The organism is Pseudohaliea sp. (genome assembly GCF_054552115.1).
On record NZ_JBTOLW010000017.1, the window covers coordinates 1 to 55,467 of the forward strand.

Here is a 55,467-nt window from a genome sequence, read left to right on the forward strand (position 1 = left end):
ACGCAAAGCTGCCGTAACAGTCTGCGAGGGGTTCGACGGGGCGGTTGCGGTACTCTACCGCGGGCGCACTCTCGACTACCGCCTACTTGCCCAAGGCCAGCCACCAGCGCCGCTTGACGACGAGAAGAGCGTCCATCTCAGTGTTCAGAATGCTAAGCAACAACAGCTCGCCAACCCTGCGCACAAGCCCGCCCCGGACCACCCTTGGAAGCGTATTCCGGTGAAGCCGGGAGCCGCTCCTTCCCGTGGCTGAACGATGTCGGCAAAGGGGACATATCTAGTTTGGAGAAAAGGGGACATTTCTACTTTGGGTTGACAGCGCGGCGTGGCTCAGTCCGCGCCGCGGGCGAGCAGCAGGGCAGGGGTGCCGGCGGCGAGTTCGATGGCGAGGTAGGCGACGAACTTCGGGTCCGGCATGCCGTCGACGGCAAGGCTTAGAAGGCGGCCCGCGGCGATGCCCAGCATGAAGACGCCGGCGGTGATGAGCGCCGGGCGGCGGAGCCTTGCGTCGAAGGCGCCGGCCAGCCAGAGCGCGGAAGCGGCGAGGTAGAGGCCCATGTAGGCGCGGAAGATATGGGTCAGGTTGGTGCCTTCGACGGTGATGCCGTAAAGCCGCTGCAGGGACTTGGCCGGGTCGGCGCCGTAGGACAGGGCCACCGGCACCAGGGCGATGGCGAGCAGCAGCAGGAAGCCGCGGCGCAGACGGTCTTGCGAATGAGCAGGCATGCTGTGGTGTTCCCTCTTCCGGTTTCCCTGTTCGCCTGCGCGACAGGCGGCGGGCTCCAGTATAGGCGGGACGGCTTTCCGGGGGCACCCGCGGGCGGGGGAACGAAAAAGGCGGGCGACCGCAGTGATGCGACCACCCGCAGGGGGGGATTAGAACTGGGGCAGCAGGACGCTGTCGATCACCCAGACGATGCCGTTGCTGGTGCTCACGCCCTGGCAGCTCACGCCGGCGCCGTTGACGCGGCTGTGGCCATCGACGAAGGCGTAGGAGACTTTCTGGCCCTGGAGCGTGTTGCGCAGTACGGAGGTGAAGTGGATGCGCGGATCACGGCGGCCCGTGGAGACGTGGTAGGTGAGGACCGACGTCAGTACCTCGGGGTCGGCGAGAATCGCGTCCAGCATGCCGGGGGGCAGCGCCGCGAAGGCGTCGTTGGTGGGCGCGTAGACCGTGATGTCTTCCGTGGTGGCGAGCGCATCCGCGAGGCCGGCGGCGGTTACCGCGTCGACCAGCGTGGAGAGCTCGGGGGTGGCCAGGGCGGCATCCACGACGGTACCGTCGAAGAATACGCGGGGCGTGGAGTTGCAGGCGGCGAAGGCCTCACTGGCCTGCGCCTGGGCACCTTGCAGCAGGGCAAAGGTGGCCGCGGAACCAAGGACAAACTGCTTCAGCGTCTTGCTCAACTTCATGCTCGGGCTCCTTGCATGGGGCAGTTGCTAACGGGTTGGGGGAGCCATCCCGCAGGGCGCCGGCGGCGCTCTGCGACAGGCAAAAGACGCTACGCGGCAGCTTTCGCACTTGGATGAGCATCGCGCAACGCATTGCGCAACGGCTGAAAGAGCATTAAAAACAGAAAGTTAGCAGCTATTCCCCTGGGGTCAGTGGGGAATACCGTACAGTTTTCGTCAAGCTTTTGCGGGCGGCGCCCGGCCGGGCGCCGCCGCGGGGATCACTCGTCGAGGAAGCTGCGCAGGTAGTCCGAGCGGGTCGGGTGGCGCAGCTTGCGCAGCGCCTTGGCCTCGATCTGGCGGATGCGCTCGCGGGTCACGTCGAACTGCTTGCCGACCTCCTCGAGCGTGTGGTCCGTGTTCATGTCGATGCCGAAGCGCATGCGCAGCACCTTGGCCTCGCGGGCGGTGAGGCCGGCGAGCACGTCCTTGGTGGCTTCCTGCAGGCCCTGGCCGGTGGCGGAGTCCACGGGGGAATGGATCGTCGTGTCCTCGATGAAGTCGCCCAGGTGCGAGTCCTCGTCGTCGCCGATGGGCGTCTCCATGGAGATCGGTTCCTTGGCGATCTTCAGCACCTTGCGGACCTTGTCCTCGGGCATGTCCATGCGTTCGCCGAGTTCTTCCGGTGTCGGCTCCCGGCCCATCTCCTGCAGCATCTGCCGCGAGATGCGGTTCAGCTTGTTGATGGTCTCGATCATATGCACCGGGATACGGATGGTCCGGGCCTGGTCCGCGATTGAGCGGGTGATGGCCTGGCGGATCCACCAGGTGGCGTAGGTCGAGAACTTGTAGCCGCGCCGGTACTCGAACTTGTCGACGGCCTTCATGAGGCCGATGTTGCCCTCCTGGATGAGGTCCAGGAACTGCAGGCCGCGGTTGGTGTACTTCTTGGCGATGGAGATCACCAGGCGCAGGTTGGCCTCGACCATTTCCTTCTTGGCGCGGCGGGCGCGGGCCTCGCCCATGCTCATGCGGCGGTTGATCTCCTTGATCTCGGTGACCGTAAGGCCGGTCTCTTCCTCGATCTGCTGGATGCGCCGCTGGGCGCGCTGGATGTCTTCCTTGCGTGCGCTGAGCTTGCTGCCGTAGTCCTTCTTGCGGGCGTGGCGGCCGGCCCACTTGAGGTCCGCCTCCGCGCCCTGGAACGACTTGATGAACTCCTTGCGCGGCATCCCGCACTGGCGCACGGCGATGCGCATGATCTCGCGCTCCTGCTCGCGAACCTGCGCCAGGGCGGTGCGGGCCTCCTCGGTCAGGGGCTCGAAGATCCGCGGCGTGAGCTTGAAGAACTTGAACAGTTCGCCGAGCTTTTCCATCTCGGCTACCGCTTCCTTGTGCTGCCGGCCCTTCGCCGCGATGGTTTTTTCTGCCTTGTTGTACTGGCGCTTGAGGGCGGTGAAGCGCTTCTTGGCCTCCACCGGGTCCGGCCCGCCTTCATTGTCGTCGTCGGAATCGTCCTTGGCCGCGGCCTCGGCGATCTGGGCGGCGGAGGGCACGTGCTCGGCCGGGTCCAGGTAGCCCACGAGCACATCGCTGAGCTTGCGTTCTTCCTTCGTGACCAGGGTGTACTCGTCGAGGATCGCCTTGACGGCGCCGGGGTAGAAGGCAAGCGCCGCCATGAGCTCGCGGATGCCTTCCTCGATGCGCTTGGCGATGACGATCTCGCCCTCGCGGGTGAGCAGCTCGACGGTGCCCATTTCGCGCATGTACATGCGCACCGGGTCCGTCGTGCGGCCGGCTTCCGTCTCGACGGCGGCGAGCGCCGCGGCTGCCTCGGCGGCGGCGATGTCGTCGGCCGAGCTGTCGCCCTCGGTCATCAGCAGTTCATCCGCGTCCGGGGCCTGCTCGTAGACATGGATACCCATATCGTTGATCATCTGGATGATGTCTTCGACCTGGTCCGGATCCGAGATGTCATCCGGGAGGTGATCGTTCACCTCGGCGTAAGTGAGGTAGCCCTGCTCCTTGCCCTTGGCAATCAGGGACTTCAGCCTGGACTGCTGCTTCACGACGCTCGTCATTCAGGAAAACCTTTGTAAATCAGCGATAAAGAGAAAAAACGTAGCCGGCCATTATAGCGGGTAACGCGGTCATTTGCCCACAAAATGTACGGAAAAATTTTACGTTGTGTCGTCGGTCGCGTTGCCGGGCCTTTGCCCGGGGCGAGGGGGTCATGGAACGCGCTAGTGGCGGTCGTTGCGGAACTGCCTGTCCAGTTGCTGCAGCTGATGCAACAGCTCCCTCAATTCTTGTTTTTGCTCTGCGCCCATGTGAGCGTAGTCGGTGCTTCTTAATTTGTCGACCCGCGCCACGATGCGCTCTCGCTCGGGCTGAGCCAGAAGCCGGGCGATGGTGGCGCGGAACTGGGCCTCGATGCCCTCGGCCGGGATGAGCCGCTCCTGGCCGGCCAGCCGCCCCAGCAGTTCGCCCTCGGCGGTGCCGTGCCAGTGCCCGAGGAGCATGGCGGTGCTCGACTCCGGGTGGCGCTGCAGCAGCTCCACCATCGCGTGCAGGAGCGCCGCTTCCGCGCCGGCGAGGCTCGCCAGGGCCGCGGGGTCGGCGTGGCGCGCGGCGGAGGGCTGGTGCAGGAGCAGGGCGATGGCACTCTGCAGCAGGTTGGCGTGCCCGCTGCGCCGCTCGGTGAGGGGTGAGCGCCGCCGCGGTGCCGGGGCCGTGCCTGGCGCTGTGTCTTCGGGTGCCGGGGGCGGTGCCTCCCGGGGCGGGGGCGGCGCCTCGAGGGCCAGCAGGCTCTCGAGTTCCAGTCCCGTCCGCTCGGCGAGTTCCCGGAACATGAGTTCCCGGTAGACGCCCTGGGGCAGGGTGCGCAGGTGCGGGAGCGCTGCCCTGGCGTAGCGCGCCCGGCCCTCGAGGGTGCCGGTGTCGATGCCTTCGGCGCAGGCCTCGAACAGGAAGCTCTCCAGGGGGGTGGCGTGGTCCGCCAGGCCGCGGAAGTGCTCCGGGCCGCGGGCGCGCACGAGCGTGTCCGGATCCTCGCCCTCGGGCAGGAACAGGAAGCGGGCCTGGCGGCCGTCGGTCATCGCCGGCAGCGTCGCTTCGAGCGCGCGGAAGGCGGCCTTGCGGCCGGCCTCGTCACCGTCGAAGCAGAACACCACCTCCGGGCAGAGGCGGAAGATGCGCTCCAGGTGGGTCTGGCTGGTCGCCGTGCCGAGGGTGGCGACGGCATTGCGGATGCCGTGCTGCGCGAGGGCGATGACGTCCATGTAGCCCTCGACAACCAGCAGCCTTTCCAGCTTGCGGTTGTGCTGGCGCGCTTCGAAGAGGCCGTAGAGCTCCCGGCCCTTGTGGAACACCGGTGTCTCCGGGGAGTTCAGGTACTTCGGTTTGTCGTCGCCGAGCACCCGGCCGCCGAAGGCGACGACGCGGCCGCGCTGGTCGCGGATGGGGAAGACCACCCGGTCGCGGAAGCGGTCATAGACCCTGCCTGCGTCGTTGCGCACGACCATGCCGGTCGCCAGCAGCCGGTCCCGGCGGGGCTCATCGCTGCCGAGGGCCTTGAGCAGGTTGTCCCAGCCGGGCGGGGCGAAGCCGAGGCCGAAGTCCCGGGCGATCTCCCCGGTCAGGCCGCGGCCGCGCAGGTAGCCCACGGCGCGTTCGGCGGCCGGGTGCGTCCTGAGGGCCTTCTGGTAGAAGACGCTGGCCTCCTCGAGCAGGCTGAAAAGGGGCTTGTGCCGGTCCTCGCGCTCACCGCTCCGGCGGCCGCCGTCTTCCCGCGGCACCGCCAGGCCGACGGTGCCGGCGAGGTTCTCCACCGCCTGCGGGAAGTCGATGTTCTCGTAATCCATCAGGAAGCCGAGCGCATTGCCGCCGGCGCCGCAGCCGAAGCAGTAATAGAACTGCTTTTCGGGGTTCACGGTGAAAGAAGGGGTCTTCTCGTCGTGGAAGGGGCAGCGGGCGCTGTAGTTCTTGCCGGTCTTCTTCAGCTTCACGCGCCGGTCGATCACGTCGACGATGTCGACCCGCTCGAGGAGGTCGTCGAGGAAGTTCTGGGGTATGCGGCCGGCCATCAGCGGGGCACCGGTCGGTGGGCGCGGGGCCGGGCCGGGGGACGCTGCACTGCCGCTAGCCGGAGAGGCGGGCCTTGACCAGCTTGCTCACGGCGCCCATGTCAGCGCGGCCCGCGAGCTTCGGCTTGAGTTCACCCATGACGGCGCCCATGGCCTGCATGCCGCTGGCGCCGCTGGTGGCGATGGCTTCGTCGACGAGCTGTGCCAGCTCGCCGTCTGACAGCTGGGCGGGCAGGAACTCGGTGATGACGGCGATTTCCGATGCCTCCTGCGCCGCGAGTTCGTCGCGGCCGGCCTCTTCGTACTGGACCTGGGAGTCGCGACGCTGCTTGACCATCTTGTCGAGGATGGCCAGTGCCCGCGCATCGTCGATGGCGATGCGCTCATCGACCTCGACGCGCTTGAATTCAGCCTGGATGAGACGGATGGTCGCGAGGCGTTCCTTGTCGCGGGCCTTCATGGCCGCCTTCATGGCGCCTTTGACCTGCTCGAGGATGCTGCCGTCGCTCACCGCGTGGGCTCCGGGGACTCAGTAGAGGCGGGTGCGCTTGCGGTTTTCGCGAGCCAGCTTCTTCAGATGACGCTTGACGGCGGCAGCCTGGGCGCGCTTGCGCACCGTGGTGGGCTTTTCGTAGTGCTCGCGGCGGCGCACTTCCGACAGCACGCCGGCTTTTTCACAGGAGCGCTTGAAGCGGCGCAGGGCCACGTCGAAGGGCTCGTTTTCCTTGACCTTGATGTGCGGCATGTAACCTCACCTGTCTGTTCATCGCTGGCGCGCGCCGGTCGCCGACCCTGCGCCCGTCGTGCAGTAAAGGGGCGCGCATTCTATACGCAAGGTGCGCGTAATGCAAAGCCCGTCACCGGGCTGTATCATGCGCCCTCTTTTCGACCCGGGGAGGGGCGATGCGAGTTCTGGGCCTCGAGACATCCTGCGACGAGACCGGCGTCGCGGTCTATGACACGGACCGCGGCCTCCTCGCGCATGCCCTGCACAGCCAGGTCGACATGCACGCCCTCTACGGGGGCGTGGTGCCCGAGCTCGCCTCCCGGGACCATGTCCGGCGCGCGATCCCGCTGCTGGAAAAGGTGCTCGCCGATGCCCGCTGCACGGCGGCGGACATCGACGCCGTCGCCTACACTGCCGGCCCGGGGCTGGTCGGCGCCCTCCTGGTGGGGGCGACGCTCGCCCGCGGGCTCGCCGCCGGCTGGGGCGTACCGGCCCTGGGCGTGCACCACATGGAGGGCCACCTGCTCGCGCCCATGCTGGAGGCCGAGGCGCCGGAGTTCCCCTTCGTGGCCCTGCTGGTTTCCGGCGGTCACACGCAGCTGGTCCGGGTCGACGGGATCGGCACCTACCGGCTCCTCGGCGAGTCCGTGGACGACGCCGCGGGCGAGGCCTTCGACAAGGTGGCCAAGATGCTGGGCCTGCCCTACCCGGGCGGGCCGCAGGTGGCGGCGCTGGCCGCGGACGGCGACCCGCAGCGTTTTACCTTCCCGCGGCCCATGGTCAACCGGCCGGGCCTCGACTTCAGCTTCAGCGGCCTGAAGACCCACACGCTGGTCACCCTGCGCGACTGTGCCGGCGAGGGGGAGGCGAGCGCGCGCGACAAGGCGGATATCGCCCGCGCCTTCGAGGAGGCGGTGGTCGACACGCTGGTCATCAAGTGCCGCCGGGCCCTGCAACAGGAGGGGCTTTCCACCCTGGTCATGGCCGGCGGCGTGAGCGCCAACCGGCGCCTGCGCGCGCGCCTGGCAGACAGCCTGAGCGCGCGGCAGGCCCGGGTGTTCTATCCCGCACCGGCTTTCTGCACCGATAACGGCGCCATGATCGCCTTCGCCGGTGCCTGCCGCCTCGCCGCCGGCGAAGTGGACGGGCCGGACGCCCGCGTGCGGCCACGCTGGCCCATGGACGAGCTGTCACCCGTCGCGCTCCCGCCGGGGGCCGCGGCCCGGTGAGCGACCGGGTTTTCATCCGCGGCCTGCGCGTGGACACGGTCATCGGTGTCTACGGCTGGGAGCGCACGGTACGCCAGACCCTCGTCCTGGACCTCGAGCTGGCCGCGGATATCGCCGGCCCCGCGATGACGGACGACGTCGGCAGGGCCCTCGACTACGATGCCGTCTGCCGGCGGCTCCGCCGCTACGGCGCCGAGAGCCAGTGGCAGCTGGTGGAAAGCTTCGCCGAAGGGGTGGCGACGCTGCTGCGCGAGGAGTTCGCGGTGCCCTGGCTGCGCCTGCGCCTGGCCAAGCCCGGCGCCGTCGCCGGTGCCGGCGACGTGGGGGTGATCATCGAGCGTGGGGCGCATCCCTGATGCCGCGCATCTACCTCGGCATCGGCAGCAACATCGAGCGCGAGCGCCACGTGGCCATCGCCCTGGACGCGCTGGCGGACCGCTTCGGCGAGCTTGCCGTGTCCCCGGTCTTCGAGGCGCCGGCCCTGGGCTTTGCCGGCGACCCTTTTCTCAATCTCGTTGTCGGCGTCGACGGCAACCTGCCGCTGCGTACCCTCGCCCGGGACCTGCGCGCCCTGGAGCTGGCCCACGGACGGCCACCGAACGCGACCCGCAACAGCCCGCGGCGCCTGGATATCGATATCCTGACCTACGGCGACCGGGTCGGGACCGTGGACGGCGTGGAGCTGCCCCGGGGGGAGATTCTCACCAGCGCCTTCGTGCTGCGGCCGCTGGCGGCGCTTGCGCCCGACGACCGGCACCCGGCCTGCGGCGAAACCTATGCGGCGCTGTGGAACCGCTTCGACCAGGCCGCCCAGCCGATCCGCCCGGTGCCTTTCGCCTGGCGCGGCCGCGATCTCACTCCCCGGCAAAGCTGTCCCTGAGCGCCTCCAGCCGGCGGATACGCTCCGCTTCCATGGCCCTGCCGATGGCCTTGCCGCTGAGCCCCTCCGCAACAAAGGGGGCCGCGGAGACGTCGCGCACCCGCTCCCGGGCCCGGCGCAGGTAGTCATCCGGGAAGCCCTCGCCGGCCAGCGCCGCCGCGCCCTCGAGGAAGTCTTCGAAACGCCCGTGGTCGCGCAGCGCACCTGCGGCCTCCAGCAGTACCAGCAGTTCCTCGCCGCCGAGGGTCCCGGCCCGGGCGGCGCGCTCCGCCTGGGCGGCGAGCAGCAGGGCCAGTTCCCGGTGCCGGCGGGGGACCTTCAGCCGCTCGCAGAGCCGCTCCAGCGCCGGCGGCGCGAGGCCGTGGGTGAGCACCGCAAAGCGCAGGGCGCTGTCGTCACTGCGCGCTGCCGCGGCCGCGAGCTGATCGAGGGCGGCATCGCTCCGCTCATCCAGCTCCGGTGCCAGGGCCGCCAGGGCGCCACAGCCCTTCAGCACGGAGAAGTAGACCGCGGGGTCCGCCTCGCGCAGGGCTTTTTCGGTCTCCACCCAGACCCGCTCGGCGGGCAGGTGGGTGAGTTCGCCCTCGGCGACGATCTCGGCCATGAGCGCCAGCGTCTCCGGGGCGACCGTGAAGCCGAGGTGCGCGTAACGGGCGGCGAAGCGCGCGGTGCGCAGCACGCGCAGCGGGTCTTCCACGAAGGCCGGGGAGACGTGGCGCAGCACTTTCCCTGCCAGGTCCCGCTGGCCGCCATAGGGGTCGATGAGGCGGCCATCCGGGTCGCGGGCCATGGCGTTGATGGTCAGGTCCCGGCGCTTCAGGTCTTCCTCGAGGGTGACGTCCGGGGCCGCGTGAACGTCGAAGCCCGTGTAACCATGGCCCTGCTTGCGCTCCGTGCGGGCCAGGGCGAACTCCTCCTTGCTGTCCGGGTGCAGGAAGACCGGGAAATCCCTGCCCACCGGGGTATAGCCCTGCTCGAGCAGGTCCTCGGCACGGGCGCCGACAACGACCCAGTCCTTTTCCGTGAACGGGTAGCCGAGCAGGTCGTCGCGGACGGCGCCGCCAACCAGGTAGATTTCCATGCTTTCAGTCTAGACGGTCATGCGCCGCAGGGCTCGGCGAGGCGTTCGCCGCTGGCCAGGTTGAAGAAGGTCAGTTCGCCGCCCCAGACACAGCCCGTGTCCAGGCCGATGAAGCGCGGGTCGCCCGTCGCGCCGCCGAGGGCGGCCCAGTGGCCGAAGATCACGCGCTCCCTGTCCGCGAGGCGGTGCGGGTGGCGGAACCAGGGGCGGAAGGGGCCGTCCTCGCCATCTCCCTCGGGCGGCCCCTTGTTGTCGAGGTCGAGGGTGCCGTCGGCGGCGCAGAAACGCATGCGGGTGAAGGTGTTGGTGATCACGCGCAGCCGTGGCCAGCCGGTGAGGTCATCCGTCCAGCCGGCCGGCTCGTTGCCATACATGTGCTCGAAGAAACGGTCACAGTCGGCCCCGGTGAGGGCCGCTTCCACTTCCCGGGCACGGGCCACCGCGGTGGCGCCGTCCCACTGCGGGGGGATGCCTGCATGGACGAAGAGGTCGCCGTCCGCGCGGCGCAGGAGCGGCTGCTCCTGCAGCCAGTCCAGGAGGCGGTCGCTGTCCCGGGCGCGGAGAATGGGCCCGAGCGTGTCCGAGGGTGACAGCGAGCGTGCGCCGGCGCGGGCGGCGAGGAGGTGCAGGTCGTGGTTGCCGAGCACGAGGCGCAAGTTATCGCGCCGCTCATGGAGAAAGCGCAGGGTCTCGAGGCAGGCCGGCCCCCGGTTGACGACGTCCCCCACGGACCACAGGCGGTCCCGGTCCGGCGAGAACCGCACCCGGTCCAGCAGGCGCTCGAGGGGGGGCAGGCAGCCCTGGATATCGCCGACGGCGTAATCAGCCACGAGAGTCAGCCATGGTCGCTAGCCGCGACGGTCAGTTCAGCGCGGTGGGGGTGTGCAGGGTGAAGGCCGGGATCGGCACCTCGAAGGCCGGCTGCGCCTCCGGGTCGATGGCCGTCTCGCCGGCGAGCACCATCGTGTACTCGCCCTGCATGTAGCCCACAGGCGTCGGCAGTGTCGCACCGCTCGTGTAGCGGAAGTAGCGCCCGGGCTCGATCACCGGCTGTTCGCCGACCACGCCCGCGCCGCGCACCTCCTGCACCTCGCCGTTGCCGTCGGTAATCTGCCAGTGCCGCGACAACAGCTGTACCGGCATCTCGCCGAGGTTGCTGATGGAGATGGTATAGGCGAAGGTGTATTGCGCCTCCTCCGGGTTCGAGTGCGAGGGGAGGTAGGTGGTCTGCACCTCGATGCGGACCTGGTCCGGGTCGAATTCGCTCATGGCCTCACTGTTTGTCGCCGTTCTCGCCGCCTGTTTCATCAGCCTTTCCGTTGCCGTGCTCGGAGCCGTGCAGCGCGTTCGCCAGCCTGATGAAATCCGGGAGTTCGAGGGTTTCCGCGCGGGCGCCGGGGTCGATACCGAGCGCCGCGAGGGTCGCCTCTGTTGTAAGGCCTTTGAGATTGTTGCGCAAGGTCTTGCGGCGCTGGGCGAAGGCGGCCTGCACCGTGGCCCGGAGCGCCGCCGGGTCGCAGGCGGGCCAGGGGGATTCGCGCCAGGGCACGAGGCGCACCACCGCGGACTGGACCTTCGGCTGCGGTGTGAAGGCCTCCGGCGGCACCTCGAAGAGTGCCTCCACCTGGCAGTGGTACTGGGCCATGATGCCGAGGCGCCCCCACTGGCCGCCGCCGGGGCTCGCCGCCAGCCGCTCGACCACCTCGCGCTGGAGCATGAAGTGCATGTCCTCGACGAGCTCCGCCTGGTCGAGCAGCCGAAAGATCAGGGGCGTCGAGATGTTGTAGGGCAGGTTGCCCACCACCCGCAGCCGCGGCGCGCCGGGGCCGCCGCGCAGGGCGGCGAAATCGAACTTCAGGGCATCGGCCTTGTGCAGGTGAAAGCGCGGGTAGATGCTGAACGCCGCCAGCAGTCCCGCGGCCAGGTCCCGGTCCAGCTCGATCGCATCGAGGCGGCAGCCGGTGCTCACCAGCGCCTCGGTGAGCGCCCCGTGCCCGGGGCCGATTTCCACGAGGTGGTCGCTTTCCCGGGGCGCGATGGCGCTCTCGATACGGTGGATGACCGTGGCGTCCCGGAGGAAGTTCTGGCCGAAGCGCTTGCGCGCCGGCCGCGGCGTGGGGGTGCGTGCTGCCATGGCGTCATGGTAACGCCTGGCCGGTGTCCCGTCCCGCTCACAAGTTGGTACCATAACGCTCTTCGAGCGATGGCCCCCTCATGACCTTCAGGCAGTATTTTTCCCTCATCGATACGATGGCACGCATGTCGCTGAAGGCCGACGCCGCGCGCTTCTTTTTTGGCTACCTCTGGTGGATCCTCGAGCCGCTCCTCTACGTGGGCGTGTTCTACGTGGTCTTCGAGGTGATCCTCGGCAGCAAGCGGGCAGATTTTCTCGTCTTCCTCATGTGCGGCAAGCTGACCTTCATCTGGCTGTCCAAGTCCGTGAACCAGGCCTCTCGCAGTATCGTGGCGAGCAAGGGCCTGATCGGGAAAATCGACGTGCCCAAGAGCCTCTTTCCCATGGCCACCATCCAGGAGGGGCTGTACAAGCAGGCCTCGGTGTTCCTGCTGCTGTTCGTGGTGCTCTGGTCCCAGGGCTACAGTGTGACGGCAAGCTGGGGCTGGCTGCTGCCGCTGGTATTCGTCAATTACCTCATGATCGTGGCACTGTCACTGTTCGGCGCATTCCTGGTCTGTCTCGCCTTCGATTTCAGCATGCTCATCTCCCTGGGCATGATCTTCCTGCTCTTTACCTCGGGTATTTTCTGGGACGTTCGCGGCCTGGCGGATCCCGCGATGACCGATGCGGTGCTGGCTCTGAACCCGGTGGCCTTCATCATCGATGCCTACCGGCAGGTATTGATGGCCGGCACCGCGCCGGACCTCGCGCACCTCGCTGCCGTCGGGGCCGGTGCCATTGCGCTGGTTGCCGCGGGCGTGCTGCTCCTGCGCCGCTCGAGCCGTTTCCTGGCGCTCAAGGCGATCACCGCGTGAGTGGCGGGAACCCGACAGCCGGTGACCGGCGGTTGATGCTCGAACTCCGGGGCGTGTCACACAGCTACCACGCGCGCCGGGCCAACTTCGAGCGCGGCCTGCACCGGGTCCTGGACGACGTTTCATTGCGTGTGCACCAGGGCGAAACCCTGGGCATCATCGGGCGCAACGGCGCGGGCAAGACCACCCTGCTCCGGCTGCTGGCCGGTGTGCTGGCTCCGCGGGCTGGTACCGTCTGGCGGCGCCCCGGAGCCAGCTGCAGCCTCCTGACCCTGGGCCTCGGCTTCCAGCCCCGGCTGTCGGGCCGCGACAATGCACTGCTCTCGGCCATGCTGCAGGGGGCCACGCGGCGCCAGGCCCAGGCCTGCCTCGAGGAGATCCGGGAGTTCTCGGAACTGGGCCCCTCCTTCGAGGAGCCGGTGGCCACCTACTCGGCCGGCATGCGCTCCCGCCTCGGCTTCAGCACGGCGATCATGACCCGGGTCGATATCCTGCTCATCGACGAGATCCTCAGCGTCGGTGACGCGGCTTTCCGCAGCAAGGCCCGGGAGTTGATGGCGGCGCGGCTGACCGGTGAGCAGACCGTGGTCCTGGTGTCGCACCAGGAGGACCAGGTGCGCGAGCTCTGCGACACGGCGGCGTGGATCGACGCCGGGGTAATTCGCGGCGAGGGCCCGGCCGAGGACGTCCTCGCGGCCTACGCCGCCGCGTCGCCGGGCTCCGGCTGACCGCGCCGGCTGGCCGCGGCGCCGCGGGCGAGGGCGATCAGCGCGCCGAGGAGCGCGCCGGCGACAAGCGCCCCGGCGAGGAGCAGGATCCTGCGCGGGGCCACCGGCGCCGGCGGGGGGGCCGCGGGCCGGTCGGTGCGGGCAACGCGGAGCCCGGTCAGATCGCGCTCGAGCAGGCCCTCGAGCATGCTGATCCGGGCCTGCAGGTCGGCGGCGCCCTCGGCATAGGCGGTGAAGTCCTGCCGTGCCTTGAGCGCCTCGATGGTTCGATTATGTTCCAGGAGTTCCAGCTCCCGCTCGATCTCGCGCAGTTCCGGCAGGTAGGGGCGGTCGTCGCTCCGCGCCGCCAGCCCGCGAAGCTCGGCCTCGAGCAGCTCGGTGCCGCGCAGGAACAGGAGCTCCCTTTCGCCCTGCCCTGAGGCATCCAGCCGCAGGATGCGTGTTTCTCCCGGAACCTCCCGGGCAGCCAGGGTCTCCAGGTTGGTCGGTTTTTCGATGCCCAGGCGCTCGGCGATCGCGATCGCTTCGCGGAGCGCGTTCATGCGGTCGTTGCGCAGGCCCGCTGCCTGGTTGAGCAGGCTCTTGCGCTGGTCCTCGAGCTCGGCCCGACGCTGCGCATCAGCCTCGCGCAGGCGGGTGATGAGCTGCTCCGCCGCCAGCCGCTCGGCCCGTGCCATGGCGGCGAGTTCTGCCTCGAGCGCGCCGATCCGCCCGCCGACCGTGGCCCGGAAGTCAGCGGCGAGTTCCTCCCGGGCGAGGGCCCGTGCTTCCCGTGCCAGCGCGCTGGCGGCCTCGGCGGCCAGGCCCGGATCGGGCCCCCGGAAGGTGAGCCGCAGGGTCATGCTGTCGGCGTTGTCGCCTTCAAGCTCCGCACTGAAGGATGCGGCGAAGGCGCGTCGCGCGCTCTCCTCGGCGGCTGCATCCCCGGCGCCGGCCGTGGGTTGCAGGGCGGCGAAAACGGCGCGCCGGGTGCGCGTCGAGCCGGCCGCGGAGGCCACGCGGCGCAGCGCCCCCTCGGGCGTTATCCTGAACAGCGCGCGCCCCGCTCCCTCGTCCCGCTCCGACGCCGATGCGCTGGCGATGTTGATGCGCGCGAGGTCGGCGGCGGTGGCCGGGCGCAGGCTGGTTTCCGCCTCGAAGCTGGGTGTGGCGACGACGAAGGCATAGAGCGCGGCGAGGACCACGCAGCCGGCCGTGACGCCGGCGATCAGGGCGCGCTGGCGCCACAGGCCGGCGGCCAGTTCGAAGAGGTCAAGCTCATCGTCGTAGGGAGCGGGCTGTCTGGGAGCTTCCATGGGCTCGAGGCTTCCTGGCGGTGGGATTCCTGGCGGTGAGAAAGGCAGGTAGTGCGGAGCCTAGCACATGGGCCTTTCCCGCCGCTGACGCTCGGCGACCACCCAGGCCTGCTGCATGAGGATGCAGTAGAGCAGGAACAGGCCCAGGAAAATGAAAAACTGGTACGGCGTGCCGGTTTCCGCGCGGGCCAGGGTAAGCCCCATGAGCGGCGATGCCAGCCCGAGGGTGCCGATGACCAGCAGGCCGCGCCGTTCACTGAGGCCGAGGGCCTGGGTCAGGTGGTGGATGTGGCTCCGGTCCGAGCGGATCGGGGAGTGCCCCCGGAGCACCCGGCGCAGCGTGGTGAAGGTCATGTCGTAGAGCGGCAGACCCACCAGGTAGAGCGCGGTGACCGGCTCGATGGCCTTGAGCCCGGCGACGTCCGCGTCGGCGACGGTGAGGATCAGCGAGACCACGATCAGTCCCATGAGCTTGCTGCCCGCATCGCCAAGGAAAGTTTTCGGCACGGCGGGCCATAGGCCGAGGTTGGATACGAGGAAGGCGAGCAGCGCCATGCCGATGAAGATCGTGACCAGCCCGGGGGCGGTGCCCGTGAACAGGTGGAAGCTGAACAGGGTGATGAGCGTGATGACACCGAGCACACCATCCATGCCGTCCAGCATGTTGTAGGCGTTGATGACACCGAAGATGCAGATCACGGTGAACGGGTAGGCTATCCAGCCCTGCAGGACGATCGGTCCCGTGCCGAGGAGGTCGCCCAGGTTCTCTGCGCGCAGTTCCAGTCCCTCGATGATCAGCAGGGCGACCAGGACCTCGGTGAGGATGCGGGAGAAGACGCTCACGCTGCGCAGGTCGTCGATGGTCCCGGCGAGGACCAGCAGGCCGCCCGCGAGCAGAAAGATCCAGAGGGAGCGGCCGTAGGTCGACAGGCTGTCGCCGCCCGTGTCACCCCAGAGCAGGGCGCCGAGCAGCAGGGCCAGGTAGATCGACAGACCGCCCACCAGCGGGACATCGCCGGCATGGCGCTTGCGGTGGTCCGGTGCGTCGACCAGCCCCACGCGATGGGCGATCGCCGAGAGCACGCGCAGCAACAGCAGTGTCAGCAGGAATGCCACGCCGGCTTGCAGGAGAAGTTCCGACATCGTTTGCCCGTGTCGATGGTCGCGGCTAGCTTACTCATTCGCCGCGGCCAGCACCATCCGTTGACGTGCCTTGCCCGGCAGCGTGTCTCAGTGAACCCGGCGCGATTTCCCGGCCCGGAAACCGCTGGCGTCCATGGCCCGCGCTTGCTAGGGTGTTCAGTATGTGAACGCAGGGTTTCCACGGGCCGCAGGACGGCCGTGCAAAGTCTGCGGTAGCCTGCCCGGGATCTGCGCTCCTCACTGCCAAGTGTCTGATAGAAAAACAGAAATTCATTTGCGCGTCATGCGCCTGCTGGCGGAGAATCCGCACAGGAGCCAGCGCGCCCTGGCGCGAGAGCTGGGCATCAGCCTGGGTGGCCTGAACTATTGCCTGCGGGCCCTGGTCGAGAAAGGCTGGATCAAGGTGGAGAATTTCTCCCGCTCGGAGAACAAGCTGCGCTACGCCTATCTCCTGACCCCGAGGGGCGTCGCCGGCAAGGCCCGCCTGACCCGGGGCTTTCTGAGGAGAAAGCGGATGGAATACGAAGCGCTCAAGGCGGAGATTGACGAGTTGCTGCTGGATGTCGAGGAAGGGCGCCCGTGAGCGCTCCCGCGTGGTCGCCCGGACAGCCGGTGGCGCCCCCTTTCCGCTGCCGGTCGCGGGCGCGGTGGGCGGCATGGTGAAACGCTTTGCGCTCATCGGCGCCGCCGGCTACATCGCCCCGCGACACATGAAGGCGATCAGTGAGACCGGCAATGATCTCGTGGCGGCGCTGGACCCGAACGACTCCGTGGGCATCATCGACAGCTACTTTCCGGACGCCGATTTCTTCACCGAGTTCGAACGCTTCGACCGGCACATCGACAAGCTGCACCGCGCCCGGACGGGGCAGGCGATCGACTACCTGTCCATCTGCTCCCCGAACTACCTGCACGATGCCCACGCGCGCTTTGCCCTGCGCTCCGGCGCGGACGCGATCTGCGAGAAGCCGCTGGTGCTCAACCCCTGGAACATCGATGGTCTCAGCGAACTGGAGGAGCAGACGGGGCGGCGAGTGCACACCATCCTGCAGCTGCGCCTGCACCCGGCCATCCTGGCCCTCAAGGAGCGGGTCGATGGCGCACGGAGTGCGCACAAGCACGAGGTCGACCTGACCTATATCACCTCCCGGGGCCACTGGTATCTGCAGAGCTGGAAGGGCAGCGAGGAGAAGTCCGGCGGCGTCGCGACCAACATCGGTGTGCACTTCTTCGACATGCTGCATTTCGTCTTCGGAGCGCTGCAGGACAACATCGTGCACCTGCGCACGCCAACGCGCGCGGCGGGGTACCTGGAGTACGCCCGGGCGCGGGTGCGCTGGTTCCTGTCCATCGACTACGCCGACATCCCGGCGGCGCAGCAGGCGGCGGGGCAGCGCACGTACCGCTCCATTACCGTGGACGGCGAGGAGGTCGAGTTTTCCGGGGGCTTTACCGACCTGCACACGCGCAGCTACGAGGAGATCCTCGCCGGCCGGGGGTTCCCGCTGGAGGCGAACCGCACCGCCATCGAGGCGGTCAGCCACATCCGCGACACGGCACCGGCACCGGCGCGCGGGGCGGCGCACCCGTTCCTGCCGGCCCGCGGCTGAGCACCGGGAGAGCCGCGATGTCCTACTACCGGCACGAGACCGCGATCGTCGACGACGGGGCCCGCATCGGTTCGGGCAGCCGGGTGTGGCACTTCGTCCACGTCTGTGGTGGCGCTCGTATCGGCGAGCGCGTATCGCTGGGGCAGGGCGTCTTCGTCGGCAACGAGGTCGTTATCGGCGATGACTGCAAGATCCAGAACAACGTCTCGGTCTACGACAGGGTCACCCTCGAGGACGGCGTTTTCTGCGGCCCCAGCATGGTCTTCACCAACGTGCACAATCCCCGGGCGCTCATCGAGCGCAAGGCGGAGTACCGCGACACGCTGGTCCGGAAGGGCGCGACCCTCGGCGCCAACTGCACCGTCGTGTGCGGGGTGACCATCGGCGAGTATGCCTTCGTGGGCGCCGGCGCCGTGGTCAATGCGGATGTCGCGCCCCATGCGCTGGTGGTCGGCGTGCCGGCCCGGCAGATCGGCTGGATGAGCCGCCACGGCGAGCAGCTCGACCTGCCGCTGGCCGGCGAGGGGGAAGCGCGCTGCCCGCACACCGGGGAGTTCTACCGGCTGCGGGCGGGGCGGCTCAGCTGCACCGGCCCCGGGGCGGACCCGTGAGGAGGCAGCGGTGACCATGAGCATCCCCTTTATTGACCTGCCCGCCCAGCAGGCCCGCATCAGGCCGCAGGTCGAGGCTGCGATCCAGCGTGTGCTGGCGCACGGCCGCTATATCCTCGGGCCGGAGGTCGACGAACTCGAGGAAACCCTGGCCACCTACACCGGCGCCGCCCACTGCATCACCTGTGCCAACGGCACGGACGCCCTGCAGATCGCGCTCATGGCCCTGGAGGTCGGCCCCGGCGACGAGGTGATCGCCCCGGCCTTCACCTACATCGCCACGGCCGAGGCGGCGGCGGTGCTTGGGGCGAAACCGGTCTACGTGGATATCGAGCCGGACACCTTCAACCTGGACGCCGGCCAGCTGGAGGCCGCCATCTCGCCGCGAACCCGCGCCATCATCCCGGTAAGCCTCTTCGGCCAGTGCGCGGACATGGATGCCGTCAATGCCGTCGCCGCGCGCCACGGCCTGCCCGTCATCGAGGACGCCGCGCAGAGTTTCGGTGCCCGGTACCAGGGGCGCCGGTCCGGCAACCTGAGTACCATCGCCACCACCAGCTTCTTCCCGGCCAAGCCGCTCGGCTGCTACGGCGACGGCGGGGCCCTGTTCACCAGCGACGGGGAGCTGGCGAAAACGCTTCGCCAGGTGGCCCGTCATGGCCAGGCCCGGCGTTATTACCACGAGCGCGTCGGCGTCAACAGCCGCCTGGATACCCTGCAGGCGGCCATCCTGCTCGAGAAGCTGAAGATCTTCGACGGGGAACTCGAGGCCCGGGAGGCCGTGGCGCAGCGCTACGACGAGCTCATCCGGGCTGCGCTGCCGGGCCCGGGGAGCGACCTCCGGGTCGGGCTGCCGGTGATCCGGCCCGGCCGGCGCAGCGCCTGGGCCCAGTACACGCTGCGGCTGGCCCGGCGCGATGCCGTGCAGGCACGGCTGCGGGAGGCCGGTGTGCCCAGCACGGTCTACTATCCCGTGCCGCTGCACCGTCAGCAGGCGGTGGGGAGCGCCGACACCAGCGCGCCGGAGAGTGACCGCGCCTCGGAAGAAGTGCTCAGCCTGCCCATGCATCCCTACCTGGACGAGGCGACGCAGCAGTCGATTGTTGCCTCCCTCGCCGTAGCTCTGGAGCAAGCCAGACCATGAAAGCCGTGATCCTCGCCGGCGGCCTCGGAACGCGCATCTCCGAAGAGACCCACCTCAAGCCCAAGCCCATGATCGAAATCGGCGGTCGCCCGATTCTCTGGCATATCATGAAGCTCTACTCGGCTCATGGTGTGAACGAATTCATTATCTGCTGTGGTTACAAGGGCTATGTCATCAAGGAGTACTTCGCAAACTATTTCCTGCACATGTCGGACGTGACCTTCGACATGAGCACCAACGCCATGGAGGTGCACCAGCGCAAGGCCGAGCCCTGGCGCGTGACGCTGGTCGATACGGGGGAGAACACCCTGACCGGGGGCCGGCTCAAGCGTGTCGCCGCCTACCTCGAGCGCGAGGAGGCGTTCTGCTTCACCTACGGTGACGGGCTCAGCGACATCGATATCGGCGCGCTGATCCGGTTCCACCGGCAGCATGGCAAGTGGGCGACCGTGACTGCCGTCAGTCCGCCGGGGCGCTACGGGGCGCTCGAGCGCCGGGGGCAGAGTGTCGTGGGCTTTGCGGAGAAGCCGCGAGGCGATGGCGGTATGATCAACGGGGGGTTTTTCGTACTGTCGCCGCGCTGCCTCGGCCTCATCGAGGGCGATGGTGACGCCTGGGAGAGCAGGCCGCTTGCCGCCCTTGTCGAAAAGGACCAGCTCATGGCTTTCGAGCACGGGGGATTCTGGCAGCCGATGGACACACTGCGGGACAAGAATCACCTGGAGAGCCTGTGGAGCGCAGGTCGGGCGCCGTGGAAGCTCTGGTAAGCCGTGGGTGGCTGATACGATGAACGACAGTGATATGGCGACGCAGATGCACAGCACTACGCCCGGGACAGTGGACGAGGCGGCCCCCGCGGGCGCAAATCCGAGTCCCGCCTTCTGGCGCGGGAAGCGCGTATTCATTACTGGCCACAGCGGCTTTAAGGGAAGTTGGCTAAGTCTCTGGCTGCACCGGCTCGGGGCTGAGGTGAGTGGCCTCGCTCTGCCTCCGGTGACAACGCCGAACCTTTTCGGACTGGCGGGGCTCGAGAACCTCGTAACCAGCCACATGGAGGATATTCGCGACGCGCGGGCGGTAGCCGACATCGTCGCGCTCCGTGACCCCGAGATCATTTTCCACCTCGCCGCGCAGCCCCTGGTCCGCGCCAGTTATCGCGACCCCCTCGAGACCATCTCGACCAACGTTCAGGGCACGGCCAATCTCCTCGATGCCGTTCGCGCACTTCCGGGAGCCCGGGTCGTCGTCGCCATCACCACGGACAAGGTCTACGACAACCGCGAACAGCTTTTCCCATTCCGCGAGGACGACCGGCTGGGTGGTCACGACCCCTACAGCGCCTCCAAGGCGGCGGCTGAACTCATCATTGCCAGCTATCGTGATGCCTTTCTCTCCAAGCAGGGCGTCGCACTAGCCTCGGCGCGTGCGGGCAATGTGATCGGCGGTGGAGACTGGTCCGAGGACCGCCTGATACCCGATGCGGTGCGCGCCTGGACCGGCGGCCAGCCGCTGGAAGTCCGCCGCCCGGAGGCCACGCGGCCCTGGCAGCACGTGCTCGAGCCCCTGTGTGCTTACCTGCGCCTGGCCGAGGAGCTCTGGCAGACGCCCGAGCTTGCGGGCGCCTACAACATCGGCCCCGAGACGCATGAAGCGGCGAGCGTGCGCGAGGTCATCGCCCGGGCGCGAGAGGGCTTCCGCGAGGGCGCTGTCGCCTGGGGGGACGGAAACGGCGGGCCCCATGAAGCCGGCTGGCTGGCGCTTGAGATTGCAAAGGCGCGACATTTCCTGAACGTGTCTCCCCGCTGGCCCGTGCAGGAGGGCATCCGGCGCACCATGGACTGGTACCGCCGTCAGGCCGGGGGGGAGAAGGCGGCAGCGCTCTGCGCGGAAGATATCTCGGCTTTCCATCGTGCATCCGGCACCGCTGAGTGCAGCTAGCTCGGGAGCCGGGACCGATGTCGCGCTTCAGCATCCATCCTACCCCGCTTGCCGGGCTCAAAGTCATCCAGCGAAAGCCCCTCGGTGATGCACGCGGCTATCTCGAGCGTCTCTTCTGTCCTCAGGAACTCGGTGCCGTTTTTGGTGAGCGACGGATCATGCAGATCAACCGCACGCTGACCGCCCGTGCCGGCGTGGTGCGCGGGCTGCACTTCCAATACCCGCCGCACGCCGAGTTGAAGCTTGTCACCTGCTTGCGTGGTGAAGTATTTGACGTCGCCGTCGACCTGCGCAGCGATTCGCCGACTTTCCTGTGCTGGCACGCCGAGCGCCTCAGCGAAGACAACCATCGAACCTTCTCCATCCCGGAGGGCTTCGCCCACGGTTTCCAGACCCTGACAGCCGACTGCGAGTTGCTTTACCTGCACAGCGCCGGCTATGTCCCCGAAGCGGAGGCCGGCCTGGATGCCCTGGATCCCAGCCTCGCGATCGACTGGCCGCTGCCCATCGCCGAGCGCTCGGCCCGCGATCAGGCGCACCCGCCGCTCGCTACGGACTTCGCAGGACTGATGCCATGATCTGCCGCCATTGCGAAACACCGCTGCGTCATGTCTTCCTCGACCTCGGCTTCGCGCCCCCGTCGAATGCCTATCTCAGCGAAGCGGACCTGCAGCGTCCGGAGACCAGCTACCCGCTCAAGCTGTTTGTCTGCGACCAGTGCTGGCTCGTCCAGACCCAGGACTTCGTCGCCGCTGATGCGCTGTTCACCAGTGACTATGCCTATTTTTCCTCCACCTCCACGAGCTGGCTGAGGCACGCCGAGGATTACTGCGCACAGGTCAGCAAGCGACTTGGTCTGGGCTGCCAAAGCCTGGTCATTGAGGTTGCATCGAACGACGGCTATCTCCTGAAGAACTTTCTCGCTGCCGGGATCCCCTGTCTCGGGATAGAACCCACTGCCGCCACCGCCGCGGCCGCAGAGGCCCTGGGCATTCCCGTGCTGCGGGAGTTCTTCGGCGATGCGCTGGGCGGGCGCCTGGCCGCCGAGGGCCGGCAGGCAGACCTTCTCATTGGCAACAACGTTTACGCGCACGTACCGGACATCAACGATTTCACTCGCGGTCTCAAGGCGGCACTGAAGCCCGGCGGAACCGTGACGCTGGAGTTCCCCCACCTGCTGCAGTTGATGGGCCGGAACCAGTTCGATACGGTCTACCATGAGCACTTTTCCTACCTTTCCCTGAATGCGGTTCAGCGTATCTTCGAGACGGAGGGGCTGCGGCTCTGGGACGTCGAGGAATTGCCGACCCACGGCGGAAGTCTTCGCGTCTATGGTGTCCACAGTGACGATCCGCGCCCTGCGGCGGGGGCCGTTGCGCGGGTGCTGGCGGCGGAGCAGGCGGCCGGCCTCCTCGCCCTGCCGGCCTACGAAGCCTTTCAGCCCCGTGCGGACCGGGTGAAGAATGATCTGCTTGCCTACCTGGTCGACCAGCAACGCCGCGGCCGGCGGGTGGCTGCCTATGGCGCTGCCGCCAAGGGAAACACCCTTCTCAACTACGCCGGCGTCAGGCCCGACCTGCTCCCCTTCGTCTGCGATGCAGCACCCGCGAAGCAGGGCAAGTACCTGCCGGGAAGTCATATACCGATCCGGGCGCCCCGGGCGCTCTACGAAGACCCGCCGGACGAAGTACTGATCCTGCCGTGGAACATCGCCGACGAGATCGCCGCCCAGCTGAATGACCTTGCTGCGCGCGGTGTCCGTTTTGTTCGCGCAGTGCCGGAACTGGGAGCCCTGTAATGCGCCGAAGCCGGTTCCTCGCCGTGAAGGTCCCACCGTGCTTCTCCTGACGGGCGCAACGGGGTTTGTCGGACGGCAGGTGTCGCGCGCTCTGGCCGAGCGCGGGCATGGCATGCGACTGGCACTCCGGGAGGGCGCGCCGTGTCCGGTTGTCGAGGGCGCGAACGTCGAACTGTTGGAGACGCCGGATCTCTTTGAGGCAGGGCGCGACTGGTGGGCTGCCTCGCTCGCGGGCGTGGACACGGTTATTCACCTGGCCTGGTACGCAGAGCCGGGCAAATACCTGTCTTCGCCCCGGAACCTCGATTGCCTGCGGGGTACCATCGTCCTGGCCCAGGCGTGCATTGATGCGGGCGTGCGTCGTTTCGTCGGTGTCGGAAGCTGCGCCGAGTACGACCTGACGCGTGGCCTGCTCGGGGTCGACACGCCGCTGGACCCGCAGACCCTGTATGCAGCCTGCAAGGCCTCGACGTCCCAGGTTCTGGGCCAGCTGCTGCCATCCGCCGGTGTCGAGTTTGCCTGGTGCCGGGTGTTCTACCTCTACGGCGAGGGCGAGGACGCGCGAAGGCTGGTTCCGTACCTGCACCGCCAGCTCGGCAGCGGGCAGCCGGTAGAGCTGACCAGTGGCCGCCAGATCCGTGACTACCTGGACGTAAAGGATGCGGGCACCATGCTTGCCGAGGCGGCACTTGGGGACCTGCAGGGTCCTGTCAATATTTGCTCGGGAGTGCCCGTCACGGTCCGCCAGCTGGCGGAACAGATCGCGGATGCGTATGGTCGTCGCGACCTGCTGCGCTTCGGCGTGCGCGCCGACAACGCGTTCGATCCGCCGTGCATTGTCGGCATTCCCTGGAACCGCAGCGCTACCGCGCAGCCGAGCCCCTGATACAGCCAAGGCTAGAAACAGTCATGACCGAGTTCGAGAAAGAAGTCCTTGCCCGCCTGGATGCAAATGCCGGCAATGCCGAGCTGATCGGAGCCGCGCAGGCATTTACGCGGGCATCGACCCGGCCCAAGTATTCCTATAATTTTTTCTGGCAGGGGCGGCCGATCATCCAGTATCCGCAGGATATCGTCGCGATGCAGGAGATCATCTGGCAAAGCAGGCCGGATCTCATCATTGAAACCGGCATTGCTCACGGTGGTTCCCTGGTTTTCAGTGCGTCGATGCTCGCGCTCCTCGATTATTGTGATGCGGTAGAGCGTGGCCAGACGCTGGATCCGAAGCGGCCGGCGCGCCGCGTTCTCGGCGTCGATATCGACATCCGCGCACACAACCGCGAGGCGATCGAGGCCCACCCGATGGCCAATCGCATTGACATGATCCAGGGGTCTTCGATCGATCCTACGGTCGTTGCACAGGTGCACGAGCAGGCCAGGAGACACGAGCGCGTGCTGGTCTGCCTGGATTCAAACCACACGCATGATCATGCGCTGGCGGAACTCGAGGAGTATGCGCCGCTGGTCTCGCCGGGAAGCTATTGCGTAGTCTTTGATACGATCATCGAAGACCTCCCGGGCGACATGTTCCCCGATCGCCCCTGGGGGCCCGGCAACAATCCCAAGACTGCGGTCCACGAGTATCTTGCGTCTCATCCGGAGTTCACCATCGACCGTCAGATCGACCGCAAGCTGCTGATCAGTGTCTCGCCGAACGGTTACCTGCGGCGGACGGGCTGAGCCGGGCTCCGCGCCCCGCCGAGGAAATCGCGTGCCTTCTCAATGATCAAGCGCGACTCGCTCCGACCCGTGTACCCCTAGCCCTTCCATGCTGAAGCGCAATCTCATCGCCAACTACCTCGGCCAGGGCTGGACCGCGATCATGGGTCTTGCCTTCGTGCCGCTTTACATTCGTTACCTGGGAATCGAGGCCTACGGGGTCATCGGGTTGTTCACGGTCCTTCAGTCGTGGCTTACTATGCTCGATCTCGGTATGAGGCCGGCCCTGAACCGCGAAATGGCCCGCTTTTTCGGGGGTACGCACTCGCCACAGACTATCCGTGACCTGCTGCGATCGATAGAAATCCTGACGCTGGCCGTGGCGGTGCTTATCTTTTCCCTGTTCTGGGCGAGCGCCGGCTGGGTGGCGGGCGAATGGCTGAATGCCGGATCCTTGTCCGTTGAGGCTGTTGCCCGGGCTTTCATAGTGATGGGGTGCGTTTCGGGCCTCCGCTTCGTCGAAGCAGTGTACAGTGCAAGTATCAGCGGGCTGCAGCATCAGGTGATGCAGAATGTTATTACCTCGACGATGGCAACGCTGCGCGGTGGGGGGGCAGTGCTGATTCTTGCGTTCCTGTCGCCCACGCTGGAGGCGTTCTTCCTTTGGCAGGCGGCGATGTCACTACTCACCCTGGCCTGGCTTGCAAGCGCGGTTTACCGGGTGCTTCCTCCGGCGCCGCGCCGGGCGCGCTTCTCACCGGCTGAAGTCGGACGAGTCTGGCAGTTTGCGCGGGGGATGTTGTTGATCACGCTGCTGGCGTTATTCCTGTCGCAGTTCGACAAAGTGCTGCTATCGCGGCTCCTTTCCCTGGAGAGCTACGGCTACTACATGTTTGCTGCCAATATCGCCATGGCCCTGAGTGTTTTTACCAGTCCTATCGTGAATGCCTTTTACCCGCGCTTTTCGCAGCTGGTCGCAGCCGGGAAGCATGACGAACTGGTCGAGGTGTACCACCTGGCCGCTCAGGCGCTCAGTGTACTGGTCGGGACGCTCGGCCTGCTTCTTGTACTCCATAGCCGTCCGTTGATCCAGGCATGGACCGGTGACGCGGAGCTCACCCATCATGCTGCGCCCCTGCTGTCGCTGCTGGCGGCGGGCACACTGCTCAATCGCCTGATGGCCGGCCCCTATCGCCTTCAGCTGGCCTTCGGCTGGACCGGGCTCACGATAAAGGCGAACGCCATCGCCGTTGCCGTGCTGGTCCCGGCGTTGTTTGTCGTTGCGCCCAGTTATGGCGCCATGGGCGCCGCCGCGGTATGGCTTGCTCTTAACCTGGGTTACTTCGTGATCGTGGTGTCCTTCATGCATCGCCGCCTGCTCGTCGATGAGAAGAACCGCTGGTATTTGCGGGACGTCTTCTTGCCGCTGGGCCTTGCCTTCCTGGTGGCTTTCCCGCTGCGGCTCCTTGTGCCCGAACTTGACAATCGCCTGCTCACGGCGGCGTTGCTGGCAGCGGTTGCCCTGGCTACTTTCGCTGCTGCCCTCTGCGGTGCGGCCCGGCTGCGCGACCGGGTCCTGCGCCTTGCAACCCACCTGCTTGCTCCGGTTACCCGCTGATGGCCTCGTCGATCCCGGGCGCCCACGCCCAAGCGGTGCTTGCCTGTGCAAGCTAGACCGAAAGTTACGGTAGGCCTGCTGGTCTACAATGAGGCTGCGCATGTCAGAGAGGCTCTCGATGCCATTCTCGGGCAGACCTTTACCGACTATGAAATCCTCGTGGGGGACAACTGCTCGACCGATGGCACGACCGAGATCGTCGCGGAGTATGCCAGTCGCGATGGGCGCATCCGGCACCTCGTGCATGACAGGAACATCGGCGCATTGCAGAACTGGAACGCCATTGTGCGTGCGGCGGCCGGCGAGTACTTTGTCCTCGCCGGCGGTCACGATCTGTGGACGCCGGACTACCTCGACCTGCTCACTCGCGGACTGGAAGGAAACCCCGATGCGGTACTCGCCTTCGCGAAGACTCAGTGGATCGACGAGCGTGGGATTCCGCTGGAAAAGCCTACCGATGCCATCGACACGAGTGGAATGAGGCACCAGCAGCGTTTCATGGCAGTAATGATTACCAATCAGCACTACCTCTACGGCCTCATACGGCTATCTGCCCTGCGGCGGACGCGCCTGCAGAAGGAAATCATCGGCTCTGGTGAGATTCTGCTGCAGGAACTGGCGGCGCTGGGGAGCTTCCTGCTCGTAGAAGGTCCACGCTGGTTTCGACGGGAAAACCGGAAGCCGGAAACCGTCCTTGAGAAGCTTGAGCGCTATGAACGGATGCTCTTCTCCTCACCGCGAATGCGGCTGAGATTCAGGTTCTTCCCGTTAACCCAGATGTTCTTCTGTTACCTGGCGCTACCGTTCCAGCTGCCTGCTGTGGATTGGAAGCAGCGGCTAAGTATGTTGGCGCTCTATCCCTACCTCTGCCTCAGGTTCGGTCTTTCCTTGCCAGTTGACTTGAAGTGGCTCGTCCATCGATTTCTCCGATGAGCCTGAGCGAAAGCGGGACGCCAGTGGAATGACAGCTATCGCGATGACCCCATGCGACTAGTAAGGATGGCTTAGGTCTCATGTTGCCTTCGGCTCTTGCCCACCTGAAAGTGCTCTGTCGGCTCAACGCCCGTTACCTTGAAGCAGTCTGGCAGCGTCGGCGGACTTCCCGCCTCGCCGGTACTTCCCAGCTGCCAGAGCCGGAGGCGGTGCTGGCCAGTCCGCATGTGTTCGTGCTGTCGACGGGGCGTTGCGGTACTGCGCTTCTGACCCGAATACTCGCAAGGGCCGACAGTCTGCAGGTGGAGCACAGTCCGAAGCCGGAGCTGGAGTATGTATCATCGCTGGTCCACCGCGATGAACCTTCCCTCGAGGCTTTGAAGCTCGCGGTGCTTGCCTCTCGCTTCGATACGCAGTTCCTGGACTGCTATCGGAGAGGCAAGCGCTATGTAGAGACGAACAACCGCATCTCCCTCTTTGCCCCCGCGCTTGCAGAGCTGCTTCCCCGTTCGAGGTTCATTCATCTCGTCCGCGACCCCGCAGCGTTCGTGCGCAGCGGCATGTGCCGCGGTTACTATCTGGACGGGGTAGTGCAGCACCAGCGTCTTAACGCGGCTCATAGCGCGGAGTGGAGGGCGTTTTCGCGCCTCGAGAAAATCGTGTGGGAATGGAACGAGATCAACGGAAGGGTCGAACAGTTCAAAGCCGGGCTGGAGCCGGGGCGCATGCTGACCGTCAAAAGCGAGGAGCTGTTCGAAGACCCGGGGGTCACGAGCGGGATCTTCGATTTTCTTGAGGTGGATAATCCGTTTGCTGGCGAGCGCGGCCTGCGACGATTGGAGAACTATCTCTCGACGCCCGTCAACAGGCAGAAATCGCTGGATTTCCCTCGATACGCGGCCTGGGACTCTCGCGACAAGGCTGCTCTGAAGCGGATAGCGACGCTGGCACCCCGCTATGGTTATCACCTTGACGGTTGAGCAGGGCGACCGCGCACGGTTTCCTGCGCGTCGTGCGCATCCCCCGCCGGCCGCCCCCTGCAGCCTGGTGCCATGATTCGAATCGAAGCACCGGTTGGCTGCCGCGAAGAGCGCGCTTACGTTGCCGAGGTGCTTTTCGGCGATTGGCTCGGTGTTCCTTATACGCTGGCCCAACGCCCCCGGCGGGAGCTGTCCATCCGTCTGGACGGACAGCCAGGCGAACTGCTGCTGCCGGACAGTTTTTTCAGCCAGTTCATCCTCTCCCCCAAGGCCTGGCTCGGCAGGGGCTCTCTGCCGGTCCTGCGTGACGGGGAGCAGCTGCCCTGCTGGGACAGCCGCGAACTCGTACCGGACGCGCTGCTCACCGATCCAATCCTGCCGGTTCTTTTCGGTGATGAAGGCATGGCGCAAGCCCCCGCTCCGGGAGGCCACGGCGTTTCTGCTCCCTCTATGGCGCTGCCCATTGACATCCTCGGCACTGCCTTCGTGCTCTTGTCCCGCTACGAGGAGGCAGTGTTGTCCGAACGGGACAACCACGAACGGTTCCCTGCGACCGCTTCCCTTGCTTACCGGGCGGGGTTCCTTCATCGGCCGCTTGTCGATGAGTATGTCGAGGTCCTCTGGGCGGCGCTGCAGCGCCTCTGGCCCGGGCTTACCCGGCGGCCCCTCGAGTCGCGAACACTCGTGAGCTGTGATGTCGACAGCCCCTTTGCCTTCGATGGAGACGGCAGATGGATTGCGCGCCGTATCGGTGGCGACCTTCTCAAGCGCCGTTCCCCGGCTCTTGCCCGGCGCAGCATGCGGGCCTGGTGGAACGCCCGGGGCGGCGATTACAGCCTGGACCCGCACCGTCTGGGCCTCGACTACATCATGGAGGTCAATGAGCGCGCTGGGCGGCGTGTGGCTTTCTATTTCATTGCAGCGAATACCGACCTCCGTCTGGATACACACACCAGCCTTGATGATCCGCGTATGCGAGCTCTTCTGCGCGAAATCCACCTGCGGGGACACGAGATTGGCTGCCATCCCGGCTACAACACCTTTCGTCACCCCGAGGCAATGGCATACTCGGTAGCCACCTTGCGGCGCGTCCTGAGGGAGGAGGGCATCGAACAACCCGTCCTCGGTGCGCGCCAGCATTTCCTTCGCTGGGAGACGCCGAGGACAGCGCGTTTGCTGGAGGACAACGGGGTCGCTTACGACAGCACCCTGTCCTACGCCGACTGCCCCGGCTTTCGCTGCGGGACCTGCCGGGAATACGGCTTCTACGACGTCGGCACCCGGCGGCCGCTCCGCTTGCGCGAGCGGCCGCTGATCGTAATGGAGTGTTCGGTCATCGCGGACCGCTATCTGGGCTTGGGGTACAGTGAGGATGCTCGTCGTGAGATCGAACGCTACAAGGCAGCTTGCAGCAAGGTGCGCGGGGACTTTACCCTTTTGTGGCACAATTCCCAGTTTGAGCACCCGAGCAGTGCTGATCTCTATTCCAGGCTCCTGGGCACGCCGGGGACGCAGTGAATACGCCGAAGCATGCACAAGGCGGGGCGCAGCCCCGGTCCTGTCCCTCAAGACCCGGGAGCGCCGGGGTTTTTAGTCTGAACTTCGTCGACATGCGGGGAAACACAGGGCCGGCGGTGAACGAGCTGGAGTTCAATTGCTGGCTGCTTGATGCGGTTCCCGGGGCGAGTGTTTACACGCCCTTTGTCCCGCTTCAACTCGGCGATGCTTCCGGGAACCGGCTCCATGGCACCGGTGCATACAGCCTGCGGCGGCCTTTCACTGCAGTGTTGCGCCAGTTTCAGGTCGTGCTCCGCCTGCGTCGTGTCATGGCGAACGGTGACCTCCTCTACTACCGTCATTCCCGATTGGCCTTCGGTGTTATGCTTCTGCTCAGGCTGCGGCCGGGTATTCGCCTGGTGCTTACCCGCTCTCATCCCAGGGGGAGTGATCTGGCTGTACAGGAGAAGCCGGCGGCGCGCGCCCTTGCGGCCTTGATTGAGGCGTTGGACTTCCGTTTGCGGCGGCGCCTTGCCAGGAGGGCCATCTGGGTCGACTGTGTCACGCCCGCACAGGCGAAGCAGCTCGAAAGCGAGACCGGCCGTCACGTCGAGGTCGTCATGAACGGCGTGAACACGCGCACTTTCAGCCCGATCGAGCCGGAGCAGAGGGAGCGGCTTCGAGCGGAGTTGGGCATCCCAAAGGAGGCGCTGGTTATTGGCTACTGTGGCGGCTACCCACTGCAGCGGGGAGCAATGGAGGTCAGCTTGCTGAGCGGGGAATGGCCCGGGGCCTTTGGTGTCGTCATCGGAGCGTTGAAGGAAGCGGACAGGGTACGCCTTGCCCATGGCCGAGTGCGCTTGCTGGGTCAGGTTCCCTATGCCCGGGTGGCCCCTTTGGTCGCCACCTTCGATATAGCCCTGGCCTTCGATAACCCGGCACGGATAGGTCGGGTCGGAAACTCGAACCAGAAGGTCAGGCAGGCACTCGCAACCGGGGCTTATGTAGTGACCCAGGATTCCGACCTTCCTCTCGATGGCAACCCCGAGCTTGGTGTCAACGTCCCGGACCGGGACCTCAGGACGCTTCTTGAAGCGTGTCGCAATGCCCCGCTGACCCCCCAGGCGCGCAACGCCCGAGTGGAGTTTGCCCGAGCCCACCTCGATACGGCGTCGATCTACCGGCGCCGGCACGAGGCGGTGAGCGGAGGCCTCTAGCCTTGCCTCACAGCCGCCCGGCCCCCGCCTTTCGTTGATGCCGTTCCCATGAGGATACTCTTCTACCTGCCAACGCCCGGGGGAATGACCGGCGCGCCGCGGCGTCTGCTGACGCTCGCTGCGGGGCTGAAGGCGCTCGGTGCCAGCCCGATCATTGTATCCGAGCCAGGGGTGCCCCTGCTGCGTGCCGCCGAGAAAGCGGGGCTGAGGACCCTGCCCCTGCCCTTGGATGGATTACTCAACCTGCGTCAGGGTGCGCTCTTTGGTGGGGGTCTTCGTTTTCGGCTTCGTGTTGCCGCCGCGTTACTTCGACAACAACTGCACTTTCATGGCGCAGTGCGTGCCGCCAACGCAGATGTCGTCTGGCTCCGGGGCAGCAAGGGAGTAGCCTTCGGCGGACTGGGTTTGCTGCTGGCGCGGCGTCCGCTGATCTGGGACGTGGATTACGAACTGCCTTCCCGCGGCCCTGTGCGACTTCTACACCGTCTCGGACTGATCCTTGCCCGCCGCGTCGTATTGCAGCATGACGCGTCCACGGCGGTCTTCGGCAGCACACTTGCCGCGCGTCACTGCGCGAAGTTGAAGGTCTTGACGCCGGGAATCGACGTCGACTCCCTCAAGCAACTCCTGGAGAGTTCTCCTCCACGAGTCGCCGACGGCCGACTTCTCCTGCTGCAAGTCGGTACGCTCTGCGATCGCAAGAACCAGTCTTTCACCCTGGATGTGCTGCGCCGCCTGCCGCAGGAGACTCTCGAGCGAGTCGAGCTTTCCTTCGCGGGCGCCCCGCATGGCCAGGAGTATGAATCCGCTCTTCGTCGAAAGCTGGAGGAACTGGGCCTTGGCGACCGGGTCCGGTTTCTCGGCTGGCGAGATGATGTACATGCCTTGATGTTGCGTAGCGATCTGCTGATCATGCCCTCCCAGGATGAAGGCGTACCGAACACCGTGCAGGAGGCGATGGCGCTCGGGCTGCCCGTCCTGGCCAGCGATCGCGGCGGCATCCCCGACGTTCTGGAACATGGAAGCACCGGCTGGGTTCTGCCGCTGGATGACCCTGGGCCCTGGGCATCTATCCTTGACAGGTTCGTGAAGGAAACGCGGATACTCGACTCGGTGGCAGCGAGGGCACAAGCGCATGCCTGGTCCCATTTCGATACGGCGGCATGGTGCCGGCGCTATCTTGGCTTGATCGAAGAAGCGTGTGGTCGGTGAGTAGATGGAATCACTAGCGCTGCGGTCGGCACCCGATCCCGGGAGGCAGAGAGACTGTGGCACCGCCTGGCGTTACCTGCCGGGTTCCGTGCTGGCTTTGTCGGTGGCATCGCAGCCCCTGTACCTGTTCAAGTCCGGCACCGTTCAGCCGTCTCACTTGCTATTCCTCGTCGGGGCGGTACTCGCATGTATGGCCAGGCGCCTGTTCGCTGGTCCTGCTTTTGCCCTTGTCTGGGCCCTGTGCCTCTACGTACTGTGCGTTGAAACGTACTACTACATCTTTTCCCCCGACTACCAGGGGTTCTACGTCGGGCTTTACTTCCTCTACAACGCTGTCCTTTTTTCCGGCCTGTACTGTGTCGCACGGCGGCGGGGGCTGGGCTGGCTGCCAGTCGGCCTGCTCGGCTCCACGATCCTCGCCTGGACCGGGCTGGTCCTGTTTGACCTCGGTCTTTTCGGGACCCAGAGCCCGCGGCGTGCGACGGCCTGGTTCAACAACCCGAATCAACTGGGTTACTACGCGACCTGCCTGCTATCGCTGGTCTACCTAGTGTACCGGGAGTCACGCCTATCCATGCTTGCGGTGCTGCCATGGCTGGCCGCGGCTTTCATTCTCGCCTGTTTCTCGCTCTCCAAGGCCGCGATTGTCGCCAGCCTGGCCTGCCTGCCCCTCATGCTGAAGCCGTACGGTACGCGCGCCGGAAAGCTGCACTGGGCGTTTGCCGTCGCCGTTGCGGCGGCGGTCCTGGGCTCACTCTATTACGCCGGTCTTTTCGATGACTACGCCGTGGTCGAGCGCATTACCGGGATGGCCCGGGAGGATGACAGCTCGCTCTCGGCTCGGGGATACCTCGCCTACCGGTCCGCCAGTGCATGGCAGCTGATCTTCGGTCAGGGCTACTGGTCCGTTATCGGCAGGCTCGGGAATGAGGTTCACTCCACCCTCGCTGGCCTCTTCATCAACTACGGCCTTCTCGCCTTGCTGCTTTTCGGGGCCCTGGTCGTGCATTGGCTCCGGCTTACCCGGGAGGCCTATGGCCTGGCGGGCATGATCTCGATAGCCGGGCCGGCGCTGCTCTATGGCCTGACCCATAACGGCATTCGCTTCTCGCTCTTCTGGGTACTGCTGTCGGTATCCTTTGCGGCAGCAGAGAACCGCCTTGCCGCGGGCGGGTATGCCCGGCGGCCTGCGCCCGCAGGTTCATCAGCCCTGCGGGACGCACCGCGGGCGTCCGGACCGTCGCACGCAGGTGCCGGTTTGCCGTGAAGATCCTCCTCTTCGCCAACACGGACTGGTATCTCTACAATTTCCGCCTCTCCCTAGCGCACAGCCTTCGGGCGCGAGGTCATGCGGTCGTCCTCGTCTCTCCCGATGGTCTCTACGGCAAGCGCCTGCGCGACCTCGGCTTTCGCTGGATAGCGGCGCCCCTGGATCGGCGCAGCCTGAATCTTCTACGCGAGGCGAGGCTCGTGCATTGGCTCGGCAGTCTGTTGCGCGATGAAAAGGTGGACCTTGTGCACGGTTTTACGATCAAGTGCGCGGTCTACGCGGCGGTGGCTGCGCGACTGGCGGGTGACGTTGCCTATGTCGGCGCCGTGGCCGGTCTGGGTTACGTCTTCACCAGTGCGTCGTTACGTGCCCGGATGCTTCGGCCCCTTCTGCGGGGCCTCATGCGGGCGACGCTCGGGGGCCGGGCCGGTCGCGTAGTGCTGCAGAACCCCGATGATGTCGCGCTCTTCGTTCGGGAGCGACTGGTTACCGGGGAACAGCTGCGCCTCATCCCCAGTTCGGGAGTGGATTGCGGGACCTTTTCGCCGTTACCCGGGGGGCAGTCCGGCGATGCCGCCTTCCGTGTGCTGCTGCCGGCGCGGCTGCTCTGGGACAAGGGGGTCGGCGACCTGATCGACGCGGCGCGGAAGCTGCGGGCGATGGGCCGCCTGGCGGCGCCGCAAGAGACCGGAGAAGCCGATGCGGCGCCTTCTGCGCGGCCTGTGCGCATACTCCTGGCCGGTGACCCCGACCCCGGGAACCCCGCCGCTGTGCCCGAAGAGACCCTGCGGAACTGGCAGGAGACGGGCCTGGTTCAGTGGCTGGGCCATGTGGAGAAGATGCGGGATTGCCTGCGCTCGGCTGACGCCGTGGTCCTGCCCAGCTACCGGGAGGGCTTGCCGCGGGGGCTCATCGAGGCCGGCGCCTGCGGCAGGCCGCTGATTACAACCGATGCACCCGGTTGTCGCGAGGTGGTTACCCACGAGCGGGAAGGCCTGCTCGTGCCGGTGCGTGACGCCGGTGCCCTCGCGTCGGCTATGCTCCGCCTCGCAGACGACCCGGCGCTTTGCGAGCGTCTGGGGGCAGCGGCCCGCGAGAAGGTACTGCAGGAGTTTGACGAACGTATCGTCATCGAGCGCACCTTCGCCGTCTACCGGGAGCTTTTGCCGGGGTTTTAGCTGCGGGGATCTTTTCCCTCTGCGCCGGCCGCAGCTGACGGCGCCGCAGCCTTGTCCCGGCGCAGCGAAGCGAGGATGACGAACGGCGCCGGCAGCAGGCTCAGGAACACGATCATGGAAAAGCGTGTCAGCCCGGAGTCGTTGTCCGGGGTTGCAAAGCGGTAGAAGTACTCGCCGTAGCGCTGGGCGACAACGAAAAAGGCGGCCAGGGCCAGGGGTGTGACCAGGGAGAAGCAGGTGGCGAACGCCCGCCGGGGCCTGACCAGGATGACTAGCAGGGGCACCAGCACGATCAGCGTGGCGATGGCCCCGTGATAGCTGGCGGCCCGGCCCCAGGCCTCCAGGAGGTTGCCGGCGATACCGGCCCAGTTGCTCTCCGGTATCCCGCTGGTCCGCTTGCCGAGGGCGACGAGGTCTTCTCCCGGCAGGAAGGCAATGCGGTACCCCCCGAAGCGGAGGTCGAAGCCGATGGTCGCGGCGATGGCCGCGGCGGCCACCGCCGCAGCCAGCAGGGCCAGGGTGAGCATCGGCCGCGCCTTCGCCAGCAGTAGGGCCAGCGCGACGCTGCCGGCGAGGATCAGCGTGTAGATGATCCCGTTGCCCTTGGTGAGGGCGACCGCGGTGGCCAGCAGCAGGCAGGCCAGCAGGTGCCGCAGCGTCCTGTTCATCCCCGTCTCGACGAGCACCAGTGTCATGAACAGCAGCACGCCCCCGGCCTGCCAGAAGTCGGCGTAGCCGGGCAGCGCCACGTGCGTGGTCACCATGGGGGAGGAGACAGCCAGGTAGCCGGCGAGTGCGGCCAGGGAGGCCCGGCCGGTCAGGCCCAGCGCGAGGCCCGCCGCGGCGAGACCCAGGGCGAACTGCAGCAGCAGCCAGGGTGCATAGACCGCATACTGAAGGTCGGTCAGCGACGCCGCCCAGCCGGACCAGGCGGCGATCAGCTTGACCGTGGGCCAGTGCGTGTTGCGCGTGAACTCGAAGGGCTCGCCGGGGTTCGCACCCTCGTGGTGTGAGAGGAAGCCGGCACTGTCGACGGACCAGTGCTGCAGCGTGTCCCAGGTTTCTGCCGGGCGAAGCGTGCTTTCCAGCCCGGAGAAAGCGACCGCGAACAGCGCCAGGGCCAGGAACAGCGCTGTTGCCACCCGCGCCGGCGCCGGTTCCCGGGCCGGGGCGGGCGCCGTCGCCACGGGGCGCCAGCGCCGCAGCGCGGCGGCGCCCAGGGGCAGGCCGGTCAGGACCGCGAAGGCCAGGTAGCCGGTAAACGGCGGCAGGCCGAGGGCGTTGGCGCCGTAGAGGAACGCGGCCACGGCGAAGTAGCCGAGGTAGCAGCCTGCGCCCGCGCTGACCAGGGCGAGCCCCCGGCACACCGTGCCGGTACTGTCCGGGGCCGGCGCCAGGCACCAGCCCGTGAAGGCCAGTCCCCAGGCCCAGGGAAGCAGTAAAAGAAGCAGTTGCAGGGGCGCCATCCCGTCCATCAGAACCACGGCAGGGGCGCGGCGTCCCGGCAGTTATCGCCGGATGTTCCGGCCATGATCCGGCAGCGCATGGTCGATGCAGCGGCGCGCTCCCCGAGGGGTTTGCCGGCGAAGGTGCGCAACGTCTCCCCGCCCTGGCGCAGGCGGAAGCCGTCGACGAGCAGGTCCTGGGCCGTCCAGCTGATCGCAAACATGATCACCAGGGCCTGGGCCAGGTCGCCCCGGGACAGCGCGAGTCGCCGGCGCCCGAGCCAGGCCAGGGCAAGCAGCAGCGCCACGCCGGCCAGGAACCACAGGGTGCCGGCGACAGCCGGTCGCAGGAGGGAGGCCGGCGGGGCGGCCAGGTACTTGTTGATCGAGGACAGCGACCAGGACCTGAAGGCGGTCCATTCATCCGCCACGGCGGCGACCAGGGCCCCCGGTCCATAGGGCTGGAAGGCGACCTCTTCGAGCACGAACGCCTCGCCCCGGGGGTCGCCGAAGGTCCCGATGGAGAGCTCGATCACGCGGCCGGTCCAGACGCCCTGGCGCAGCAGGTTCCAGGTGTAGGTCCCGTCGCCGTGGTGGTGCAGCCTCGCGTGGTAGATGCCATCGGGCCGCTCCGCGATACGCCAGAAAAGAAACAGCCTCACCCCCGGGTGCAGGCCTGTTGCACGGACGCGCAGGAAGGGATAGTCGGCGGTGTCGACGACCGCCGGGGTACGGAAGACGGCTTCCCCGTCGAGGTAGGCGGTGATCGCCCGGGCGCTGCCCCGGCGCTCCGACGCCCGCGCCCGCACGGCCTCGAAGCGGGCCCCGGGGAAGGTCTTCGGTGGGGCATCGGCCTGTGCCCGGTAGGGGGCGAACTCGGGGTGAAAACGGGTGAAGAAAGCGAGATAGAGGGCGACCACCAGCAGGGCGGCAAGGAGCATGAGCACGGGCGCCAGCAGCCAGGGGCGCGCGTGCCACGGCGGGCCGCCGCCGTGCCTGTCACCCCGCTGCGTCAACGCGCACCGGCCCCCCCGGCGACCTCGCGCAGGGCCGGCCAGGCATCCAGCGCTGCCGCCCAGCCCTCGGCGAAGTCGCGGAACTGCTCGATAACCTGCTCGTCGCTGCTTCCTGCCGCAACCCCGTCGATGCGCGCGGGCCCGTGCACCTCGGCGATCGACCCCTGCACTTCTTCCACGCCGCGCTTCAGGTAGCCCCGCCAGTTGAGTGAGGGCAGTTCCTCGGCCTTGCTGAGCTGGGTGCGCAGCAGGTAGAGCTGGTGGGCCTGGTCCACCGCCTGTTCGCGGCGGTAGTCGAGCAGCAGGTCCCCGGTGCTGCGCGCCGCCAGGCGCCGCGCGTCCTCCGCCATGTGGTGCAGGCGGCGCGCGGGCGCGCTGGCATCCTTGTAGTCGACGTTCTCGGAAAGATAGCGGGCGAAGAGCACGATGCCACCCTCGCCGGCCATGGGCGCCCGCAGTCCCGGGCCCTGCCGGCGGTCGATCGGCAGGTGCGGCACGGCCCAGGGGTACTCGAGTACGGCAGCGCGGTGGTGCATGGCCTCGACCATGGCGCCGAACAGCAGGTCCTCACCGCGAAAGGCCGGGAAGTAGGGAGGCAGTAACTGCGAGTTGTCCAGGCCGGTCATCTGCGACATGAAAGCCGTCTTGTGGATCGTCGGGCTCGCGCAGCCCAGCCAGCAGCAGCCGTTCTGCACCGCCTCGGCCATGCCGTGGGGTGCGCTCACGAGGCGCTCGATCGAGTCCTCGCCCAGGGTCACGGCCCAGTGGGCATTGCTCGTCCCCGGGTCACCCCAGGAACCGCACTGGGTCACCAGGATCGGCGACTGCGCGTCGAGCACGTTGAGCATGGCCGCATTGCAGCTGTCGAGCTGGGTCTCCGCGAGCGGTCCGCCGTTGAGGGCCGGTATGGCCCTGCCCAGCTGCTGCCCGAGGTGCTCGGCATGGCTGGAGAGCGGATCCTGCTCCGCGGGGACCGCGCTCGCCATGAGCGTTTCCGGGTCGGGGTAGAAGGTGGCGCGCCGCCGGCCGCGGAGGCTGAGGCCGCTGTCCTCCAGCGGGGCACGGACGGCCGTGCAGAGAATGTCGTCGTCCATGACGATAGCGCGGTAGCCGACGGAGAGCAGCAGGCACAGGGTCCGCGACCGGCCGTAGGTTTTCGCCCCGGTCCACTGCCCGGGGTCGAGCAGGAAACGGATACCGCGCTCGTGGCCCGGCAGTTCGCTCACGAGCCGCTGCAGGAACTCCGCCTGCTCTTCCGCGCCGAAATAGGTCATGGTCCGGGCGCTGCGCACGTTGAAGCGCTCCACGGCGTCGCGGTTGGCCTGCCGGCTTTCCGGCCGGCGCGAATCGTCCACCAGGAACAGCGCATCCTGCCGTGCGAGCGTGCCGATCTGCAGCAGGGATTCGAGCAGCCGCTCGACGGCCGCCGGCCGGTCGCAGGTGATGATAAAAGCCCGCGTCGGTGCCAGCCGGTTTTCGCCGCCGGCGCCGAGCTTTTCCGTGATGCTGCGCGCCGAGAGCAGCATGTCCGCGGCGCGGAGCTGCTCCAGGGCCTGCAGGGCCGGTGCCCGGTTGCCCTGAAGCTCGGGGCGGGTTTTGGCGAGGTGGTCGGCGTGCGCTTCCAGGGTACGGAAGGTGGTGCAGGTCTTGAGCGCGCTGACGACCTGTGGCGCGATCATGTGCTGCCGGCCGTTGAGGCGGTTGATGGCCAGCATCATCGACGGGTCGACGGGAATCAGGTCGCAGTCCGCGAAGGCGTACAGCGCCTGCGCGGAGGCCTCCGGGGAGGCCGGGAAGGAGTAGGAGAAACCGCTTTCTTCACGCATCGATGAGCCTGGTGCCGGGCTGCTGAAGCCGAGAGTTTAGGGAGGGGGGTCCCGGGTGTAAACCGGCCCGGGGCCGGCGAGGGCCGCTCGCCGGGTGCCAGCGGCGCCGGCTGCGTGGCCGCGGGCCGGGCCCCATGGCAGAATCCCCGGGCCATGTGGATCGACAAGCTGGCCATCGCACTGCTCGCCCCGCTGGGAACGTCCCTGGCCCTGGCGGCCGTCGCCCTGCTGCTCGCCGCGGCCCGCCGGCGTCGCCTCGCCGGGCTTGCCGGGGTGCTGGCCTTCGCCTGGCTGTTCACCTGGTCCCTGGCGCCGGTGAGCCACGCCCTGCGCGGCATGCTCGAGGATGATTATCCCTACCGGGCGCCGCTGGACGCGCCGCGGGCACCGGTGGCGGTGGTGCTCGGCGGCGGCATCGACCCGCCGGGCACGCGGCACGGTCCCGCCAACCTCAACGCGGCGGCGGACCGGGTACTTTACGCGGCCGAGCTCTACCACGCGGGCCGGGTCGCCCGCCTGCTCCTGAGCGGCGGTGCCAGCCCCGGGCTCAGTGCCCGCAGCGAGGCGGCGGTCACCCGGGAGCTGTTGCTGGCCCTCGCTGTGCCGGCCGATGCCATCCTGCTGGAAGAGGAAAGCCGCAACACGCGCCAAAATGCGGCCTTCACTGCCCGGCTGCTCCGGGAGCGCGGCATTGACCGGATCCTGCTGGTCACCTCGGCCCTGCACATGCGGCGCGCCCTGGCCCGCTTCGAGGCGCAGGGGCTCGACGTTATCCCGGCGGCGACGGACCACGAAGCCCGGGACCGTTTCACCGCTGTGGACTGGCTGCCGGACGCGGAGGCGCTGGACGGGGCGGGGCGTGCCCTCAAGGAGATCGCCGGCTACCGGACAGGGCGCTAGCGGTCGGCCCTCGAGGCGGTGAGCGTCACCGCCAGGCGCACGGCCGCCCGCAGGCTCCCCGCGTCCGCCGTTCCCGTTCCGGCCAGGTCCAGCGCCGTGCCGTGGTCGACGCTCGTGCGCACGATGGGCAGGCCGAGGGTCACATTGACGGCTTCGCCGAAGCCGGCGTGCTTGAGCACCGGCAGGCCCTGGTCGTGGTACATGGCCAGCACCGCGTCCACGCCGGCCAGCGCGTGCGGCGTGAAGGCGGTGTCCGCAGGCAGGGGACCGGCCAGGTCCAGGCCCTCGGCCCGCAGAGTGTCCAGCACCGGGATGATCACGTCGATTTCCTCCCGCCCCAGGTGGCCGCCCTCGCCGGCGTGGGGGTTCAGGCCGAGGACCGCGATCCGCGGCCGGTCGATGGCGAAGCGCGCCCGCAGGTCGCGATGCAGGATCCTGAGTGTCTCCGCCAGCATCTCCCGGGTGATGGCCCCGGGCACCGCCGCGAGCGGCAGGTGCGTGGTGGCCAGGGCGACGCGCAGCGTACCCGCGACGAGCAGCATGACCACCCGTTCCACGCCACAGCGCGCGGCCAGGTACTCGGTGTGGCCGCTGAAGGCGAAGCCGGCATCGGCGATGATGCTCTTCTGCACCGGCGCGGTGACCATGGCGGCGAAGCGCCCGTCGCGGCAGCCGTCCACCGCCGCATCGAGGGTGGCGAGGACCGCGGCCGCATTGCCCGCGTCCAGGCGCCCGGGCGCCGCCGGCCGGGCGAGGGGCACGTGCAGGACCGGCAGGTGGCCGGGCCTGTGCGGTGCCGGCGCCGCGGCCGGGTCGAAGGCTTCCAGTGAGACCGGTCCGGCGCCGGGTACGGCCCCGGCCCGGGCGGCCAGCAGGTCGCGGTCGCCGATGGCGACCAGTTCCGCAGGGAAGGGCTCGCGCGCGAGGGCCAGCAGGAGCTCCGGCCCGATGCCCGCCGGCTCCCCGGCGGTGAGGGCCAGCCGCGGCACGCTCATGCGGCGCCGCCGCGCTTACTTGATGTCGACGAAGGCCTCATCGCGGATCTTGCGCAGCCAGGCGTCCAGTTCCTCGTCGTACTTGCGCTGGTGCAGGAATTCCGTCGCGCGGGCCACCTGCATCTCCCGGGTCATGTCCTTCTCGCGCCGGTCCAGCACCTCGATGATGTGCCAGCCGAACTCCGTGCGCACCGGGTCCGAGATCTCGCCGATGGGCGTGGACGCCATGGTGTTCTCGAAGGCCGGCACCATCTGCCCCGGATTGCTCCAGCCGAGGTCGCCGCCCTCGGCGGCGGTGCCGATGTCCTCGGAGTACTCCCGGGCCAGGGCGCCGAAGTCCTCGCCGGCCTGGATCCGCGCCTTGAGTTCCGCCGCGAGTTCGCGGGCCTCGTCGTCGGTGAGGATCTCCGAGGGCTTGACTAGGATGTGCCGGGCCTGGGTCTGGGCCACGGTCTGGCCGCCGGTGCCGCGCGCATCGGCCAGGTAGACGAGGTGGAAGCCGCTCGGGGAGCGGAAGACGTCGGCGAGTTCGCCCGGCGACAGCCCGGGGGCGACGTCCTGGAACAGCGACGGCAGGTCATCGAGCTTGCGCCAGCCGAGGTCGCCGCCGGTCATGGGCACCCGCTCGCTCGCCTCGCTGATGACGGTCTGGAAGCCCTCGCCCCCCTGGATGCGGGCCGCCAGGGCCTCCGCCTCCTCCCGGGCAGCCTCGGCCTCCGCGTTCGGCGCGCCCTCGGAGACGGGAATCAGGGCGTGGACGATGCGGTACTCGGGCTGGATCAGCTTCTGGCCCTCCTCCGTGGCCATGAAGTTCTTCACTTCCTGCTCCGAGAGCTCGATGCGCTGGTTGACGTTGCCCATCTGCACCCGCTGGATGACCATTTCCCGGCGAATCTTGTCGCGCATCGCGCGGTAGGACTGCCCCTGTTGCTCCAGCGCCACGCGGAACTGGTCCAGCGAGAGGCCGTTCTGCGCGGCCACGCGCTGCATGGCGGCGTCGAGCTGGGCGTCGGGAATGCGCACGCCATAGCGCTCGCCCATCTGCAGCTGGATGCTGTCGAGGATCAGCCGGTCCAGGGTCTCGCTGATCAGCACGTCCTCCGGCGGCACGTCCATGCCCCGGGCCTCGAGGTTGTTGGTGACGGTTTCCAGGCGCTCGCGCAGCTCGCTGGCCATGATGACGTCGTCGTCGACGATGGCCACGACCTGGTCGAGCATTTCCGTTTCCGCAGCGGCCGTTGCCGGGAGCAGTGCTGCCAGCAGGCCGGCGCAGGCGAAGACCTTGATGAAGGCCCCGATGAAGGCCCTGATGAAGGCTCTTATGAAGCCCCGGGCCGCGGCCAGGGCGCGCAGGGTATGGCTGAGTGCTGTCACGGTCGGAACCCCCGGATCATGTCGGTCATCAATTGCTCCACCTCCGTGCCGAGCCCGCCGAGGCCCTTGAGCACGACTTGCACCTGGACGGCCCGCTCGCGGTCCAGGTTCGGCGAATCGAAATCGGGAACGATGCCACGCGCGGTATCGAAGTAGCGCAGGTGCAGAAGGCGTATTTTCCAGCAGCAGTTATCGTACTCGATGCCCACCATGTCTTCCACGCTCTCATCGGCCTCGAGGCTGTAGTTCCAGGCGCCGAAGAGGCGCCAGTTGCGGCTCACCGGGTAGTAGGCGGAAACATGCGCCTGGTCCGTGGTCGGCTGCGTGCCCACCAGGTTGATGGGGCGCCGGTAGGTGTAGCCCACGTTGAACAGCGCACCGTCCTCGCGCTCGTAGCTGCTGAACAGGTTGCCGGCGTTCACCTTCTCCGTCGACGGGTCGTACTGCACCGTCGCCCGCAGGTTTAGACGGCGCGTGGGATAGAAGTTCAGTTCGCCGGCGATCTCCGACTCCGTGCGGTCCAGTTCCGGAGCCGTGGGTGTCAGGCGCACCTTGCGGTTGTCGAAGTAGACGATCTGGCCGAGGCTCGCGTTCAGCAGTTCCGTGCCGGTCTCCCGGCTCAGGAAGCGCGTGGTCACGCCGATGGCGAGCTGGTTGGCATCGTCGAGGCGGTCCCGGCCGGAGAAGCGCGTGTCCCGGAACAGCTGGTTGTAGTTGAAGGTGAGCTCGGCGCTGTCGAAGTCCGGGTGGTCGCGCTGGTCCTCGTAGCTGGAGTAGAGGTAGTAGAGTCGGGGTTCGAGCGTCTGCACCAGGTCCTTGTCCGCGAAGTTGAAGGCCCGCTCGAAGTAGAGGCCACCGTCGAGGCTCGCCAGGGCCGAGCCCGCGCCGGGGTTTTCCCGGTCCGGCGCCAGCGGGTCGTCGAGGCGGTAGTCGAGGTAGCGGTACTTGGCCGTGCTGCGCAGGAAACCGTACTCCCAGAGCATGGGGTAGGTCACGCCGGCCTCCGCGTACAGGCGCTGGCCGGTCACCCGGTCCCCGGCGCTGTCGAAATTGCTGTACTGCGCGAGGAACACGGGCTCCAGGCGGAAGGGCTCGCGGTCGCTGCGGCGCTGTACAGTCAGCTGCGGCAGCTTCTTGTAGTCCTCGCGTATGTCGTCGGCCAGGGACTGGAACTGCTGCAGCTCCATGTTCACGAGCCAGTCGTCGCCGAGGTAGTCGAGGGAGGCGAGCTGCAGCAGGTTCACCTCGCGGCGGGTCTCCAGGTTGGAGGTCTCGAGGTCGCGGATGTAGGCGACGTCGCTTACCCGCGTGTAGTCGATGCGCGAGCGCCAGCGCTGCCCGTAGAGACCCGTGTGGCGGATCTGCCCGAGCCAGCGGTCCGGGTTGTCGTCCGCCGGGAAATCCTCCTCGTACTGCTCGTCGCCCGGCAGGAAGGCGCCGCCGATGAGCCACTGGCCGCGCGCCGGATCGAGGTAGCGCGCCTGCAGCTCGTGGTTCAGCCCCCGTTCCTGGATGTAGCGCGGTGTGTACAGGAAGTCGTAGTTCGGGGCGGCGTTCCAGTAGAAGGGCGTGGCCACGTCGATGCCGCCGCGGCTGTCGTTGCCGAGGGTGGGGAACAGAAAGCCCGTGCGCCGCCGGTCGTCCAGGGGGAAGCTCAGCCAGGGGGTCCAGAAGAAGGGCACCCCGGCGGCGGAGAGGGTGGCCCCGCGGGCCACGCCCACACCCCTGTCGAGGTCCAGGGTCATCTGCCGGCTGCGCAGGTACCAGTCCCGGTCGCCGGGCGCGCAGTAGGTCAGCGCGCCGTCCTCCACGCGGATCAGGGCCTCCGCATCCCGGGAGAGAAGCCTTGCCTCGCCGCGCATGTGTTTCTCATGGAGAACGAAGACTCCGTCCTCGAGCTGGGCCTCGCCGGTGCGCGAGTAGAATTCCCCGCGGCTGCCGCGCAGCAGCAGACCCGGCTCGCGCAGCACGATGTTGCCCTCGACGTTGCCGGTCTCGCTGACCCGGTCGTAGTCGGCCCGGTCGCTGGCGAGGTCCCGGTAGCCCTGGGTGACCTCCACCCCGCCCTCGAGGCGGATCTGGTTTCCCCGGAGCTCGCTGCGCGCGGCGGTGGCCTCGATGTCGGCCTGCTCCGGGTCCTTGCCGCCGGCGAGGTCCGCCTTGGGGTCGATGTAGCGGCCGCCGCAGAGCCGGCAGCTGCGGTCCCGGAGCGCCGGCGGCACGTCCTCGATGGGGACCCAGTCGAGGTCCGCGCCCGGCTCGACGACCTCGACCTCGAGGCGCGCCTCCCCACAGCCGCCGCTGGCCGCGCAGCGCTCCCCGTTGCTATCCTGCGCTCGCCCCGGGAGCGCCGCCGCGAGCAGCAGCGCGGCAACCGCCGCGCGCAGGAGCGTGTGCTTCGCTGGGGCCGGGATCATGGGGTTTCGGGTATGAGCCTTTGAGCGGTGGAAGAAGACGGGGGGCCTGCTTGCCGGGGATGATAAAGCATCGCCTGCCACTTGTCCGTTCCCGCCGTGGGGTCTTTGCGCCGGTGCCGGGCCCGTGACCGCGCCCCCGGACGACCTCCTTCCCTGGTGCCGGGCGCAGCTGCCCGGTACCCCCGCTGCGGTCCTCGCTCCCCTGGCCGGCGATGCCAGCTTCCGCCGTTATTTCCGGCTGCGCTGGGACGGCGGTACGGCGGTCGCCTGCGTGGCGCCCCCGGCCACCGAGAAGAACACCGAGTTCCTCGCCGTGCGCGAGCAGTTCGCCGCCGCCGGCGTGCGCGTCCCCGGGCTGCTCGGCGCCGATCTCCGGCGAGGCTATCTGCTCCTTGAGGATCTCGGCGACGCGCTGCTCCTGCCCGCGCTCGATCACGCCAGCGTCGACGGCTGGTACCGTCAGGCGATGGCCCCGCTCCTCGCCCTCGCCACGGCACCCTGTGGCGACCTGCCACCCTACGACGATGCGGCGCTGCAGGCGGAGCTGGACCTCTTCCCTCACTGGTTCTGTGGGCAGCTCCTGGGGCTCCCCCCTGCTGCGGCCGCGTCGAGGTGCTTCGACGACCTCTGCGCACGCCTCCTGGCCGCTGCGGCGGCCCAGCCCCGGGTGCCCGTGCACCGCGATTACCACAGCCGCAACCTGCTCATCACCGGCGGGGGCCTCGCGACCATCGACTTCCAGGACGCCCTCTGCGGCCCGGTGACCTACGACCTCGTCTCCCTGCTCCGCGACTGCTACTGCCGCTGGCCCGACGACGAGGTTTACCGCTGGGCGCGGGCGTTCCACGGCGAGCTGGCGGCGCGCGGGCTGGCGGGCCTGCCGGACGCCGACGGCTTCCTGCTGGCTTTCGACCTCATGGGCCTGCAGCGGCACCTGAAGGTGCTCGGCATCTTCGCCCGGCTCTGGCTCCGCGACGGCAAGGACGGCTACCTCGGTGACCTGCCCCGGGTCTACGGCTACGTGCGCGATGTGCTCGCGGCACACCCCGGGGAGCCCTCGCTGGCCGCCTTTGCAGCCTGGCTCGACGCGGTGGTCGCGCCCCGGCTGCCGGCGCAGTCCTGGTGGCGCGCGCCGTGAGGGCGATGATCCTCGCCGCCGGGCGCGGCGAGCGCATGCGCCCGTTGACTCTCGAGACGCCCAAGCCCCTGCTCGCCGTCGGCGGCAAACTGCTGCTCGAGTATCACCTCGAGCGTCTCGCGGCGGGCGGTGTCCGGGAAGTGGTTATCAACGTCTCCTGGCTCGGCGAACAGATCGAGGCTTTCGGCGGCGACGGCAGCCGCTGGGGCCTGTCGATCCGCTATTCGCGGGAGCCGGCGCCGCTGGAGACCGCCGGCGGCATCGTGCAGGCGCTGCCGCTCCTCGGCGACGCGCCCTTCCTGGTGGTGAACGGCGACGTGTTCATGGATTACGACGTGCCGGCGCTCGCCGCGCGGGCCGCGGCGCTGGTGCCGGCCGGCGCGCACCTGCTCCTGGCGGAGAACCCCGCCCATCACCCCGGCGGCGACTTCGCCCTGCGCGGCGGCCGGGTCGCCGAGCCGGCGAGCGGTGAGGCCACGCTGACCTTCACCGGCACCGCGCTCTATCACCCGGCCTTTTTCGCGGGTCTCGCGCCGGGTTCCCGGCCCCTGCGCCCGCTCTTCGAGGCGGCCATGGCGGCCGGGCGCCTCGGCGGTGAACGCCACCGCGGGCGCTGGGTCGACGTGGGCACGCCGGAGCGGCTGGCGGCGCTGGACGCGGCGCTCAGCGCGGAGGGTGTGCCCGGGGACGCAAAACGCTAGAATCCGCGTCCAGACCCGCTGGAGGCTCCCATGCCCGATTACCTCATCGCGCCGTCCATCCTGTCGGCGGATTTCGCCCGCCTCGGCGAGGAGGTGGATAACGTGCTCGCCGCCGGCGCGGACGTGGTCCACTTCGACGTGATGGACAACCACTACGTGCCCAACCTCACCATCGGGCCCATGGTGTGCAAGGCGCTCCGGAAGCACGGGGTCACCGCGCCCATCGACGTGCACCTGATGGTCAGCCCCGTGGACCGGCTCATCGGCGATTTCGCCGAGGCCGGCGCCAGCTGGATCACCTTCCACCCGGACGCCGTGACCCACGTCGATCGCACGCTTCAGCTGATCCGCGACGCCGGCTGCAAGGCCGGGCTGGTGTTCAACCCCCACCTCGGCCTCGACGCCCTCGACTACGTCATGGACAAGGTCGATGTCGTGCTGCTCATGTCCGTGAACCCTGGCTTCGGCGGCCAGTCCTTCATCCCGGCGACGCTGGACAAGCTGCGCGAGGCGCGCCGGCGCATCGACGCCTCGGGCCGCGACATCCGCCTCGAGATCGACGGCGGCGTGGGCCCGAAGAACATCGGCGAGATCGCCGCCGCCGGCGCCGACACCTTCGTCGCCGGCTCGGCGATCTTCAACCAGCCCGACTATGCGGCGGTGATCGGCGACCTGCGCGCGGCGCTCGCCGCCCCGGCCTGATGACCCCGGCGGCGTTCCAGGCACTCGCGGCCGAGGGCTACAACCGCATCCCGGTCAGCCTCGAGGTGCTGGCGGACCAGGAAACGCCGGTAAGTACCTACCGCAAGCTCGCCGGCGGGCCCTACTCCTACCTTTTCGAGTCCGTGCAGGGCGGGGAGAAATGGGGCCGATACTCGATCATCGGCCTGCCCTGTCACACGCTGGTCAAGGTCTACGGCCAGCTGGTGGAGACCTGGGAGGGCGGTGAGCTCGCCGCCAGCGAGACGGTGGCGGACCCGCTGGCCTGGGTGGAAGCCTTCCAGGCGCGCTACCGGGCCGCCCCCGCCGAGGACCTGCCCGTGTTCCACGGCGGCCTTGTCGGCTACTTCGGCTACGATACGGTGCGCTACGTCGAGGAGCGGCTGGCGGACAGCTGTCCGCCGGACACGCTGGGCACGCCGGACATCCTGCTCATGGTCTCCGACGAGGTGCTGGTCTTCGACAACCTGGCCGGCACCCTCAAGCTTATCGTCAACGTTGACCCGGCCGCGGAGGAGGCCCTGGCCGCCGGCGAGGCGCGCCTGGCGGCGCTGGCCGGGCAGCTGCGCCAACCGGCCGCGCCGCTGCCGGCGGTGGATCTCGCCGCGCGCACCGAGACGGGCCTCGAGGACAGCGCCCGCACGAGCATGGACCAGGCGGCCTACGAGGCGGCGGTGGAGCGCGTGCGCGAGTACGTGCTCGCCGGCGACGTGATGCAGGTGGTGCCGGCGCGGCGCATCAGCGTGCCCTTCGCGGCGCCGCCGCTGAACCTCTACCGCGCCCTGCGCAACCTGAACCCCTCGCCCTACCTCTATTTCCTCGACCTGGAGGACTTCCAGATCGTCGGCTCCTCGCCGGAGATCCTCGCCCGCCTCGAGGACGGCATGGTCACCGTGCGGCCCATCGCCGGCACCCGCCACCGCGGCCGGGACGATGCCGAGGACGCGGCGCTCGCCGAGGAACTGCTCGCCGATCCGAAGGAGATCGCCGAGCACCTCATGCTCATCGACCTCGGCCGCAACGATGTCGGCCGCATTGCCGAGACGGGCAGTGTGCAGCTCACGGACAGGATGGTCATCGAGCGTTACTCGCACGTGATGCACATCGTCTCCAATGTCACTGGCCGCCTCGCCGGCCCGCGCAGTGCCGTGGACGTGCTGCGCGCGACGCTCCCCGCCGGCACCCTGAGCGGTGCGCCGAAGATCCGCGCCATGGAGATCATCGACGAGCTCGAGCCGGTCAAGCGCGGTGTCTACGGCGGCGCCGTGGGCTATCTCTCCTGGGGCGGCGACATGGATACGGCTATCGCCATCCGCACCGCCGTGGTCAAGGATGGCGAGCTGCACGTGCAGGCCGGCGCCGGCATCGTGGCCGACTCGGTGCCGAGCCTCGAATGGCAGGAGACGGTGAACAAGGCCCGCGCCGTGCTCCGGGCCGCGGCCATGGCGGACGGCGGGGAGGGATCGCCGTGATCCTCATGATCGACAATTACGACTCCTTCACTTTCAACGTGGTGCAGTACCTCGGTGAGCTCGGTGCCGAGGTCGAGGTGCGCCGCAACGACGAGATCGACGTCGCCGGCGTGGAGGCGCTGGCCCCGGAGCGCATCGTGCTTTCCCCGGGGCCCTGCACGCCGAACGAGGCCGGGATTTCCATGGCGCTGGTGGAGGCCTTTGCCGGCCGCGTGCCGCTCCTCGGCATCTGCCTCGGCCACCAGTGTATCGGCCAGGTCTTCGGCGGCGAGGTGGTGCGCGCACGGCGCGTGATGCACGGCAAGACCTCGCCGATCCACCACCGCGGCGAGGGCGTCTTCCGCGGCCTGCCGTCGCCCTGCACGGCCACCCGTTACCACAGCCTGGTGGTCGCCCGGGACAGCCTGCCGGACTGCCTCGAGGTCACCGCCTGGACAGAGACGGACGACGGAGCACCCGACGAGATCATGGGCCTGCGGCACCGGGAGCTGGCGGTGGAGGGGGTGCAGTTCCACCCCGAATCCATTCTCACGGAGCACGGCCACGACCTGCTCGACAACTTCCTGCGGGGCAGTTTTCCAGCTGATAGCGGGAGCGACGCGTCATGAGCCTCAAGGATGCACTGGCGGTCCTCGCCGAAGGGCGCGATCTCGACGGCCACTCCATGGCCGAGGTCATGCGCACGGTGATGACCGGCGGCGCCACGGACGCGCAGATCGGCGCGCTGCTCCTCGGCCTGCGCGCCAAGGGCGAGACCATCGAGGAGATCGCCGCGGCGGCGCGGGTGATGCGCGAGCTCGCCACCCCGGTGACGGTGCCCGGGAACCTCGACCTCGTGGACCTCGTGGGTACCGGCGGCGACGGCGCCAACCTGTTCAACGTCTCCACCGCCGCGACCTTCGTCGCCGCCGCCGGCGGCGCCCGCGTGGCGAAGCACGGCAACCGTTCCGTTTCCAGCACCAGCGGCAGTTCCGACGTGCTCGAGACCCTCGGCGTACCCCTGGACCTCAGCCCTTCGCAGATCGCCCGCGCCATCGCCGAGGTCGGTGTCGGCTTCATGTTTGCGCCGGCGCACCACAGCGCCATGCGCCACGCCATCGGGCCGCGCCGGGAGCTGGGCATGCGCACGCTGTTCAATGTGCTGGGCCCGCTGACCAACCCCGCGGGGGTGCGCCGGCAGGTGCTCGGTGTGTTCGACGGCGCCCTCTGCGAGCCGCTTGCCAAGGCCCTCGGCGAGCTCGGCAGCGAGCACGCGCTGGTGGTCCACGGCGAGGACGGCCTCGACGAGCTCTCCCTCGCCGCGCCCACGCAGGTGGCGGAGCTGCGCGCCGGCGCGGTGCGCTGCTACACGGTGACGCCGGAGGAACTCGGCATCGAGCGCCGCCCGCTCGACGGACTCACGGTAGACAGTGCCGATGCCTCCGCCCGGCTGATCCGCGCGGCGCTCGCCGGTGAGCACGACGACGCGGCGGCGCTCATCGCGCTGAACGCCGGCGCCACGCTCTACGTGGCCGCTATCGCGGGTTCCCTGGCTGACGGCGTGCGCCTGGCGGAGGACCTCGTCGCCACGGGGCAGGCGGCGGAGAAGCTGAAAGCCTTCATCGACTTCACCCGGCTCATGGCCGAGGAGGGCGCGTGAGCGACGACGGCCTGCCCACGGTCCTGAAACGCATCCTCGCCCGCAAGGCCGAGGAGGTGGCCGAGCGGCGCGCGCAGCGCCCGCTCGCGCAGCTGGCGGAGGACGCGCGTGCGCAGCCGCCGGCCCGGGGCTTTGCCGCCGCGGTGGCGAACGCCGCGGCCGGCCCCGGCAGCGCGGTCATCGCCGAGGTGAAGAAGGCGTCGCCGAGCAAGGGCGTGATCCGCGAGCACTTCGATCCCGCGGCCATTGCCGCGAGCTATGAGGCGGGCGGCGCCACCTGCCTGTCGGTGCTCACGGACGTGGACTTCTTCCAGGGCGCGGACGGCTACCTGCAGGCGGCCCGCGCCGCCTGCGCGCTGCCGGTGCTGCGCAAGGATTTCACCGTGGACCCGTACCAGGTGGTCGAGGCCCGGGCCCTCGGTGCCGACGCCGTGCTGCTCATCGTCGCGGCGCTCGGCGACGCGCAGCTGGCCGAGCTTGCGGCCTGCGCGGCAGAGGTGGGCTGCGACGTGCTGGTGGAGGTGCACGACCGGGCGGAACTCGAGCGCGCGCTCGCGGTGCCGTCGCCGCTCATCGGCATCAACAACCGCAACCTGCACGACTTCTCGTGCACCCTGGAAACCACCTTCGACCTGCTGCCCGGCGTTCCCGCGGGCCGCACCGTCGTGACCGAGAGCGCAATCCACAGCCGGGAAGACGTCGCCCGCATGCGCGCCGGTGGCGTCAATGCGTTCCTCGTCGGTGAGGCGTTTATGCGTGCCGGGGAGCCGGGCGAGAAACTCCGCGAGCTCTTTGCCTGAGGAGCGTCTGAGGAGCGCCTGGAGAGTGCCCGGGGGGCGCCCGGGAGCGCCGCCGGCGCGGGCCCGCGCTAGCTAGCGCGTCCCGTAGACCACGATGGTCTTGCCGGAGACCCAGATCAGCCCGCTTTCGGCCAGGGCCTTGAGCACGCGTCCGGCCATCTCCCGGGAGCAGCCGGCGATCTTGCCGAGCTCCTGGCGGGTAATGCGGATCTGCATGCCGTCCGGGTGGGTCATGGCGTCCGGCTGCTGGGCGAGGTCGAGCAGCGTGTGCGCGATGCGCCCGGAGACGTCCACGAAGGCGAGGTCGCGGAGCTTGAGGGTGGTGCGGCGCAGCCGCGTGGCCAGCTGCTGGGCGATGCCGAAGAGGATTTCCGGGTAGCTGTCGCGGATCTGCCGGAAGCGCTCGTAGCTGATCTCGGCCACGGTGCAGGCCGTGCGCGCCTCGACGAAGGCGCTGCGCTCCGGTTCGTCCTGTTCGAAAAGCCCCATCTCCCCGAAGAAGTCCCCCGGGTTCAGGTAGCTCACGACCATCTTGTGGTCCTCGTCGTCGTCGTCCTGCACGATCACCGAGACGGAGCCGTCGAGGATCAGGAACAGGCTCTGGCTGCTCTCGCCGGCGGCCAGGATCACCGTCCTGGCCGGGTACTCGCGTTGCTCGAAGTGGCGGAGGAAGCTCTCGACGCTCGGTAGACTTTGCTTGACCTGCGGCCTGACCACAGCGGCCCCTTGTTGTTCTGCGGTGGACGCAAGAATACTGCATCGCGGGCGCAGTTAAAATCCGGTTATGCTTCGCGCTTTGAGAGAACGGCAGGCGGGAGGGAACCGACCCCATGGAAGCAACAGTCAAGTGGCTCGACGGCGCCCTGTTCGTCGGCGAGGCCGGCAGCGGCCACGCGGTGGTGATGGACGGGCCGGAGGACCTTGGCGGCCGCAACCACGGCCCGCGGCCGATGGAGATGCTCCTCCTCGGCACCGGCGGCTGCTCGGTCTACGATGTGCTGTCAATGCTGAAGAAATCGCGCCAGGCGGTGTCCGACTGCCGGGTGGAGATCAGCGCCGAGCGCGCCGATGCGGTGCCGGCGGTGTTCACGCGCATCACGCTGCACTTCGTGGTCACCGGCCGCGGTCTCAAGGAGAACCACGTGCGCCGGGCGGTGGAACTGTCAGCGGAGAAGTACTGCTCGGCCTCGATCATGCTCGGCGCGGCGGGCGTGGACATCAGCCACAGCTTCGAGATCGTCGAGGAGGAGGGCGCGGGATGAGCAGCGCGCCTCAGACCCAGTAGCTGCTCCGGGTCATGGCTTTCGATACGGCCGTCATGGCCTGCTTCACCGGCCGGGGGAATTCCGTGCCGCCGGCGTCCAGGGCGTTCTGCCCGTGCCGCTCCTCGTCCTCGAGCATCTGCTGCAGGATGAGCCGCGACTTGCGGTCCTCCTCCGGCAGGTCCTTCAAGTGGTCCTTGAGGTGGCGGCAGACGCGCTCTTCCGTCGCGGCCACGAAGCCGAGGCTGACCTTGTCGCCGATGGCCCCGGCCACGGCGCCGAGGGCGAAGGAGAGGCCGTACCAGGCCGGGTTCAGGACGCTCGGGTGGCTGTCGAGCTCGCGCAGCCGCTCGGCACACCAGACCAGGTGGTCCACTTCTTCGGCGGCGGCTTCCTGCATTTCCTCGCGTACCGTGGGCAGGCGCGCGGTCAGCGCCTGGCCCTGGTAGAGCGCCTGGGCGCAGACCTCGCCCGTGTGGTTGACGCGCATCAGGCCGGCCACGTGCCTGCGCTCGGACTCGCTCAACGGCGCTTCGCTGTGGCCGGCGGCGGGCGACTCCCGCCCGGCGGTATTGCCGCGGTTGGCGAGGGTGCGCATGACCGTGTCGGTCTCGCTGATGAGGCGGTCGAGAAGGCTCAGCCGGCGCTGGCGCCGGCTGCGGGAAACAGTACTGGACATGCTGTCGCGCAGGGTCGGAATGTTCTTCAACTATAGCGCTCGATGGCGCGCCAGCCAATGTCGCCGCGGCGGGTGAGGCCGTCGAACTGGATGCGCTCCGCGGCGGCGTAGGCCGCGTCCCGGGCCGCCTTCACGTCGTCGCCGAGGGCGGTGACGCAAAGCACCCGGCCGCCGGCCGTGACCAGCTGCCCGTCCGCCTCGGCGGTACCGGCGTGGAACACCTTTACCCCGTCACCGAAGTCCCCGTCGGCGCCGCTGATCGCCGCGCCCTTGTCGTAGCTGCCCGGGTAGCCATCGGCGGCGAGCACCACGCCGAGGGCCGGCCGCGGGTCCCAGTCCGCGCTGGCGCCGGCCAGGTCGCCGTCGATGGCGCGCTCGCAGAGCTCCACCAGGTCCGAGCGCAGGCGCAGCAGGATGGGTTGCGTCTCCGGGTCGCCGAAGCGGCAGTTGAACTCGATGACCTTCGGGTCGCCGGCGGGCGTGATCATGAGGCCGGCGTAGAGAAAGCCCGTGTAGGGCCGGCCGTCCTCGGCCATGCCGCGCACCGTGGGCATGATGATCTCGTCCATGATGCGCTGGTGCAGGGCCTCGTCCACCACCGGTGCCGGCGAGTAGGCGCCCATGCCGCCGGTGTTCGGCCCCGTGTCGCCGTCGCCGATGCGCTTGTGGTCCTGGCTCGTGGCCATGGGCAGGGCACTGCGGCCATCGGCGAGGACGATGAAGCTCGCCTCCTCGCCCTCCAGGAACTCTTCGATCACCACCTGCGCGCCGGCGTCGCCGAAGCGGTTGCCCTCGAGCATGTCGCGCACCGCGGCCTCGGCCTCGTCGACCGTTTCCGCAACCACCACACCCTTGCCTGCGGCGAGGCCGTCGGCCTTGATGACGATCGGCGCGCCCTGCTCGTGCAGGTAGGCCAGCGCCGGTTCCAGCTCGCTGAAGGTGGCATAGGCCGCCGTGGGGATTTTGTGGCGGGCGAGGAAGTCCTTGCTGAAGGCCTTGGAACCCTCGAGCTGCGCCGCCGCCGCGCTCGGGCCGAAGCAGCGCAGGCCGCGGTCCTGGAATTCGTCGACGATGCCGGCGACCAGCGGCGCCTCGGGGCCGATGATGGTCAGTTCCACGCCGCCGAGGCCGGAGGCGAAGTCCGCCAGGCTGTAGAAGTCCGTGGGGTCCATGGCGAGGTTCTCGACGCCCGGCTCCCGGGCCGTACCCGCGTTGCCCGGGCAGACGTAGACGGTGTCGACCTGCGGCGATTGGGCCGCTTTCCAGGCGAGAGCGTGTTCACGCCCGCCGCTGCCGATGATGAGTACGTTCACAGCTGTTCTCCTCGGTCCCTGGGTTGAGTGGCCTCGCCGGGATCAATGACGGAAGTGGCGCATGCCGGTGAAGACCATGGCCATGCCGGCCTCGTCGGCCGCGGCGATGACCTCGTCGTCGCGGATGGAGCCGCCGGGCTGGATCACTGCGGCGATGCCCGCGGCCGCGGCGTTGTCGATGCCGTCGCGGAAGGGGAAGAAAGCATCGGAGGCCATCACCGAGCCGGTGACCGGCAGCCCCGCGTGCTCGGCCTTGATGACGGCGATGCGCGCGGAGTTGACCCGGCTCATCTGCCCGGCGCCGATGCCCACGGTCTGGCCGCCGGCGGCGTAGACAATGGCGTTGGACTTCACGAACTTGGCCACGCGCCAGGCAAACAGCAGGTCCTTCAGCTGCTCGTCGCTCGGCGCGGCCTTCGTCACCACCTTGATGTCGCCGGCGCCCACGGCGCCGAGGTCCCGGTCCTGCACCAGCAGGCCGCCGGTGACGCGCTTGTAGTCCATGGCCGGCACCGGCGCCTGCCACTCGCCGCAGGCCAGCAGGCGCACATTCTTCTTGCCGGCGACGGCCTCGGCGGCGGCCTCGCTCACTGCTGGCGCGACGATCACCTCGACGAACTGCCGCTCGACGATGGCCTTCGCCGTGGCCTCATCGAGCTCCCGGTTCAGGGCGATGATGCCGCCGAAGGCGGATTCCGGGTCCGTGGCGAAGGCGCGCTCGTAGGCGGCCAGCAGGTCGCCGGCCACGGCCACGCCGCAGGGGTTGGCGTGCTTGACGATCACGCAGGCGGGCTCACTGAAGCTCTTCACGCACTCCAGCGCCGCGTCGGTGTCTGCGACGTTGTTGTAGGAGAGCGCCTTGCCCTGCAGCTGCCGCGCGCTGGCGACGCCCGCCTCCGCCGGCCTGGCCTCGCGGTAGAAGGCGGCGCGCTGGTGCGGGTTCTCGCCGTAGCGCATCGTCTCCACCCGGGTGAAGTTGAGGTTCAGGGTGCGCGGGAAGCTCTCGCTGCCGCCGGGTACGCGCTGGCCGAAGTAGTTGGCGATGGCGCTGTCGTAGGCGGCGGTGTGCTCATAGGCGCGGATCGCGAGGTCGAAGCGGGTCTCGAGGCTGGTGGCGCCGTCGCTGGCCTGCATTTCTTCCAGCACGCGGCCGTAGTCGTCGGCGTTCACCACGATGGCCACGTCGCGGTGGTTCTTGGCGGCGGCGCGGACCATGGTCGGCCCGCCGATGTCAATGTTCTCCACGGCGTCCTCGAGGGTGCAGTCCGGCCGCGCGACGGTGGCCTCGAAGGGGTAGAGGTTGACCACCACCATGTCGATGGGGGCGATGCCGTGTTCCGCCATCACGTCGTCGTCGGTGCCGCGGCGGCCGAGGATGCCGCCGTGGATGACCGGGTGCAGGGTTTTCACGCGCCCGTCCATCATCTCCGGGAACCCCGTGTGGTCGGCGACTTCCGTGACCGGGAGCCCCTCGTCGGCGAGGAGCCGGAAGGTGCCGCCGGTGGAGAGAAGGGCGATGCCGAGCTCGGCGAGGCCGCGGGCGAAGTCGACGAT

54 protein-coding genes and 1 pseudogene (1 of these 55 only partly in view) are annotated in these 55,467 nt (G+C 68.3%); 33 read left to right on the plus strand and 22 right to left on the minus strand.

All coding sequences use genetic code 11. The features are described 5' to 3' along the window. Window positions 1-253 (plus strand): annotated as a pseudogene (locus ACX93N_RS09620) (hypothetical protein); the annotation flags it as partial. 77 nt (window positions 254-330) lie between these two features. On the opposite strand, the gene ACX93N_RS09625 reads toward ACX93N_RS09620, so the two are convergent. The 6 genes from ACX93N_RS09625 to rpsU all read right to left on the minus strand — a co-directional run bounded on the left by ACX93N_RS09625 (window position 331) and on the right by rpsU (window position 6,222). Further along, entirely contained in the window at window positions 331-726 is a 396-nt protein-coding gene (locus ACX93N_RS09625; protein ID WP_459428201.1) for a DUF4345 domain-containing protein, read from the minus strand. 150 nt (window positions 727-876) lie between these two features. After that, window positions 877-1,413 carry a fasciclin domain-containing protein gene (locus ACX93N_RS09630; RefSeq protein ID WP_459428202.1) on the minus strand — a complete coding sequence of 179 codons (537 nt, stop codon included), beginning with the start codon at window positions 1,411-1,413 and terminating at the stop codon, window positions 877-879. Window positions 1,414-1,673: 260 nt separating this feature from the next. Beyond that, entirely contained in the window at window positions 1,674-3,473 is a 1,800-nt protein-coding gene (rpoD, locus tag ACX93N_RS09635; protein WP_459428203.1) for an RNA polymerase sigma factor RpoD, read from the minus strand. Window positions 3,474-3,635: 162 nt separating this feature from the next. Next, window positions 3,636-5,477 (minus strand): DNA primase, encoded by a 1,842-nt coding sequence (gene dnaG, locus ACX93N_RS09640; protein ID WP_459428204.1) that lies wholly within the window; start codon window positions 5,475-5,477, stop codon window positions 3,636-3,638. Window positions 5,478-5,532: 55 nt separating this feature from the next. Continuing rightward, window positions 5,533-5,988 carry a GatB/YqeY domain-containing protein gene (locus ACX93N_RS09645; protein ID WP_459428205.1) on the minus strand — a complete coding sequence of 152 codons (456 nt, stop codon included), beginning with the start codon at window positions 5,986-5,988 and terminating at the stop codon, window positions 5,533-5,535. Window positions 5,989-6,006: 18 nt separating this feature from the next. Further along, the gene (gene rpsU, locus ACX93N_RS09650; RefSeq protein WP_350033786.1) at window positions 6,007-6,222 is read right to left on the minus strand and encodes a 30S ribosomal protein S21; all 216 of its coding nucleotides are present in this window, start codon (window positions 6,220-6,222) and stop codon (window positions 6,007-6,009) included. A 158-nt stretch (window positions 6,223-6,380) separates the two neighbouring features. Here rpsU and tsaD point away from each other — a divergent pair, with 158 nt between their 5' ends. From tsaD to folK, 3 genes are read left to right on the plus strand one after another with little or no spacing between them, the layout of a single operon-like run. Next, window positions 6,381-7,433, plus strand: a complete 1,053-nt coding sequence (gene tsaD / locus ACX93N_RS09655; protein WP_459428206.1) for a tRNA (adenosine(37)-N6)-threonylcarbamoyltransferase complex transferase subunit TsaD — start codon at window positions 6,381-6,383, stop codon at window positions 7,431-7,433. Next, complete coding sequence (folB, locus tag ACX93N_RS09660) at window positions 7,430-7,789, plus strand: dihydroneopterin aldolase (RefSeq protein WP_459428207.1); 360 nt, start codon at window positions 7,430-7,432, stop codon at window positions 7,787-7,789. The genes tsaD and folB overlap by 4 nt, the downstream gene beginning before the upstream one ends. Beyond that, window positions 7,789-8,313, plus strand: coding sequence for a 2-amino-4-hydroxy-6-hydroxymethyldihydropteridine diphosphokinase (gene folK / locus ACX93N_RS09665; RefSeq protein ID WP_459428208.1), 525 nt, complete (start codon window positions 7,789-7,791; stop codon window positions 8,311-8,313). Before folB ends, folK begins: the two co-directional genes overlap by 1 nt. Here folK and ACX93N_RS09670 read toward each other — a convergent pair. The 4 genes from ACX93N_RS09670 to rsmA are packed head-to-tail and all read right to left on the minus strand — an operon-like array spanning window position 8,288 to window position 11,528. Next, a complete protein-coding gene (locus ACX93N_RS09670) occupies window positions 8,288-9,394 on the minus strand; it encodes a hypothetical protein (protein ID WP_459428209.1) in 1,107 nt (368 codons plus the stop codon). The genes folK and ACX93N_RS09670 overlap by 26 nt on opposite strands. A 17-nt stretch (window positions 9,395-9,411) precedes the next feature. Then, window positions 9,412-10,224 (minus strand): symmetrical bis(5'-nucleosyl)-tetraphosphatase, encoded by an 813-nt coding sequence (locus tag ACX93N_RS09675; protein WP_459428210.1) that lies wholly within the window; start codon window positions 10,222-10,224, stop codon window positions 9,412-9,414. 31 nt (window positions 10,225-10,255) lie between these two features. Next, entirely contained in the window at window positions 10,256-10,663 is a 408-nt protein-coding gene (apaG, locus tag ACX93N_RS09680) for a Co2+/Mg2+ efflux protein ApaG (protein ID WP_459428211.1), read from the minus strand. 4 nt (window positions 10,664-10,667) lie between these two features. Beyond that, on the minus strand, window positions 10,668-11,528 hold the full coding sequence (rsmA, locus tag ACX93N_RS09685) for a 16S rRNA (adenine(1518)-N(6)/adenine(1519)-N(6))-dimethyltransferase RsmA (protein ID WP_459428212.1): 861 nt from the start codon (window positions 11,526-11,528) through the stop codon (window positions 10,668-10,670). Window positions 11,529-11,608: 80 nt separating this feature from the next. On the opposite strand from rsmA, the gene ACX93N_RS09690 reads away from it, so the two are divergent. Both ACX93N_RS09690 and ACX93N_RS09695 read left to right on the plus strand, forming a co-directional pair. Beyond that, the gene (locus ACX93N_RS09690) at window positions 11,609-12,385 is read left to right on the plus strand and encodes an ABC transporter permease (protein ID WP_459428213.1); all 777 of its coding nucleotides are present in this window, start codon (window positions 11,609-11,611) and stop codon (window positions 12,383-12,385) included. A 35-nt stretch (window positions 12,386-12,420) separates the two neighbouring features. After that, window positions 12,421-13,113 carry an ABC transporter ATP-binding protein gene (locus tag ACX93N_RS09695; protein ID WP_459428214.1) on the plus strand — a complete coding sequence of 231 codons (693 nt, stop codon included), beginning with the start codon at window positions 12,421-12,423 and terminating at the stop codon, window positions 13,111-13,113. On the opposite strand, the gene ACX93N_RS09700 is transcribed toward ACX93N_RS09695, so the two are convergent. Continuing rightward, the gene (locus ACX93N_RS09700) at window positions 13,083-14,408 is read right to left on the minus strand and encodes a Wzz/FepE/Etk N-terminal domain-containing protein (RefSeq protein WP_459428215.1); all 1,326 of its coding nucleotides are present in this window, start codon (window positions 14,406-14,408) and stop codon (window positions 13,083-13,085) included. The two genes, ACX93N_RS09695 and ACX93N_RS09700, sit on opposite strands and share 31 nt — an antisense overlap. A 60-nt stretch (window positions 14,409-14,468) precedes the next feature. Continuing rightward, window positions 14,469-15,551: a hypothetical protein gene (locus ACX93N_RS09705; protein ID WP_459428216.1), complete on the minus strand. Its 1,083-nt coding sequence runs from the start codon at window positions 15,549-15,551 to the stop codon at window positions 14,469-14,471. Between the two features lie 247 nt (window positions 15,552-15,798). Here ACX93N_RS09705 and ACX93N_RS09710 point away from each other — a divergent pair, with 247 nt between their 5' ends. The 18 genes from ACX93N_RS09710 to ACX93N_RS09795 all read left to right on the plus strand — a co-directional run bounded on the left by ACX93N_RS09710 (window position 15,799) and on the right by ACX93N_RS09795 (window position 34,216). Further along, a complete protein-coding gene (locus ACX93N_RS09710) occupies window positions 15,799-16,134 on the plus strand; it encodes a MarR family EPS-associated transcriptional regulator (protein WP_459428217.1) in 336 nt (111 codons plus the stop codon). Window positions 16,135-16,207: 73 nt separating this feature from the next. Continuing rightward, window positions 16,208-17,161: a Gfo/Idh/MocA family protein gene (locus ACX93N_RS09715; RefSeq protein ID WP_459428218.1), complete on the plus strand. Its 954-nt coding sequence runs from the start codon at window positions 16,208-16,210 to the stop codon at window positions 17,159-17,161. A 17-nt stretch (window positions 17,162-17,178) separates the two neighbouring features. After that, window positions 17,179-17,772 (plus strand): acyltransferase, encoded by a 594-nt coding sequence (locus tag ACX93N_RS09720; RefSeq protein ID WP_459428219.1) that lies wholly within the window; start codon window positions 17,179-17,181, stop codon window positions 17,770-17,772. Window positions 17,773-17,788: 16 nt separating this feature from the next. After that, complete coding sequence (locus ACX93N_RS09725; RefSeq protein WP_459428220.1) at window positions 17,789-18,916, plus strand: DegT/DnrJ/EryC1/StrS family aminotransferase; 1,128 nt, start codon at window positions 17,789-17,791, stop codon at window positions 18,914-18,916. Beyond that, complete coding sequence (gene rfbF / locus ACX93N_RS09730) at window positions 18,913-19,683, plus strand: glucose-1-phosphate cytidylyltransferase (protein WP_459428221.1); 771 nt, start codon at window positions 18,913-18,915, stop codon at window positions 19,681-19,683. The genes ACX93N_RS09725 and rfbF overlap by 4 nt, the downstream gene beginning before the upstream one ends. Before the next feature lie 46 nt (window positions 19,684-19,729). Continuing rightward, on the plus strand, window positions 19,730-20,854 hold the full coding sequence (gene rfbG / locus ACX93N_RS09735; protein ID WP_459428269.1) for a CDP-glucose 4,6-dehydratase: 1,125 nt from the start codon (window positions 19,730-19,732) through the stop codon (window positions 20,852-20,854). Window positions 20,855-20,871: 17 nt separating this feature from the next. Continuing rightward, window positions 20,872-21,432, plus strand: coding sequence for a dTDP-4-dehydrorhamnose 3,5-epimerase family protein (locus ACX93N_RS09740; RefSeq protein WP_459428222.1), 561 nt, complete (start codon window positions 20,872-20,874; stop codon window positions 21,430-21,432). After that, window positions 21,429-22,652 (plus strand): class I SAM-dependent methyltransferase, encoded by a 1,224-nt coding sequence (locus ACX93N_RS09745; RefSeq protein WP_459428223.1) that lies wholly within the window; start codon window positions 21,429-21,431, stop codon window positions 22,650-22,652. Before ACX93N_RS09740 ends, ACX93N_RS09745 begins: the two co-directional genes overlap by 4 nt. A 37-nt stretch (window positions 22,653-22,689) precedes the next feature. Further along, on the plus strand, window positions 22,690-23,538 hold the full coding sequence (locus tag ACX93N_RS09750) for an NAD-dependent epimerase/dehydratase family protein (protein WP_459428224.1): 849 nt from the start codon (window positions 22,690-22,692) through the stop codon (window positions 23,536-23,538). A gap of 23 nt (window positions 23,539-23,561) precedes the next feature. Next, the gene (locus tag ACX93N_RS09755; protein WP_459428225.1) at window positions 23,562-24,332 is read left to right on the plus strand and encodes a cephalosporin hydroxylase family protein; all 771 of its coding nucleotides are present in this window, start codon (window positions 23,562-23,564) and stop codon (window positions 24,330-24,332) included. Between the two features lie 88 nt (window positions 24,333-24,420). Next, window positions 24,421-25,929: a lipopolysaccharide biosynthesis protein gene (locus tag ACX93N_RS09760; RefSeq protein WP_459428226.1), complete on the plus strand. Its 1,509-nt coding sequence runs from the start codon at window positions 24,421-24,423 to the stop codon at window positions 25,927-25,929. A gap of 45 nt (window positions 25,930-25,974) precedes the next feature. Then, window positions 25,975-26,862 carry a glycosyltransferase family 2 protein gene (locus ACX93N_RS09765; protein WP_459428227.1) on the plus strand — a complete coding sequence of 296 codons (888 nt, stop codon included), beginning with the start codon at window positions 25,975-25,977 and terminating at the stop codon, window positions 26,860-26,862. A gap of 80 nt (window positions 26,863-26,942) precedes the next feature. Further along, window positions 26,943-27,842, plus strand: a complete 900-nt coding sequence (locus ACX93N_RS09770; protein WP_459428228.1) for a sulfotransferase family protein — start codon at window positions 26,943-26,945, stop codon at window positions 27,840-27,842. 72 nt (window positions 27,843-27,914) lie between these two features. Next, window positions 27,915-29,360, plus strand: a complete 1,446-nt coding sequence (locus tag ACX93N_RS09775) for a polysaccharide deacetylase family protein (RefSeq protein ID WP_459428229.1) — start codon at window positions 27,915-27,917, stop codon at window positions 29,358-29,360. Window positions 29,361-29,476: 116 nt separating this feature from the next. After that, entirely contained in the window at window positions 29,477-30,556 is a 1,080-nt protein-coding gene (locus tag ACX93N_RS09780; protein WP_459428230.1) for a glycosyltransferase family protein, read from the plus strand. 48 nt (window positions 30,557-30,604) lie between these two features. Beyond that, window positions 30,605-31,768, plus strand: a complete 1,164-nt coding sequence (locus ACX93N_RS09785; RefSeq protein ID WP_459428231.1) for a glycosyltransferase family 4 protein — start codon at window positions 30,605-30,607, stop codon at window positions 31,766-31,768. A gap of 190 nt (window positions 31,769-31,958) precedes the next feature. After that, window positions 31,959-33,035 (plus strand): hypothetical protein, encoded by a 1,077-nt coding sequence (locus ACX93N_RS09790; protein ID WP_459428232.1) that lies wholly within the window; start codon window positions 31,959-31,961, stop codon window positions 33,033-33,035. Continuing rightward, window positions 33,032-34,216 carry a glycosyltransferase family 4 protein gene (locus ACX93N_RS09795; RefSeq protein ID WP_459428233.1) on the plus strand — a complete coding sequence of 395 codons (1,185 nt, stop codon included), beginning with the start codon at window positions 33,032-33,034 and terminating at the stop codon, window positions 34,214-34,216. The genes ACX93N_RS09790 and ACX93N_RS09795 overlap by 4 nt, the downstream gene beginning before the upstream one ends. Here ACX93N_RS09795 and ACX93N_RS09800 read toward each other — a convergent pair. From ACX93N_RS09800 to ACX93N_RS09810, 3 genes are read right to left on the minus strand one after another with little or no spacing between them, the layout of a single operon-like run. After that, the gene (locus ACX93N_RS09800; RefSeq protein WP_459428234.1) at window positions 34,213-35,700 is read right to left on the minus strand and encodes a hypothetical protein; all 1,488 of its coding nucleotides are present in this window, start codon (window positions 35,698-35,700) and stop codon (window positions 34,213-34,215) included. The two genes, ACX93N_RS09795 and ACX93N_RS09800, sit on opposite strands and share 4 nt — an antisense overlap. Then, a complete protein-coding gene (locus ACX93N_RS09805; protein ID WP_459428235.1) occupies window positions 35,691-36,677 on the minus strand; it encodes a hypothetical protein in 987 nt (328 codons plus the stop codon). The genes ACX93N_RS09800 and ACX93N_RS09805 overlap by 10 nt, the downstream gene beginning before the upstream one ends. Next, on the minus strand, window positions 36,674-38,503 hold the full coding sequence (locus tag ACX93N_RS09810) for a hypothetical protein (protein ID WP_459428236.1): 1,830 nt from the start codon (window positions 38,501-38,503) through the stop codon (window positions 36,674-36,676). The genes ACX93N_RS09805 and ACX93N_RS09810 overlap by 4 nt, the downstream gene beginning before the upstream one ends. A gap of 153 nt (window positions 38,504-38,656) precedes the next feature. Here ACX93N_RS09810 and ACX93N_RS09815 point away from each other — a divergent pair, with 153 nt between their 5' ends. Further along, window positions 38,657-39,403 (plus strand): YdcF family protein, encoded by a 747-nt coding sequence (locus tag ACX93N_RS09815; protein WP_459428237.1) that lies wholly within the window; start codon window positions 38,657-38,659, stop codon window positions 39,401-39,403. On the opposite strand, the gene pdxA is transcribed toward ACX93N_RS09815, so the two are convergent. Genes pdxA through ACX93N_RS09830 form a run of 3 tightly spaced genes read right to left on the minus strand, consistent with a single transcriptional unit; the run spans window position 39,400 to window position 44,189 of the window. After that, complete coding sequence (pdxA, locus tag ACX93N_RS09820) at window positions 39,400-40,398, minus strand: 4-hydroxythreonine-4-phosphate dehydrogenase PdxA (RefSeq protein ID WP_459428238.1); 999 nt, start codon at window positions 40,396-40,398, stop codon at window positions 39,400-39,402. The genes ACX93N_RS09815 and pdxA overlap by 4 nt on opposite strands. 15 nt (window positions 40,399-40,413) lie before the next feature. Further along, entirely contained in the window at window positions 40,414-41,772 is a 1,359-nt protein-coding gene (locus ACX93N_RS09825) for a peptidylprolyl isomerase (protein WP_459428239.1), read from the minus strand. After that, a complete protein-coding gene (locus ACX93N_RS09830; protein WP_459428240.1) occupies window positions 41,769-44,189 on the minus strand; it encodes an LPS-assembly protein LptD in 2,421 nt (806 codons plus the stop codon). Before ACX93N_RS09830 ends, ACX93N_RS09825 begins: the two co-directional genes overlap by 4 nt. Before the next feature lie 124 nt (window positions 44,190-44,313). Here ACX93N_RS09830 and ACX93N_RS09835 point away from each other — a divergent pair, with 124 nt between their 5' ends. Genes ACX93N_RS09835 through trpC form a run of 7 tightly spaced genes read left to right on the plus strand, consistent with a single transcriptional unit; the run spans window position 44,314 to window position 50,659 of the window. Continuing rightward, window positions 44,314-45,327, plus strand: coding sequence for an aminoglycoside phosphotransferase family protein (locus ACX93N_RS09835; RefSeq protein ID WP_459428241.1), 1,014 nt, complete (start codon window positions 44,314-44,316; stop codon window positions 45,325-45,327). Then, window positions 45,312-46,028 carry an N-acetylmuramate alpha-1-phosphate uridylyltransferase MurU gene (gene murU / locus ACX93N_RS09840; protein WP_459428242.1) on the plus strand — a complete coding sequence of 239 codons (717 nt, stop codon included), beginning with the start codon at window positions 45,312-45,314 and terminating at the stop codon, window positions 46,026-46,028. The genes ACX93N_RS09835 and murU overlap by 16 nt, the downstream gene beginning before the upstream one ends. A 30-nt stretch (window positions 46,029-46,058) precedes the next feature. Beyond that, a complete protein-coding gene (gene rpe / locus ACX93N_RS09845; protein ID WP_459428243.1) occupies window positions 46,059-46,730 on the plus strand; it encodes a ribulose-phosphate 3-epimerase in 672 nt (223 codons plus the stop codon). After that, on the plus strand, window positions 46,730-48,220 hold the full coding sequence (gene trpE, locus ACX93N_RS09850; protein ID WP_459428244.1) for an anthranilate synthase component I: 1,491 nt from the start codon (window positions 46,730-46,732) through the stop codon (window positions 48,218-48,220). Before rpe ends, trpE begins: the two co-directional genes overlap by 1 nt. Beyond that, the gene (locus ACX93N_RS09855) at window positions 48,217-48,828 is read left to right on the plus strand and encodes an anthranilate synthase component II (RefSeq protein WP_459428245.1); all 612 of its coding nucleotides are present in this window, start codon (window positions 48,217-48,219) and stop codon (window positions 48,826-48,828) included. The genes trpE and ACX93N_RS09855 overlap by 4 nt, the downstream gene beginning before the upstream one ends. Beyond that, the gene (gene trpD, locus ACX93N_RS09860; RefSeq protein ID WP_459428246.1) at window positions 48,825-49,859 is read left to right on the plus strand and encodes an anthranilate phosphoribosyltransferase; all 1,035 of its coding nucleotides are present in this window, start codon (window positions 48,825-48,827) and stop codon (window positions 49,857-49,859) included. The genes ACX93N_RS09855 and trpD overlap by 4 nt, the downstream gene beginning before the upstream one ends. Further along, a complete protein-coding gene (trpC, locus tag ACX93N_RS09865) occupies window positions 49,856-50,659 on the plus strand; it encodes an indole-3-glycerol phosphate synthase TrpC (RefSeq protein WP_459428247.1) in 804 nt (267 codons plus the stop codon). Before trpD ends, trpC begins: the two co-directional genes overlap by 4 nt. Before the next feature lie 72 nt (window positions 50,660-50,731). Here trpC and crp read toward each other — a convergent pair whose 3' ends face one another. Then, window positions 50,732-51,376 (minus strand): cAMP-activated global transcriptional regulator CRP, encoded by a 645-nt coding sequence (gene crp / locus ACX93N_RS09870; RefSeq protein ID WP_459428248.1) that lies wholly within the window; start codon window positions 51,374-51,376, stop codon window positions 50,732-50,734. Between the two features lie 113 nt (window positions 51,377-51,489). Between crp and ACX93N_RS09875 the strand changes: the two genes are divergently transcribed. Then, a complete protein-coding gene (locus tag ACX93N_RS09875; RefSeq protein WP_459428249.1) occupies window positions 51,490-51,921 on the plus strand; it encodes an OsmC family protein in 432 nt (143 codons plus the stop codon). 10 nt (window positions 51,922-51,931) lie between these two features. Here ACX93N_RS09875 and coq7 read toward each other — a convergent pair whose 3' ends face one another. The 3 genes in view from coq7 to purH are tightly spaced (at most 42 nt apart) and all read right to left on the minus strand, a layout consistent with a single transcriptional unit that may run on beyond the window. After that, the gene (coq7, locus tag ACX93N_RS09880) at window positions 51,932-52,600 is read right to left on the minus strand and encodes a 2-polyprenyl-3-methyl-6-methoxy-1,4-benzoquinone monooxygenase (protein WP_459428270.1); all 669 of its coding nucleotides are present in this window, start codon (window positions 52,598-52,600) and stop codon (window positions 51,932-51,934) included. Window positions 52,601-52,626: 26 nt separating this feature from the next. Then, window positions 52,627-53,913, minus strand: coding sequence for a phosphoribosylamine--glycine ligase (purD, locus tag ACX93N_RS09885; RefSeq protein WP_459428250.1), 1,287 nt, complete (start codon window positions 53,911-53,913; stop codon window positions 52,627-52,629). A 42-nt stretch (window positions 53,914-53,955) separates the two neighbouring features. Beyond that, window positions 53,956-55,467, minus strand: partial view of a bifunctional phosphoribosylaminoimidazolecarboxamide formyltransferase/IMP cyclohydrolase gene (purH, locus tag ACX93N_RS09890; protein WP_459428251.1) — the 3' portion only. 63 nt of this gene lie beyond the right edge of the window; the window shows 1,512 of its 1,575 coding nt (coding positions 64-1,575); the start codon falls outside the window, past its right edge — the gene reads right to left on this strand; it ends in the stop codon at window positions 53,956-53,958.

Excerpts from the sequence above, each read along its gene's own strand:
- rfbF (WP_459428221.1), top strand. The coding sequence starts at position 18,913 with ATGAAAGCCGTGATCCTCGCCGGCGGCCTCGGAACGCGCATCTCCGAA.
- ACX93N_RS09810 (WP_459428236.1), bottom strand. The coding sequence starts at position 38,503 with ATGCGTGAAGAAAGCGGTTTCTCCTACTCCTTCCCGGCCTCCCCGGAG.
- rpoD (WP_459428203.1), bottom strand. The coding sequence starts at position 3,473 with ATGACGAGCGTCGTGAAGCAGCAGTCCAGGCTGAAGTCCCTGATTGCC.
- ACX93N_RS09725 (WP_459428220.1), top strand. The coding sequence starts at position 17,789 with ATGAGCATCCCCTTTATTGACCTGCCCGCCCAGCAGGCCCGCATCAGG.
- rfbG (WP_459428269.1), top strand. The coding sequence starts at position 19,730 with ATGCACAGCACTACGCCCGGGACAGTGGACGAGGCGGCCCCCGCGGGC.
- ACX93N_RS09875 (WP_459428249.1), top strand. The coding sequence starts at position 51,490 with ATGGAAGCAACAGTCAAGTGGCTCGACGGCGCCCTGTTCGTCGGCGAG.
- ACX93N_RS09720 (WP_459428219.1), top strand. The coding sequence starts at position 17,179 with ATGTCCTACTACCGGCACGAGACCGCGATCGTCGACGACGGGGCCCGC.
- ACX93N_RS09630 (WP_459428202.1), bottom strand. The coding sequence starts at position 1,413 with ATGAAGTTGAGCAAGACGCTGAAGCAGTTTGTCCTTGGTTCCGCGGCC.
- rsmA (WP_459428212.1), bottom strand. The coding sequence starts at position 11,528 with ATGGCAGCACGCACCCCCACGCCGCGGCCGGCGCGCAAGCGCTTCGGC.
- trpD (WP_459428246.1), top strand. The coding sequence starts at position 48,825 with ATGAGCCTCAAGGATGCACTGGCGGTCCTCGCCGAAGGGCGCGATCTC.
- ACX93N_RS09790 (WP_459428232.1), top strand. The coding sequence starts at position 31,959 with ATGGCCAGGCGCCTGTTCGCTGGTCCTGCTTTTGCCCTTGTCTGGGCC.
- ACX93N_RS09785 (WP_459428231.1), top strand. The coding sequence starts at position 30,605 with ATGAGGATACTCTTCTACCTGCCAACGCCCGGGGGAATGACCGGCGCG.
- ACX93N_RS09760 (WP_459428226.1), top strand. The coding sequence starts at position 24,421 with ATGCTGAAGCGCAATCTCATCGCCAACTACCTCGGCCAGGGCTGGACC.
- trpE (WP_459428244.1), top strand. The coding sequence starts at position 46,730 with ATGACCCCGGCGGCGTTCCAGGCACTCGCGGCCGAGGGCTACAACCGC.
- tsaD (WP_459428206.1), top strand. The coding sequence starts at position 6,381 with ATGCGAGTTCTGGGCCTCGAGACATCCTGCGACGAGACCGGCGTCGCG.
- apaG (WP_459428211.1), bottom strand. The coding sequence starts at position 10,663 with ATGAGCGAATTCGACCCGGACCAGGTCCGCATCGAGGTGCAGACCACC.
- pdxA (WP_459428238.1), bottom strand. The coding sequence starts at position 40,398 with ATGAGCGTGCCGCGGCTGGCCCTCACCGCCGGGGAGCCGGCGGGCATC.
- ACX93N_RS09755 (WP_459428225.1), top strand. The coding sequence starts at position 23,562 with ATGACCGAGTTCGAGAAAGAAGTCCTTGCCCGCCTGGATGCAAATGCC.
- dnaG (WP_459428204.1), bottom strand. The coding sequence starts at position 5,477 with ATGGCCGGCCGCATACCCCAGAACTTCCTCGACGACCTCCTCGAGCGG.
- ACX93N_RS09690 (WP_459428213.1), top strand. The coding sequence starts at position 11,609 with ATGACCTTCAGGCAGTATTTTTCCCTCATCGATACGATGGCACGCATG.
- ACX93N_RS09830 (WP_459428240.1), bottom strand. The coding sequence starts at position 44,189 with ATGATCCCGGCCCCAGCGAAGCACACGCTCCTGCGCGCGGCGGTTGCC.
- ACX93N_RS09740 (WP_459428222.1), top strand. The coding sequence starts at position 20,872 with ATGTCGCGCTTCAGCATCCATCCTACCCCGCTTGCCGGGCTCAAAGTC.
- ACX93N_RS09775 (WP_459428229.1), top strand. The coding sequence starts at position 27,915 with ATGATTCGAATCGAAGCACCGGTTGGCTGCCGCGAAGAGCGCGCTTAC.
- ACX93N_RS09670 (WP_459428209.1), bottom strand. The coding sequence starts at position 9,394 with ATGGAAATCTACCTGGTTGGCGGCGCCGTCCGCGACGACCTGCTCGGC.
- folK (WP_459428208.1), top strand. The coding sequence starts at position 7,789 with ATGCCGCGCATCTACCTCGGCATCGGCAGCAACATCGAGCGCGAGCGC.
- ACX93N_RS09815 (WP_459428237.1), top strand. The coding sequence starts at position 38,657 with ATGTGGATCGACAAGCTGGCCATCGCACTGCTCGCCCCGCTGGGAACG.
- ACX93N_RS09745 (WP_459428223.1), top strand. The coding sequence starts at position 21,429 with ATGATCTGCCGCCATTGCGAAACACCGCTGCGTCATGTCTTCCTCGAC.
- ACX93N_RS09705 (WP_459428216.1), bottom strand. The coding sequence starts at position 15,551 with ATGTCGGAACTTCTCCTGCAAGCCGGCGTGGCATTCCTGCTGACACTG.
- ACX93N_RS09625 (WP_459428201.1), bottom strand. The coding sequence starts at position 726 with ATGCCTGCTCATTCGCAAGACCGTCTGCGCCGCGGCTTCCTGCTGCTG.
- coq7 (WP_459428270.1), bottom strand. The coding sequence starts at position 52,600 with ATGTCCAGTACTGTTTCCCGCAGCCGGCGCCAGCGCCGGCTGAGCCTT.
- rpe (WP_459428243.1), top strand. The coding sequence starts at position 46,059 with ATGCCCGATTACCTCATCGCGCCGTCCATCCTGTCGGCGGATTTCGCC.
- ACX93N_RS09695 (WP_459428214.1), top strand. The coding sequence starts at position 12,421 with ATGCTCGAACTCCGGGGCGTGTCACACAGCTACCACGCGCGCCGGGCC.
- ACX93N_RS09700 (WP_459428215.1), bottom strand. The coding sequence starts at position 14,408 with ATGGAAGCTCCCAGACAGCCCGCTCCCTACGACGATGAGCTTGACCTC.
- ACX93N_RS09770 (WP_459428228.1), top strand. The coding sequence starts at position 26,943 with ATGTTGCCTTCGGCTCTTGCCCACCTGAAAGTGCTCTGTCGGCTCAAC.
- ACX93N_RS09715 (WP_459428218.1), top strand. The coding sequence starts at position 16,208 with ATGGTGAAACGCTTTGCGCTCATCGGCGCCGCCGGCTACATCGCCCCG.
- rpsU (WP_350033786.1), bottom strand. The coding sequence starts at position 6,222 with ATGCCGCACATCAAGGTCAAGGAAAACGAGCCCTTCGACGTGGCCCTG.